This window comes from Bradyrhizobium sp. B117 (genome assembly GCF_038969555.1).
In the GTDB taxonomy this organism is placed as follows: domain Bacteria; phylum Pseudomonadota; class Alphaproteobacteria; order Rhizobiales; family Xanthobacteraceae; genus Bradyrhizobium.
On sequence record NZ_CP152414.1, the window covers coordinates 6,593,720 to 6,651,390 of the forward strand.

The 57,671-nt window shown below is 65.5% G+C and carries 49 protein-coding genes (2 of these 49 running past the window's edge); 16 read left to right on the forward strand and 33 right to left on the reverse strand.

Features of this window, described 5'->3' with window-relative positions; translation table 11 throughout:
• Positions 1 to 830: the 5' end (the start) of a GumC family protein gene (locus AAFG16_RS32120; protein ID WP_342731724.1), read on the reverse strand. 1,261 nt of this gene lie to the left of the window's left edge; 830 of the gene's 2,091 nt are visible here — the first part of the coding sequence; it begins with the start codon at positions 828 to 830; the stop codon falls past the left edge of the window.
• Between the two features lie 280 nt (positions 831 to 1,110).
• On the opposite strand from AAFG16_RS32120, the gene AAFG16_RS32125 reads away from it, so the two are divergent.
• Positions 1,111 to 2,301: a glycosyltransferase family 4 protein gene (locus tag AAFG16_RS32125; RefSeq protein WP_342731726.1), complete on the forward strand. Its 1,191-nt coding sequence runs from the start codon at positions 1,111 to 1,113 to the stop codon at positions 2,299 to 2,301.
• A 27-nt stretch (positions 2,302 to 2,328) separates the two neighbouring features.
• Positions 2,329 to 3,864, forward strand: coding sequence for a hypothetical protein (locus AAFG16_RS32130; protein ID WP_342731728.1), 1,536 nt, complete (start codon positions 2,329 to 2,331; stop codon positions 3,862 to 3,864).
• 43 nt (positions 3,865 to 3,907) lie between these two features.
• Here the strand turns inward: AAFG16_RS32130 and AAFG16_RS32135 are convergent, their stop codons facing one another.
• The 6 genes from AAFG16_RS32135 to AAFG16_RS32160 form a co-directional block, all read right to left on the reverse strand.
• Positions 3,908 to 4,186, reverse strand: a complete 279-nt coding sequence (locus AAFG16_RS32135) for a hypothetical protein (RefSeq protein WP_283080481.1) — start codon at positions 4,184 to 4,186, stop codon at positions 3,908 to 3,910.
• Positions 4,187 to 4,305: 119 nt separating this feature from the next.
• Positions 4,306 to 6,810 (reverse strand): two-component system VirA-like sensor kinase, encoded by a 2,505-nt coding sequence (locus tag AAFG16_RS32140; RefSeq protein WP_342731731.1) that lies wholly within the window; start codon positions 6,808 to 6,810, stop codon positions 4,306 to 4,308.
• Positions 6,807 to 7,727: a cytochrome c peroxidase gene (locus AAFG16_RS32145; RefSeq protein ID WP_283080483.1), complete on the reverse strand. Its 921-nt coding sequence runs from the start codon at positions 7,725 to 7,727 to the stop codon at positions 6,807 to 6,809. The genes AAFG16_RS32140 and AAFG16_RS32145 overlap by 4 nt, the downstream gene beginning before the upstream one ends.
• A gap of 123 nt (positions 7,728 to 7,850) precedes the next feature.
• Entirely contained in the window at positions 7,851 to 8,033 is a 183-nt protein-coding gene (locus tag AAFG16_RS32150) for a hypothetical protein (RefSeq protein ID WP_283080484.1), read from the reverse strand.
• Entirely contained in the window at positions 8,023 to 8,640 is a 618-nt protein-coding gene (locus AAFG16_RS32155) for a DUF1127 domain-containing protein (RefSeq protein WP_342731734.1), read from the reverse strand. Before AAFG16_RS32155 ends, AAFG16_RS32150 begins: the two co-directional genes overlap by 11 nt.
• Before the next feature lie 120 nt (positions 8,641 to 8,760).
• A complete protein-coding gene (locus AAFG16_RS32160; protein ID WP_283080486.1) occupies positions 8,761 to 9,486 on the reverse strand; it encodes a response regulator in 726 nt (241 codons plus the stop codon).
• 569 nt (positions 9,487 to 10,055) lie between these two features.
• On the opposite strand from AAFG16_RS32160, the gene AAFG16_RS32165 reads away from it, so the two are divergent.
• The gene (locus AAFG16_RS32165) at positions 10,056 to 11,408 is read left to right on the forward strand and encodes a glycosyltransferase (RefSeq protein ID WP_342731736.1); all 1,353 of its coding nucleotides are present in this window, start codon (positions 10,056 to 10,058) and stop codon (positions 11,406 to 11,408) included.
• 97 nt (positions 11,409 to 11,505) lie between these two features.
• The gene (locus AAFG16_RS32170; protein WP_342731738.1) at positions 11,506 to 12,720 is read left to right on the forward strand and encodes an MFS transporter; all 1,215 of its coding nucleotides are present in this window, start codon (positions 11,506 to 11,508) and stop codon (positions 12,718 to 12,720) included.
• A gap of 79 nt (positions 12,721 to 12,799) precedes the next feature.
• Here AAFG16_RS32170 and AAFG16_RS32175 read toward each other — a convergent pair whose 3' ends face one another.
• The 5 genes from AAFG16_RS32175 to AAFG16_RS32195 form a co-directional block, all read right to left on the reverse strand.
• The gene (locus tag AAFG16_RS32175; RefSeq protein WP_283080489.1) at positions 12,800 to 13,747 is read right to left on the reverse strand and encodes an ABC transporter substrate-binding protein; all 948 of its coding nucleotides are present in this window, start codon (positions 13,745 to 13,747) and stop codon (positions 12,800 to 12,802) included.
• Between the two features lie 66 nt (positions 13,748 to 13,813).
• Positions 13,814 to 14,854 (reverse strand): ribose ABC transporter permease, encoded by a 1,041-nt coding sequence (locus AAFG16_RS32180; protein WP_342731740.1) that lies wholly within the window; start codon positions 14,852 to 14,854, stop codon positions 13,814 to 13,816.
• Positions 14,847 to 16,370 (reverse strand): sugar ABC transporter ATP-binding protein, encoded by a 1,524-nt coding sequence (locus AAFG16_RS32185; protein ID WP_342731742.1) that lies wholly within the window; start codon positions 16,368 to 16,370, stop codon positions 14,847 to 14,849. The genes AAFG16_RS32180 and AAFG16_RS32185 overlap by 8 nt, the downstream gene beginning before the upstream one ends.
• Before the next feature lie 131 nt (positions 16,371 to 16,501).
• Positions 16,502 to 17,947: a xylulokinase gene (gene xylB / locus AAFG16_RS32190; protein ID WP_342731744.1), complete on the reverse strand. Its 1,446-nt coding sequence runs from the start codon at positions 17,945 to 17,947 to the stop codon at positions 16,502 to 16,504.
• A 13-nt stretch (positions 17,948 to 17,960) separates the two neighbouring features.
• On the reverse strand, positions 17,961 to 18,884 hold the full coding sequence (locus AAFG16_RS32195) for a LysR family transcriptional regulator (protein WP_235547646.1): 924 nt from the start codon (positions 18,882 to 18,884) through the stop codon (positions 17,961 to 17,963).
• A 107-nt stretch (positions 18,885 to 18,991) separates the two neighbouring features.
• Here AAFG16_RS32195 and AAFG16_RS32200 point away from each other — a divergent pair, with 107 nt between their 5' ends.
• The 11 genes from AAFG16_RS32200 to AAFG16_RS32250 all read left to right on the forward strand — a co-directional run bounded on the left by AAFG16_RS32200 (position 18,992) and on the right by AAFG16_RS32250 (position 29,850).
• Complete coding sequence (locus AAFG16_RS32200) at positions 18,992 to 19,315, forward strand: Dabb family protein (protein ID WP_283080493.1); 324 nt, start codon at positions 18,992 to 18,994, stop codon at positions 19,313 to 19,315.
• Positions 19,312 to 20,391 (forward strand): maleylacetate reductase, encoded by a 1,080-nt coding sequence (locus tag AAFG16_RS32205; protein WP_342731747.1) that lies wholly within the window; start codon positions 19,312 to 19,314, stop codon positions 20,389 to 20,391. The genes AAFG16_RS32200 and AAFG16_RS32205 overlap by 4 nt, the downstream gene beginning before the upstream one ends.
• Before the next feature lie 4 nt (positions 20,392 to 20,395).
• Entirely contained in the window at positions 20,396 to 21,760 is a 1,365-nt protein-coding gene (locus tag AAFG16_RS32210; protein WP_342731749.1) for an amidohydrolase family protein, read from the forward strand.
• Positions 21,761 to 21,781: 21 nt separating this feature from the next.
• Entirely contained in the window at positions 21,782 to 22,684 is a 903-nt protein-coding gene (locus AAFG16_RS32215) for an NAD(P)-dependent oxidoreductase (protein ID WP_342731751.1), read from the forward strand.
• Positions 22,685 to 22,698: 14 nt separating this feature from the next.
• Positions 22,699 to 23,583 carry an intradiol ring-cleavage dioxygenase gene (locus AAFG16_RS32220; RefSeq protein ID WP_342731753.1) on the forward strand — a complete coding sequence of 295 codons (885 nt, stop codon included), beginning with the start codon at positions 22,699 to 22,701 and terminating at the stop codon, positions 23,581 to 23,583.
• Positions 23,584 to 23,646: 63 nt separating this feature from the next.
• The gene (locus tag AAFG16_RS32225) at positions 23,647 to 25,041 is read left to right on the forward strand and encodes an FAD-linked oxidase C-terminal domain-containing protein (protein ID WP_342731755.1); all 1,395 of its coding nucleotides are present in this window, start codon (positions 23,647 to 23,649) and stop codon (positions 25,039 to 25,041) included.
• Positions 25,038 to 26,561, forward strand: a complete 1,524-nt coding sequence (locus AAFG16_RS32230) for a sugar ABC transporter ATP-binding protein (RefSeq protein ID WP_342731757.1) — start codon at positions 25,038 to 25,040, stop codon at positions 26,559 to 26,561. Before AAFG16_RS32225 ends, AAFG16_RS32230 begins: the two co-directional genes overlap by 4 nt.
• Positions 26,554 to 27,504 carry an ABC transporter permease gene (locus AAFG16_RS32235; protein WP_283080500.1) on the forward strand — a complete coding sequence of 317 codons (951 nt, stop codon included), beginning with the start codon at positions 26,554 to 26,556 and terminating at the stop codon, positions 27,502 to 27,504. The genes AAFG16_RS32230 and AAFG16_RS32235 overlap by 8 nt, the downstream gene beginning before the upstream one ends.
• Complete coding sequence (locus AAFG16_RS32240; RefSeq protein WP_342731760.1) at positions 27,501 to 28,478, forward strand: ABC transporter permease; 978 nt, start codon at positions 27,501 to 27,503, stop codon at positions 28,476 to 28,478. The genes AAFG16_RS32235 and AAFG16_RS32240 overlap by 4 nt, the downstream gene beginning before the upstream one ends.
• A 35-nt stretch (positions 28,479 to 28,513) precedes the next feature.
• On the forward strand, positions 28,514 to 29,500 hold the full coding sequence (locus tag AAFG16_RS32245; protein ID WP_342731762.1) for a sugar ABC transporter substrate-binding protein: 987 nt from the start codon (positions 28,514 to 28,516) through the stop codon (positions 29,498 to 29,500).
• Between the two features lie 62 nt (positions 29,501 to 29,562).
• Positions 29,563 to 29,850 carry a YciI family protein gene (locus tag AAFG16_RS32250; protein ID WP_194407330.1) on the forward strand — a complete coding sequence of 96 codons (288 nt, stop codon included), beginning with the start codon at positions 29,563 to 29,565 and terminating at the stop codon, positions 29,848 to 29,850.
• On the opposite strand, the gene AAFG16_RS32255 is transcribed toward AAFG16_RS32250, so the two are convergent.
• From AAFG16_RS32255 to hydA, 13 genes are all read right to left on the reverse strand, one after another.
• Positions 29,847 to 30,833, reverse strand: coding sequence for an oligopeptide/dipeptide ABC transporter ATP-binding protein (locus AAFG16_RS32255; protein ID WP_283080504.1), 987 nt, complete (start codon positions 30,831 to 30,833; stop codon positions 29,847 to 29,849). The two genes, AAFG16_RS32250 and AAFG16_RS32255, sit on opposite strands and share 4 nt — an antisense overlap.
• Positions 30,830 to 31,819, reverse strand: a complete 990-nt coding sequence (locus AAFG16_RS32260) for an ABC transporter ATP-binding protein (RefSeq protein WP_027558993.1) — start codon at positions 31,817 to 31,819, stop codon at positions 30,830 to 30,832. The genes AAFG16_RS32255 and AAFG16_RS32260 overlap by 4 nt, the downstream gene beginning before the upstream one ends.
• A gap of 14 nt (positions 31,820 to 31,833) precedes the next feature.
• The gene (locus AAFG16_RS32265; RefSeq protein ID WP_342731775.1) at positions 31,834 to 32,757 is read right to left on the reverse strand and encodes an ABC transporter permease; all 924 of its coding nucleotides are present in this window, start codon (positions 32,755 to 32,757) and stop codon (positions 31,834 to 31,836) included.
• Positions 32,754 to 33,695 (reverse strand): ABC transporter permease, encoded by a 942-nt coding sequence (locus tag AAFG16_RS32270; RefSeq protein ID WP_027558991.1) that lies wholly within the window; start codon positions 33,693 to 33,695, stop codon positions 32,754 to 32,756. The genes AAFG16_RS32265 and AAFG16_RS32270 overlap by 4 nt, the downstream gene beginning before the upstream one ends.
• A 17-nt stretch (positions 33,696 to 33,712) precedes the next feature.
• Positions 33,713 to 35,314, reverse strand: a complete 1,602-nt coding sequence (locus tag AAFG16_RS32275) for an ABC transporter substrate-binding protein (protein WP_342731777.1) — start codon at positions 35,312 to 35,314, stop codon at positions 33,713 to 33,715.
• 141 nt (positions 35,315 to 35,455) lie between these two features.
• A complete protein-coding gene (locus AAFG16_RS32280) occupies positions 35,456 to 37,126 on the reverse strand; it encodes an ABC transporter ATP-binding protein (protein WP_342731779.1) in 1,671 nt (556 codons plus the stop codon).
• Positions 37,123 to 37,971 (reverse strand): ABC transporter permease, encoded by an 849-nt coding sequence (locus AAFG16_RS32285; protein WP_342731781.1) that lies wholly within the window; start codon positions 37,969 to 37,971, stop codon positions 37,123 to 37,125. Before AAFG16_RS32285 ends, AAFG16_RS32280 begins: the two co-directional genes overlap by 4 nt.
• Positions 37,968 to 39,002, reverse strand: coding sequence for an ABC transporter permease (locus tag AAFG16_RS32290; protein WP_342731783.1), 1,035 nt, complete (start codon positions 39,000 to 39,002; stop codon positions 37,968 to 37,970). Before AAFG16_RS32290 ends, AAFG16_RS32285 begins: the two co-directional genes overlap by 4 nt.
• A gap of 28 nt (positions 39,003 to 39,030) precedes the next feature.
• Entirely contained in the window at positions 39,031 to 40,650 is a 1,620-nt protein-coding gene (locus tag AAFG16_RS32295) for an ABC transporter substrate-binding protein (RefSeq protein WP_342731785.1), read from the reverse strand.
• Positions 40,651 to 40,758: 108 nt separating this feature from the next.
• Positions 40,759 to 42,195, reverse strand: a complete 1,437-nt coding sequence (locus AAFG16_RS32300) for an NAD(P)/FAD-dependent oxidoreductase (RefSeq protein ID WP_342731787.1) — start codon at positions 42,193 to 42,195, stop codon at positions 40,759 to 40,761.
• Entirely contained in the window at positions 42,192 to 42,941 is a 750-nt protein-coding gene (locus AAFG16_RS32305; RefSeq protein ID WP_342731789.1) for an SDR family oxidoreductase, read from the reverse strand. The genes AAFG16_RS32300 and AAFG16_RS32305 overlap by 4 nt, the downstream gene beginning before the upstream one ends.
• 1 nt (position 42,942) lies before the next feature.
• Positions 42,943 to 43,917 carry an NAD(P)-dependent oxidoreductase gene (locus AAFG16_RS32310; RefSeq protein WP_342731791.1) on the reverse strand — a complete coding sequence of 325 codons (975 nt, stop codon included), beginning with the start codon at positions 43,915 to 43,917 and terminating at the stop codon, positions 42,943 to 42,945.
• A 16-nt stretch (positions 43,918 to 43,933) separates the two neighbouring features.
• The gene (gene hydA, locus AAFG16_RS32315) at positions 43,934 to 45,403 is read right to left on the reverse strand and encodes a dihydropyrimidinase (protein WP_342731793.1); all 1,470 of its coding nucleotides are present in this window, start codon (positions 45,401 to 45,403) and stop codon (positions 43,934 to 43,936) included.
• Between the two features lie 56 nt (positions 45,404 to 45,459).
• Here hydA and AAFG16_RS32320 point away from each other — a divergent pair, with 56 nt between their 5' ends.
• On the forward strand, positions 45,460 to 46,122 hold the full coding sequence (locus AAFG16_RS32320; RefSeq protein WP_342731795.1) for an aspartate/glutamate racemase family protein: 663 nt from the start codon (positions 45,460 to 45,462) through the stop codon (positions 46,120 to 46,122).
• Here the strand turns inward: AAFG16_RS32320 and AAFG16_RS32325 are convergent.
• The 8 genes from AAFG16_RS32325 to AAFG16_RS32360 all read right to left on the reverse strand — a co-directional run.
• Entirely contained in the window at positions 46,119 to 46,778 is a 660-nt protein-coding gene (locus tag AAFG16_RS32325) for a flavin reductase family protein (RefSeq protein WP_342731797.1), read from the reverse strand. The two genes, AAFG16_RS32320 and AAFG16_RS32325, sit on opposite strands and share 4 nt — an antisense overlap.
• Positions 46,779 to 46,783: 5 nt before the next feature.
• The gene (locus tag AAFG16_RS32330) at positions 46,784 to 47,716 is read right to left on the reverse strand and encodes an N-carbamoyl-D-amino-acid hydrolase (protein ID WP_283080518.1); all 933 of its coding nucleotides are present in this window, start codon (positions 47,714 to 47,716) and stop codon (positions 46,784 to 46,786) included.
• A gap of 136 nt (positions 47,717 to 47,852) precedes the next feature.
• The gene (locus tag AAFG16_RS32335; protein ID WP_342731799.1) at positions 47,853 to 49,148 is read right to left on the reverse strand and encodes an aminotransferase class III-fold pyridoxal phosphate-dependent enzyme; all 1,296 of its coding nucleotides are present in this window, start codon (positions 49,146 to 49,148) and stop codon (positions 47,853 to 47,855) included.
• An 11-nt stretch (positions 49,149 to 49,159) separates the two neighbouring features.
• On the reverse strand, positions 49,160 to 50,740 hold the full coding sequence (locus AAFG16_RS32340; protein ID WP_342731801.1) for a hydantoinase B/oxoprolinase family protein: 1,581 nt from the start codon (positions 50,738 to 50,740) through the stop codon (positions 49,160 to 49,162).
• Positions 50,737 to 52,746 (reverse strand): hydantoinase/oxoprolinase family protein, encoded by a 2,010-nt coding sequence (locus AAFG16_RS32345; protein WP_342731803.1) that lies wholly within the window; start codon positions 52,744 to 52,746, stop codon positions 50,737 to 50,739. The genes AAFG16_RS32340 and AAFG16_RS32345 overlap by 4 nt, the downstream gene beginning before the upstream one ends.
• A 427-nt stretch (positions 52,747 to 53,173) precedes the next feature.
• Positions 53,174 to 54,721 carry a PLP-dependent aminotransferase family protein gene (locus tag AAFG16_RS32350; protein WP_342731805.1) on the reverse strand — a complete coding sequence of 516 codons (1,548 nt, stop codon included), beginning with the start codon at positions 54,719 to 54,721 and terminating at the stop codon, positions 53,174 to 53,176.
• Between the two features lie 185 nt (positions 54,722 to 54,906).
• Complete coding sequence (locus AAFG16_RS32355) at positions 54,907 to 56,340, reverse strand: NAD-dependent succinate-semialdehyde dehydrogenase (protein WP_342731807.1); 1,434 nt, start codon at positions 56,338 to 56,340, stop codon at positions 54,907 to 54,909.
• Positions 56,341 to 56,437: 97 nt separating this feature from the next.
• Positions 56,438 to 57,671, reverse strand: partial view of a GMC oxidoreductase gene (locus AAFG16_RS32360; RefSeq protein ID WP_342731809.1) — the 3' portion only. The gene runs 464 nt beyond the window's last position; the window shows 1,234 of its 1,698 coding nt (coding positions 465-1,698); its start codon lies beyond the right edge, outside the window; the stop codon is at positions 56,438 to 56,440.

The following is a 57,671-nucleotide window of genomic DNA, read 5'->3' on the forward strand; positions in this document are numbered from 1 at the left end:
TTGAGGTCGCGCTGCGCCTGCTCAAAGCGCGCCTTGGCCTCTTCGGTCCGCGCGCGCGCAGCGGCAACCTGCTGCGACAGCTCGGTCACGCGCAGCTGCTGCGTCGTGGAATCCTTGCCGGCATTGACGATCCTGTGCTCGAGCTTGAAGGCGGCAACCGCGTCCTCCGACACCTTCAACCGGTCGTTCAACGTCTTGAGCCGGCTGCTCAGCCAGTCGGCGGCCTCGTCGGTCGCCTCGGTGCGGATGCTTTTTTGGCTCGCGACGAACGCCTCGGCGATGGCATTGGCGTAATAGGCCGCCCGGTCCGGCCGGTTCGAGGTGAAGCGGAAGGCGATGACGTAGGTCAGCCCGCGACGGGAAATATCGAGACGATTGCGGAATCGCTCGAGCAGGCGCGCGGGGTCGGTGTGTCCCCCGGAAATGTCCTCGTCGTCGCCAATCCTGAGCTGCTCGAGCAGCGGCTTGAGAAAGCCGTCGGACTTGGCGACTTCGACCAGGCTTTGCAGCGCGGCGCTGTCCTGTCCGATGCCCGGCAGGACGTCCTGCTCCGTGGTCACCCGCTGCTCGCGGGGATCGACCACGACCAGCGCGGTCGCGGCATATCGCACCGGAATCACGAGCAGAACGACGACGCCGAACGCGAAGATCGCGAGCGCAAGCGTCAGGATGCGGCGACCATTATCCCGGACGAAGGACAGCGCACCGGCGGTCGTGAGCATACCGCGCGCGGCGGCTCCGCGCCCCTCGCCATTCGACGAATTCCGGCTCTGCCACGACGCGGCGGTCGATCCGGAACTGGTCGGGTCTGCGCGGCGACCGAACGTCATGGAATTTACTCGGATTCAACTGGCAAACACTGGTTCAGTGGCCTGCCCCCAACGTAAATATCTATGGTTAATCCGCGGTTACCCGGCCCCGCGCGACCATGACCAATTGGTTAACGCGCTCGCGCCAATCTGCCTGAAAGGAGCCGGAATTCCCTTGTGAATGACGTGCTTTCGGCACGGCGCGCATTAACTCCGTTTGTTGCTAGTCGGTGTCTGGCCGATGCCCGCATGATAGGTACGGGATTAAGAAGGTGAAGATTTCATTAGCGGGTCGGGATCCGTGCTCCATTACCAGCCAGGCACAGAACTGGGCGAGGCACCGAGGCTGCCGTCGACCGCGGCAGCACTGGCAAGGCCGGACGGTGGCGCAGCGAAGCCGCGTGTGCTTCTCGTGCAGACCCAGGCCGAGAACGCGGGTGCGCAGGAGATCTCGAGGCTCCTCGGCGCCGGGCTGACCGCGCGCGGCTACCGCGTCACCAACCTGTTCTTCTTCCGCAAGTCGGATTCGTTCGACGAGCCCCCCGATACTGTCTATTGCGCCTCGCGCCGCCCCGGCGATCCGCTGGCGCTGCTGCACATGCTGTGGACGCTCGGCCGTCATATCAGGACCATCCGGCCCGATGCCGTCCTGACTTTCCAGCATTTCGGCAACGTCATCGGCGCGGGCGTGACGCGCCTCGTCAGCCGCGCACCCGTCGTCGCCAATCAGGTCTCATCCGCACTGTCGATGAGCTGGCCGGTTCGCACCGCCGACGTCGCCATGGGCAGCCTCGGCTTCTTCGACTGCATCACGCTCAACTCGAAGGACATGGAGCGCGAATATTCGCGCTACCCCGCGGCCTACCGGTCGCGCATGGTGCATGTCCCCCACGGCTTCGACGACAAGGCGCTCACCTTGTCAAAGCGGGCTGCGCGGCAGAAATTCAATTTGCCGCCGGACCGTACATTGCTCGGCTGCGCAGCGCGGCTGCATCCGCACAAACGGCTCGATGCGGCGATACGCCTCCTTCCCGATCAGCCATCCTGGCACCTCGCCCTCGCCGGCCAGGGCGCCGACGAGGCGCGGCTGAGGCAGCTCGCGGATGAGCTGAAAGTATCGGACCGGTTGCATCTGCTCGGCGAAATCCCGCCGCGCCGGATGGCAGAGTTCCTCGCTTGTCTCGACGTGTTCGTATTTCCGACGCAGGCCGAGACCTTCGGCCTTGCCGCGGTCGAGGCCGCGAATGCCGGTGTTCCCTCCGTCGTCACCGATCTTCCCGTGCTGCGCGAGGTGCTCTCCTTCGAAGGCAAGCCGACAGCCCTGTTCGTCGACGCCACCGATCATGCGCAGCTGTCGGCTGCCGTCTCCAGGCTCCTGAATGACCAGGCATTGAGCGACGAGCTGCGACACAACGGCAAGGGCCTGAAGTCCCGCTATTCGGTCGATGCGATGGTGGAAGAATACGTTCGAATTCTCGGCCAGGTCATCTGACCGGGCATTGGAAGAGATGGGCTCGACATGATCATCGAGTTTCGCTGTGAACGTGACTATGCGCGGCAGTGGATGGGCCACGAGGCGCTGTCGATCGACGGCCGCGACGTTCCGGTCCGGATCGCATGGACCGCGGCGGCACAGCCGCGGCCCGCGGGCCTCGATGCGCTGTTCGAGCTCGAGCGCCTGGTGCTCAACAAGGGCAAGCTAGGTGGCGCCGGCAGGCTGAAGATCACTCCGGAACGAGCGCAGGCGCGCACAGGCACGGCCGATGTGATCGTCGATTTCACGGGCGCGGCGCGGGATCCGAACTGTACGGCCCGGCTGTATCTCCGCCCCCTGTTCAATGGCTCTGCCGGCGAGAACGCCGCGCTCGCCGCGATTCTCGCCGGCGATCTGCCTGTCATCGAGATCGTCAACGAGGCCGACGGCGCCGTGCTCGATCGCGGTCATCCGTCCGCAGAGATCGCGGCCGGTCTGAGCGGCGGGCTCGAAACGGTCATGGCGCGAACGCTGACCATGGTGGCGGCGATCCTGTCGGGACGGCCGCGCATCGTGCCGCAGCTCGCGCGTCCCGCGCCTGATGGCAACGGCCGGCAGCCGGCGGCCTATGTGTTGCGCGGTCTCGCGGTGTCGATCGCCAAGGAGATCTATCGCCTCTGCTGCTATGCGCCGCACTGGCATGTCGGATGGCGCTTCAATGACGGCGCCGGCGTCTGGCAGACCGGAGATCTCTCCGGGCCGCGCTGGAACGTGCTCGGCGATCCCGGAAACCATTTCTACGCCGACCCCTTCCCAATCACCTGGCGCGGACGAACCTTCGTCTTCTTCGAGGACCTCGATCACCGCGTTGGAAAAGGCATCATCTCGGCGATCGAGTTCGGCGACGCCGGGCCGATCGGCGAGGTCGTGCCGGTGCTGGAGGAGCCCTGGCACCTCTCCTATCCGTTCCTGATCGAGGACGATGGCGAGCTGTGGATGATCCCCGAGAGCTCGCTCCACGGCGACGTCGCGCTCTACAAATGCGTCCGGTTTCCGGACAAATGGGAGCGGCACGCGACGCTGCTGTCGGGCCTCGAGCTCGCCGACGCGACGATCACGCGGCACAACGGACTGAACTATCTGTTCGGCGCCTGGCGCGACGGAGCCGGCGGCTATTCGGATTCGCTGGCGATCTATTACGCGGACCATCTGCTCGGGCCGTGGCTGCCCCATGCCAGCAACCCGGTGCTGATCGATCGCGCAAGCACGCGACCGGCGGGGAATTTCGTCACCATCGATGGCAAATTGTGGCGGCCGGTGCAGAACTGCGCCGATGGATATGGCGCTGCGCTCGCCCTCGCCGAGATCGTCGAGCTGTCGCCGACCACGTACAGGCAGGTCGTCCGCCACTCGCTCAAGCCGGGCCCGGCCTGGCCCGGCAGGAAGCTGCACACGCTGAACCGCCGCGGCCGGCTCGAGGTGATCGACGGATCGCGCGTCCAGCCCAAGACCCGCGCCTTCACGAGCAGACGTCCGGCGGCCGTTCTGCCCGCGCGAGCGAGCGCATCGACCGCCTGCTGAACCGCCGCCCGCTTGTTGCCGGCGGCGGCGCAGCCTGATGGCCTCAGCAGCCGCGACAGATGACCAGCTTCCTGTCGACTTCCGTGTCGAGGCGTCGCAGCTCGGCGTCCGCCGCCGACGGTCCCGCGCTCAGCGGAATATCACGCAGGCGGGGCTGCCGGTGACCTATCGGTGTCCGCAATCGCTCGGCCGATGCAACATCGTCGGCGGAGGCGATCCTGCGGATAACAGTGCCTGACGTGCCTTCGGCATCTGCGCCTTCGAGCGAGGAGCCGAACAGAAGCAAGGCGGCAACGACGGTCAGACCATATCGGTTGGACATCATCATTCTCCTATCGCGGTCGGATTGGGGCGCTCGGGAAACGAGCAACCTGACGCGATGGATAGGACGAACGAGCTACATGACGGCTTCCCGCCAGCGATATCGCGTTACCGGTGAAACTAGCCTGCGGAGGCGATCCGCTTGGCTCTCTTGCCGGCAGCCGATGCCGTGAGGCATCGCGACAGCGCCGCGGCGAGCTCGGCCGACATCAGCGGATGATGCACGAGCTCGGTCACGCCCGCGGTCGCAAGCAAGGGCGCAGCGAAATGATGCACGGAGGGGCTCGCGAGAATGATCGGCAGGCCCGGCGCCGCATCATGCAGCAGATAGGCGAGATCGAGCGAAGAGCCTCCCGGCACGTGGCACACCAGCGCCACGTCGAAGCGCGTGCGCGCGGCGCGGCAGGCCGCCTCGGCATCGTCCAGCCGCGAGAATCCGACCGGCTCGTAACCGAGCGCGGCGAGAATCTCCTCGTTGCGCAGCAGGCGCTTGCGGTCCGCTTCGAGCACGAGAACGGTTTCCCCGGCGCCACGAAGCGCGAGCGACGGCGCGAGCTGCACCGATATCGGCTCATCCGGCGATCCGCACGGCAGCCAGATGTCGAAGCGCGTTCCGGCGCCAAGCGTGCTCTGCACGACCACGGCGCCGCCGTGCTGCTCGACGATCTCCCGGACCGTCGCAAGCCCGAGACCGTTACCTTCCGACCGCGTCGTGAAGAATGGCTCGAATACCTGCTCGAGCGTCGCCTCGTCCATCCCCGGTCCCGGATCGGAGACCGAGATCACGGCGAAGCGGCCACGCCGCAATTCGGTTCGCCCGATCGACAACGGATGCATGATGTCCCGTTCGGCGATCTGCAGGTCGATGACGCCGGGTTCTTCCATCGCCTGGGCGGCGTTGTTGCAGAGATTGAGGATGACCTGCTGCAATTGCGCGGGCTCGCCCGAGACGGTGATGTTTTCGGCACGCTGGCTGACCACGAGTCTCACATGTGCAGGCAACGATGCAGCGAGCAGCGCCTCGGTTTCCGCCACCAGCGTTCCGATGCAGATACGCTCCTGTCGCCCCTGGCTGCGCCGGCCGAAGGTCAGGATCTGGCCGACGAGCTCGCGCGCCCGCTCGCCGGCCCGGCGGATCTCGGCGAGGCTCGCCGCGGACCGGCTCCCCGACTTGATGCCGTTGTCGGCCATCTCGACATAGCCGAGGATCGCCCCGACGATATTGTTGAAGTTGTGGGCAATACCGCTGGCGAAGGTGCCGATCGTCTCCATCCTCCGCGCCTGTTGCAGGCTCGCCTGCAGCCTCTCCTTCTCCTGCTCGAGAACCACGCGGCCCACGGCGTTGCGGATCGCATCGAACGCGGTACGGAAGAGCGCAAATTCGGCCCATTTGCTCAGCGCCGGCGCCCGTACCGCGTCGAAGCCGAGAATGGCGGCGTGTTCACGTCCTGATTGAGTCTTGATGCACAGCCAGCCGCGAATTCCGGCTTCGTCGAGCAGGTTCGCCAGATCGTCGGGATGCGATGGCCAGACCTTGGGAATGTAGATGATCGCTTCCTCGCGATCATCGAACCGTTGGGCCAGGTCGAGCGCCCGGCTCGGCCAGGTCGCATCGAAGCGAACACCTTCGCGGCCCCATCGGTAGACATTGTCCGTGGCGGCTGCCGACCATGCGAAGTAAGCCCTGTCCGCACCGATGAAGCCTGCAAGCTCCTCGAGCGCGCTCTCCACATGGCTGCGCAGCGCATCACGATGCGAATCGATGAAGCGCATCGAGATATTGGCGATCACGTGCTCGAAGGCGGCGCGACGGCGCAGGGCCTTGGCCCGCGCGCGCAACAGCAGGCCGAAATACACGAGAGCGCCGAGCAGCATCAGCGACGTGACATATTGCAGCAGGCGGTTCTTGCGCGCCGCCACCCGCGCGGAGATCTGGCGCTTGACGATCAGCGCGTGAACGGCATCCTGTTCGCGGTTGTTGGCCTCGGCGACCAGCGCTTTCAGGATGGCATCGACGTCCGGAAGCAGGTCGTGCAGCAGCTGGCCGTGCGCGACGGCCGCGTGCAGCAGCTCGTTGTCCTGGGACGCAATCTGCAAGCGTGCCAGATGGTCGAGCCGGGACTGCAACTCACCCGCGGTGACGTCGGACGTATCGAGCGTCAGTTGCAGCATCGCAGCGGACAGCGCCGAGACATCCGCCACCAGCGGCCGGTCGTCCGACGACGACAGGCGGGCGCTGAACAGACTGAAATAGGTGAACGAGTTTCGAAGCAGCGCGTTCTTGCTCTTGAATTGCTCGATCAATTCCTCTTGCCGCGTGGCGCGCGCAGACAGCACGTCGATCGCGGCAAGCTGCTCCTTGTCCGTACCGGCAGCCTCGCGAAGCCGCACCAGTGCGGCGTCGTAGGCGTCCACCATCGCGACGAGGCCATCGTAATTCCGTGACAGGCCGGCCCGTGACGTCAGCACCTCGCGGCTGATGCCGCGCTCGAAGCGGGTGAAGTCGGAAAGCGCCTGCGTCTGACGGTCGTAGCGGTCCGAATTCAGGTTCATACCGTTGAGCAGGAGCCAGGTCAACAGCGCAAGCAGGAACGCAACGCCGACCATTGCGGGCGCGAGCTTCATGGCGCGCCTCCGACCTGGGAGCGGTGATATTGTCCGGTCAGAGTGCGGAGGAAGGCGACGATTGCCTTCACCTGAGGATCAGTCAGCGTTGTGTTCAATTGTGCCTGCCCCATCTTGCGAACCGCGTCATCGAGCGTCGGTGCGCTGCCGTCGTGAAAATAAGGCGGGGTGGTCGCGACATTGCGCAGGCTCGGCACGCGCAGAATGGCCGGATCCGGCGAGGCCAACGGATGAAATATGCCGTGACGCTGAAACAGATTTCCGCCGATATTGACGCCCTGATGGCACGAGACGCAGCCCAGGGATTTGAACTCGTGGTATCCTTCCAACTCCTCGGAGTTCAACGCGGCGCTGTCGCCCTCGAGCCAGCGGTCGAACCGGCTGCCGGGCGTCACCAGCGTCTTTTCAAAATTCACGATGGCGTCGACGATGTCGTCGCCATCCGGACCGCGGCCGTAGGCGGCAAAGAAGCCGGCGCGCATCACGGGATCCTGATTGAGCCTCTGCGCGATCGTGTCGAGATCGCTGCCCATGATCCGCGGGTTGACGAGCGACGCCGCGACGTCTGCGCCGACGTTGCGATATCTTCCCTCCCAGCTCAAACGAAAGCTGTGCGTCGCGTTGAAGACGGTCAACGTGTTGAGCGGCAGCTCCGCGCCGCTCAGATCGACGTCGTGCGACTTCGTACTGGCGCCGTTGGAGTTGATGTCGTGGCACGACGTGCAGCTTCTCGAATTGTCGCGCGACAGACGATTGTCGCCGAACAGGCGCTCACCGAGCCTGACCTTTCGCGGATCGAGCACAGGAGCCGGCGGCATCGGCGTAATCGGCTCGTCCATGCCGCGCCAGGCAGGCGTTGCCGATGGCGCCACCTGCGGCGGCGCCGGAGAAGGCTGGAGGCCGCTGAGGACCAGCACACAAATCGCGACGAGAGCTCGCCGCCGCACCAATTTACGCAACAATCGATTCTGGGCAAATCCAAACACTGCCCGTCAGGTAGTTGTTGTCATACATTTCAGCAATCCACGGTTCTGGCCGAATTAGCCTGCAACCTTCAAGTCTTCTTGATCGATGCGGCCGCCCCTCGTCGCCGCGTAGACGAACTGTCTTGCCCAGCCGCACGGTATCCGGCCGGCCTCAAGGCCGCGCGCGATGAGGGCCAGGACGACCACGTGATAGTAGTCCAGGCCGGCGATCGCGCAGAAAATCGCATCAGCAATCACGGCAGTACCTCACCATCCGTTCGATGTCCGCCCGGCCCTGGATGCCTATATCCCGCAAGGTCCGGTCGTCGTATTCCGCCAGCGCCCTGACGGCCCGCCTGATCTCCTGTTCCCTGCGCCAGTGCGTCCACAACGCCACGATCTTCTCACCGAGCCCGGCTAGCCAGTCTCCGCGGTCGTGCTGCTCCATCCACGCGCCGAGCTCAGGTGCGATGACATTAGAACCGTTCAAATATTGAGAGGCGCGCTGTTCGTGCGCCACAGCGGGATCGCGACTGCCAGCGAAACGCGCCTGGTGCGCATTTACAGAAACCGACGCCTCGTCGACCGAGAAAGCCGCGCTCGGATGCAGCGCCGCGCCATAGACGGCAAAGCCTTCCATGAAGAACTCGATCGCCGTCGACCACCAGGTGGTGGCCGGACGATCCATCTCCACGAATGGTGCTACAGCCAGCGGCGCCGGGTCATTCGACATGGCCGGCAGCGTGGCGCGAACGCGCTTGCTGCCCCGATCGTTCGACAGATCAAGCGGCGCAATGCCGCCGATCTGCATGCGAGGCGGCCGAACGATCCGGTTCACGTTTGAAGAGAGCTGCGGATCCAGCATGGGACGATTCTCCTGCGCGATGTTTGCAGGAGTGACCTTGAAGCCGCCCTGTTACGCGACAGTCACCGTCACGGGGAAAAAGGTTACAGACGCAGCCTCGCGGCGCCGTTCGCGCCGCGATTAGAACGGTTCTACCGGAAGGGTGAAGACGTAACCGACGCCGCGCTCGGTCTGGATGATGCGCGGCGCGCTCGGATCGGTCTCGAGCTTGCGCCGCAGCCGCAGCACCTGAACATCGATGCTGCGGTCAAAAATGTCTTCGTGGATGCGGGTCGCCTGGAGCAGATGCTCGCGGGTCAGCGGGCGCTGCGGTGCTTCGAGGAACGCCAGCAGCAGCGCATATTCGCCCTTGCTCAGGGGAACCTGATCGTTGTTTGCATCCAGCAGCCTGCGGCCGCGGCGTTCGAGCTTCCAGCCGTTGAAGCGATAGCCGCCGCGTTCCGGATCGCGGGCGCGCGCGGCCCGCCCCATCTCCTGACGGCGCAACACGGCGCGGACCCGCGCCAGCAGCTCCCTCAGGCTGAATGGCTTGATGATGTAGTCGTCGGCGCCGAGCTCGAGACCGACGATACGGTCGATTTCGTCGGGCCGGTGCCCGGTCGTGATGATGACCGGCACGTCGGACTGCGCACGAATTTCCCTGAGCATGTCCAGGCCGTCGTCCTGCCCCAGCCGCAGATCGAGAATGATCAAGCTGGGCTGCGCTCCTTCCAGATGTCGGTGCAGTTCGGCCCGGGTGGATGCGGCCCTGCTCGGGACGTTGTGCTCTTCCAGATATTTGATCACCATCTGCCGTAGGGTGGGGTCGTCATCGACGACTATGATATGGCCGACGTCTGCCAACATATTTGATCTCTCAAACTTGCCCCGGAACTTGCCTCGAGCCAATCGCGTTGGCTACGCAATGTCCCGGCTTGAACACGCAATCGACTGCTTGCTCCGGCTGAAGCGGAAAATCAGGCACTCTATCCGCCGACGACGATTTGGATCGTTCGAAAAGAAAGACCATTTGCCGACGACGTATCTAGATATGTACTGATGACGAACAATAACGTTCGCGATCCTTACCGCGAACTTGGTCATTTTTCCGTCGTATTCCGCGGAATCTCCTAGACGTGAAGACTTGTGATCCCAGCCATTTACTACTTTAGCGAACGCGTCGCCTCATCGATGCGATGCGGATTTTCCAGATCGCACGCCGAATTACAGCTTCGTTTCAGCACAGCCGGCGACAGTTACATTTGTAACATGGTGCGGCTCTCCGAGCCGCCCGCGTCGCTACAAAGCCACGATCCGTTGCTGCCGTAACCATTTCGCGCCCGCCACGAAGTTTTCCGGTAACGGCCGTCCCGACATTTCTCCTCTGCTCATCGAGCGGCATCAGACCGCCGATTGACAATCAGAGGATCGACCACATGAAAGTTCTCTTCGCTTCGACGCCTGCGACCGGCCATCTCAATCCGATGCTGGCGATCGCCAACATCCTCATCGCCGACGGACACGAGATCGCTTTCCTGACAGGGACGGTGTTTCGCGCCCGCGTCGAGGCCAGCGGCGCGAGATTCTTCGCCCTTCCCAAGGGCGCCGACTTCGACCTGCGCGACATTCTGTCGGTGGTCCCGGAGTTGAAGACCATCGCGCCGGGGCCCGAATGGCTGCGCCTCGCCTGCGAACGCATCTTCGTCGACGCCATCCCGGCGCAGAACCAGGGCCTCTACGAGTCGCTGGAGCACTTCCAGGCCGACATCATCGTCGGCGACGACATGTTCTTCGGCGTGCTGCCGATGCTGCTTGGCCCGCGTGAGGCGCGGCCGCCGATCGCGCTGTGCGGGACGTCGTTCCTGCACTGGACGCGAGACGACGGCGCGCCGAACTTTCTCGGCTTGCCGCCTGCGACGACCGAGGAGCAGCGCCGGCAATACGCCGTCATCGCAGACGAGTACGACGCCAACGTCGATCTGCCCGTGCTGCGCAGCCTGAACAGGGTATTGAAGCCCTTCGGCGTCCGGCCGGTGACGCGGCCGCTCTTCCATTCCGTCATCGAGCTCGCCGATACCTATATGCAGCTGTCGGTACCGAGCTTCGAGTTTCCGCGCAGGTTTCCGCCCACGGTCCATTTCGTCGGCACGCCGCCGATCATTCGAGACCAGGTTCCCTTGCCGGCATGGGCGGACGAACTCGACGGTTCGCGCAAGGTGGTGCTGGTGACCCAGGGCACGGTGGCCAATCACAATTTCGGCCTGCTGATCGTGCCGACGCTCAAAGCGCTGGCGAACGAGCCCGATGTGCTCGTTGTCGTGACCGCCGGCGGCCGCCCGGTTGACGCCATCCCCGGCCCCATCCCGTCCAATGCACGGGTCGCCAGCTATCTGCCGTTCGAATGGTTGCTGCCGCGCGTCGACGTGCTCGTCACCAACGGCGGCTATGGCAGCGTCAACCAGGCCATGAGCTTCGGCGTTCCGCTGGTCACGGCCGGCATGACGGAGGACAAGGCCGACGTCAATGCGCGCGTGGCGTGGTCCGGCGTCGGCATCAATCTGGCCACCAACGAGCCGACGCCCGAAGCGCTGCGCGAGGCGGTGCGCACCGTGCTCGATCGTCCCGCCTATCGCATGCGTGCCTCGCGCATGGCCGACGAGTTCACCAGCATCGGCACCCGATCGGCGGTCCTGCGGATCATCAAGCGCCTCGTCACCGATGAGGACGAGACGCAGCAGGCCGGCACGATCGAGGCAGGCCGGAGGTCGGCACATCGCCAGGTGAGCTGACGCGCGCTGACGTCATCTGACCTTTCGACCTCCGCCCGGGGAAGGAGGGGATCGTCCCCTCCCCTCCTTCCCACAACTCCATCGCATGTGAAGGGCCATGAAGATCCAGCCCGCTTCCGCCGCCTTTACGGTTCTGCTCGGCCTCCTCGCGGCCGTGCCCTATTCCGGCATCGACATCAACCTTCCGGCGCTGGCCGCGACCGGCGCTGCGCTGGGAGCAAGCCCCTCACATGTTGGCCTGACGATGAGCGCCTTCATGCTGAGCCTTGCGATGGCGCCGCTCATCTACGGACCGATCTCCGACCGGGTCGGCCGCAAGCCCGTCGTCGTGTTCGGCCTGGCGCTGTTCGTGATCGCAAGCCTCGCCTGCGCGGCAGCGCAATCGCTGCCGATGCTGCTGCTATGCCGCGCGGTCCAGGGCGTGGGCGCGGCCAGCACGACGACGACTTATGCGATCATCCGCGACCTGTTTGACGAGGCGTCCGCGCGCGCGAAGATCGGCGGTATCGTGGTCACCGTCAACGTGGTGACCGTGATTGCGCCGACCGCAGGTGCCGCGCTGCTCGCGATCGGCGGATGGCGGCTGATCTATGCATGTCAGGCTGCGGTCGGCGTCATGCTGATCGCCATCGTGCTGTGGGGAATGGCCGAAAGTGCGAAGACCGTCGCCGAACGTCGCCTTGGCGCTTCTGCGGTCTTCAAGGACTATCTCCGGATCGTCACGCACCCGGTTTCGCTCGCCTTCATCCTGATCGGCGCCGCTGCGGGCTCGGCCGTGTTTGCCTATGTCACGGGCTCTTCGCTGTACTTCATTGGCGTCGTCGGCTTGCAGCCGAAGCAATATGGCCTGATCTTCAGCGCCTGTTCGGCGGCGGTGATGTTGGGCGCGTTCCTTGACGGCCGGCTGGGCCGACAGGGTTTCGCGCCAGCGGACGTTCTGACGGTCGGTCTCGTGCTGTCGTTTGCCGCCGCAGGCACGATGCTCGTGACGACGCTGGCCGGCTGGAGCCCGCCTGCCCTCGTCGCCGCCCTGCTGATGGTCGTGGCGCTGTCCTTCGGGCTCAGCTTGCCCAACCTCATGAATGCGACGATGCAGCCCTTGCCCGACATCGCCGGCGCGGTCGGTGCCGCGGCTGGCACCGTTCAGATGACCGCCGGCGCGATCGCCAGCGGCTTGGTCGCACTGCTCTTTGACGGACGTACCGCGCTTGCGATGGCGGCCGTCATGGCCGCTTCCGCGCTGCTGGCGCTGACGCTCTATCTGCGATTTGGCAGGTCGGCCGGACGGCCGACCTGGGTGAGCAGCGTGTGAGCATCGATTTCCGTGGGGCCACAATCGGCCGAAACTGCCGCACTGCTTTCGTGCTTCGAGCAGTGTCGGCGGCGGGCGCTTACTGCGAGCGATCCGAGGTCCAGCCCTTGTACTCCGCGATGTTGTCCCTGGTCACGAGCTTAGACGGCAGGAGCTCGACGGTGGAGGCCGGCTTCTGGCCGTTGAGAATGCCGACGCCGACCTGCACGGCACGCCGCGCCATGAAGAACGGGTCCTGCGAGGCGGAGGCCTGGATCTGCGGCGACTGCGGATCTTTCAGCGCCACCTCGATATCGGGCGCGCCGTCCACCGCGGTGATGACAATGCCCGTGCGGTTCTGCTGGCGCGCGGCAAGGTCGGTGCCGATCGCCTGCGGGTCGTTGATGGCGAAGATGGCGTCGATCTTGGGGAAGCGCGTCAGATAGCCCTGCGCCACATTGAGACCGCCTTCGCGCGAGCCCTTGCCGTCCTGGTCGCTGGACAGCACCTTGATGCCGGGATTCTTCGAGAACACGTTCTTGCAGCCGACGACGCGGTCGATCACGGCGGAGACTTGCGGCCCGTTCTCGATGACGACGTCACCCTTGCCGCCCAGTTTGTCGACGATGTACTGGCAGGAGATCTCGCCGGCCTGCACGTTGTTCGTTGTCACGGTGGCATCGGCGCCTTCGGCCGCGGTGTCGACCGCGACGACCACGATACCTGCCGCCTGCGCCTTCTTGATCGCCGGCCCGATCGCTTTGGGATCGCCCGGGTTCAAGAGGATCAGATCCACGCCGGCGGCGATGAAATTGTCGATCTGGGTGACCTGCTTGCCGAGGTCGTATTCGAAGCCGACCGCTGTGATCTTCACATTGGGATTGGTCTTCTTGGCCTCGAACTCGGCGCCCTTCGACAGCGCGACGAAGAACGGGTTGCCCATCGAACCGAGCGAGACGCCGATCGACTTGAGCTCCTTGGCGAAGGACGGCGCGGTGCTTAGTGCGAGCGCCATGGCAGCGCCGGCGAGCGTGATCGTCTTCAACATTGGCTTCCTCCCTGGTCTGTCTTCATCCCCGGCACGGCAGACCAGTTGCCGCAACGGAACATCGCATCACGTTCTGGCCGACCCTTGCAGGCGGTAGCGGTCGAGCGCCACGGCGCCGATGATGACGAGGCCCTTGATCACATATTGCCAGATATCGGAGACGCCGATCAGGATCAGGCCGTTCGACAGCGCCGCGATGATCAACGCGCCGACCAGCGTGCCCCAGATCGAGCCGATGCCGCCGACGAACGAGGTGCCACCCAGAATCACGGCGGTGATGGCATCGAGCTCGTAGGACTGGCCGAGCTGCAGGCCATTGGCCGCATAGAGGCGCGCCGCCTGCATGGCGCCGCCGAGCCCCGCGAACAGTCCCGAGACGCCGTAGACGAAGATCAGCACGGCCCAGACCTTGATGCCGGCAAGCCGTGCCGCGCTTTCATTGCCACCGACCGCATAGATGTGCACGCCGAGCACGGTCCGGCGCAGCACCAGCCAGGAGACCAGGATGACGAGCAAGGCGATCACCGAGAGCCACGGGATCGACGCGACGCCGGGAATGAGCGTCAGCGAGCCGTTGCCGATGAACGCGTAGGGAATGGAGGGATTGAACACGGTGGTGTCGGCCCCGAGCAGTCGCGCCAGGCCGCGCACGGCGGTGAGCGAGCCGAGCGTGACGATGAAAGGCGGCAGTCGCAGGAGCGCAATCAGCGCGCCGTTGACGAGGCCGAAGCCAAGGCCGGTGACGAGCGCGGCCGGCAGCCACAACATGCCGAGCTCCGGCAGCTTGGAGAGCGTCAACCCGGCCATTGCGGAGGCCGCCAGGATCGAGCCGACCGAGAGATCGATGCCGCCGGTGAGGATGACGAAGGTCATGCCGGCGGCGAGCACGGTGTTCACCGCGGCCTGCTGCAGCACGATGCCGAGATTTTGCCCGGTGAAGAAGCGGCCCTCGGACAGCATGTGGAAGCCGATGCAGAGAATCAGCAGCACCGGAAGCATGCCGAGCGCGCTGATCAGCATCCGCATCCGCTGGCGCTTTGTCTCTGCGGCGGCGCCGTTTGTCGTCGCCGGGGCGGGACTGGCCTTCGAAGCACCATTGTCAGGCATCGAGATGCTCCATCCCCGTGGCAAGCGCCATGATGTCTTCCTGCGTCAGTGGCGAATTCGGGCCGCGCGTGACCTCCCCGGCGATGTGCCCGGCACGCATCACGACGACGCGGTCGCAGATGCCGATGATCTCAGGCAGATCGGACGAGATGACGAGGATCGCAGTGCCGGCCTTGGCCAGATTGTCGATGATCGAATAGATCTCCGACTTGGCGCCGACGTCGACGCCACGCGTCGGCTCGTCGAGGATCAGGACCCTCGGCGCAATGGCGAGAAGCCGCGACAGCAACACCTTCTGCTGGTTGCCGCCGGACAGGCCGCCGGCGGGAACGCCGACATTGGCAGCGCGAATGCTGAGCCCCGCGAAAGCCCGGTCGGCGCGTTCGCGCGCCTTGTCGCGATCCAGGACCCAGCCGAGCTTCGCATCGCGCCCGAGCACGGCGAGATTGATGTTGTCCAGGCACGACATGTCGAGAAACAGGCCGAGCGCCTTCCTGTCCTCCGTCAGATAGGCGATACCGGCCTCGAGCGCCGCGCCCGGCGTGCGGATATCGACCGGACGTCCCTCCAACTCGAGCCGGCCGGAGGTCTTGGGCGCCGCGCCGATGATGAGATGCGCAAGCTCGGTGCGGCCGGCGCCGATCAGGCCTGCGAGCCCGACCACCTCGCCTGCATGCACGGTCAGGGAGCATCCCTTGACGCGCAGGCCGTCGGCCATGTCGATTGCCGCAAGCACCGGATGTCCCCGCCCCGCCTCCGGATCATGATCCTTCTTGTAGAACGAGGAGACGTCGCGCCCGACCATCATGCGGACGATGGTGTCGGCGCGGATGTCCTGCTTGTCGAGCGAGCCGACCAGCCGGCCGTCGCGCAGCACGGTGACGCGGTCGCCGAGCGCGTAGACCTCGTCCATGCGATGCGAGATGTAGATGATGGCGAGCCCCTCGGCGCGAAGCTGGCGGATCAGCGCGAACAGCCGCTCGCTTTCGGCAGCCGACAACGAAGTGGTTGGCTCATCCATGATCAGGATTTTCGATCTGGCGTGCAGCGCTCGGGCGATCTCGACCAATTGCCGCTGACCCATGGACAGGTGCGCCACCAGCGTCGACGGCAGGAAGTCCGCGCCCAGCCGCTTCAGGATGGACCCGACGCCCTCACGCATCTCGCCGCGGGCCAGCAAACCTGCATGCGATAGCTCCCGTCCCAGATAGATGTTCTCGGCAACACTGAGATTGGGCGCCAGCGAAAGCTCCTGATAGATGATGGCAATGCCCGCCGCGCGGCCGCCGAGCGGACCTTCGATCCGGACCGGATGTCCTTCGATGCGGATCTCGCCGCCGGGATCAGGCCGGTAGGCGCCGGACAGGATCTTCATCAGCGTCGACTTGCCGGCACCGTTCTCACCCATCAAGGCATGGATTTCACCGGCATAGACGGTCAGATCGACCGTGCGGAGCGCCTTGATGCCGAAGAAGGTCTTTGAGACCCCGCGCATCTCGAGGATCGGATCGTTCATCGTGCCTCCCGGCGCACAATGCGTTTCCTACCCGCGTCTCCATCGTTTCGTCAGCGCGGTTCACGCATTAAACAAAACGCCGCAGCACAGGGCAATACCGAACACAGGGGGAATGCAACATCGCGGCCGAGCTAGTGGCGCGGCCGATACAGTTCACGCCAGGCGGGAAGCCGCTCGGCATAGGCATCGACCAGCTTTGCGTCGGGTTCAAACGTCTCGATGCGCTGCGGCCGCGTGCACACGGCGGCGACCGCCTCGCCTGTGACAGCAAGCCGCCCCAATCTCGCCGCACCGAACGCCGCGCCGGTTTCACCTGCGGCAAAACGATGGACCGGAACATTCAGCACGCTCGCCAGCACCGAGAGCCAGAACGGGGACCGCGAACCACCGCCAATGGCGTCGGCCTCCGCAATCGCGATGCCGGCATCGGCAAGCACGTCGCGGCAATCGGCCAACGCGAAGGCAACGCCCTCGAGCACGGCCTGCACGATCGTCCCACGATCGGTGCCATGGCTCAAGCCATCGAGCATGCCGCGGACGACGGGATCGTCGTGCGGCGTCCGCTCGCCGGCGAGATAAGGCAGGAAGGTCACCGGTGACGGCGCCCGCGGGTGGGACCCAAGCAGCGCCAGCAACTCGGCCTCGCTGGCGCCAAACAGGCGTGCGATCCAGGCGAGACAGGAGGCGGCCGAGAGAATCGCACCGGCCTGAATCCACATGCCGGGAATGGCGTGACAGAATGTATGCACCGCGCGGTCCGGGTTGGCGGCGATGGCGCTGGTCGGCGCCAGCAAGGCCCCCGAAGTTCCCAACGACACAAAGGCGGTTCCCGGCCGGATCGCGCCGATGCCGACGGCGCCCGCCGGATTGTCGCCCGCTCCGCCTGCGATCACTGGCTGCCTGCGCATGCCCCAACGCTGCGCGAGCTCGCTGCGCAGCGTCGATGCGGGCGCACATCCCTCGACCAGGCGCGGCATGTAAGCGCGCGACAGGCCGGTCGCTGCCAGTGCGGCGTCCGACCAGTCCCGGCGCGCGGCGTCGAGCCAGAGGGATCCCGATGCATCCGAGACGTCCTCGACGGCCTCGCCTGAGAGCACCAGGCGCAAATAGGCCTTTGGCAGCAGAACGAGCCTGGTCGCCGCAAATGTTTCGGGCTCGTGCGTTGCAATCCACAGCAGCTTCGGCGCGGTGAAGCCCGGCATCGCCTTGTTGCCCGTCGTCGCACGCAAGGCGGGCCAGCGTCGTTCCAGAATGCGACACTCCGCGGCCGCGCGTCCGTCGTTCCAGAGGATGCAGGGCCGCAGCGGCCTCAAGCTCGCATCGAGCAGCGTGGCACCATGCATCTGGCCGGACAGCCCGATGCCTTCGACCGCCGCCAACGCACCGGCATGGCTCGCCTTCAGAGCGTCCAGCGTGGCGAAGGTCGCATCGATCCATTGCGCGGGATCCTGCTCACAATAGCCTGGCTGTGGCGAGGCGGTCGCAAGCGGCCGGCTCTCGCTTGCGATCACGCGCTGGGCATCGTCGACGAGAACGGTCTTGACCGCCGAGGTGCCGAGATCAATGCCGAGATACATGGATGCTCTCCGCTCACTTGGTCGCGTCGATCCAGATCCCGGGCTCCGAATGCTCGCGGATGTGGCTGACGAGGAAGTCGGAAAAGACCCTGATCTTGGCCGGCAGCCTGACGCGGTTCTGATAGGCGATGTTCATGGTGAGCAGCGGCAGCTCCCAGCCCCTCAGGACGGGCACCAGCCGGCCGGCCGCGATATCGCTCTGCACGATGTAGAGCGGCTGGATCAGGATGCCGAGCCCTGCGCGCGCCGCGCCGCAGATGATCTGGCCGTCATTGCTGTCGAGCGTCGGCGAGATCCGCACTGTCTGCGTCGTGCTGCCCTTGCTCAGCCGCAGCGAATATGGGTCGTTGGCAAGATTGTAGATCAGCATGTTGTGGCGGGCGAGATCGGCCGGATGCTCCGGCCGGCCGTGCTTCTCCAGATAGGACGGCGCCGCCGCGAGCACGCGGTGCATCTGGCCGATGCGGCGGACGACGATGTTGGAATCCGGCTCGTGCTCGCGCGTGCGGATCGCCACGTCGATGCCTGCTTCGATGAAGTCCAGATAGCGGTTGGCGCTGATGATCTGCACGCTGAGATCCGGATAGAGCGCGCGGAAGGCCGGCAGCATCGGCGCAAGATAGATCATCGCGAAGGACAGCGAAGACGTCACGCGCAGCATGCCCTTCGGCGACAGCGCGCGGTCGGAGACGGCGTCCTCGGCTTCGGCGAGCTCGTTCAGCAGCGTACTGCAGCGCTGCAACAGCTCCTGCCCCGCCTCGGTCAGCCATTGCCGGCGCGTATTGCGCTCGATCAGGCGAACCGCGAGCCGCTCCTCCAGCGCGCTGAGATGACGGCTGGCAGCCGCGTTCGACATCCGCAGCATTTCGGCGGCCTTGGAAAGACTGCCGAGCTCGGCGGTTTTGGAGAAGACTTCGAGTTGGAGCAGCCGGTCCATTTTTGCGGAAAGAGGAAAAGAGACTTACGAAGATTGGCCTTTATTTCCATTTTCTGCAAGGCAAAATGACCCCAACAAAGCACAATGGCAGGCGAGGAAATCAGGAAATGTCGGGCCCGATCAGGCACATCGTGATGTGGCGGCTGCGCGGGGAGACCCCCGAGGAGCGTTCCGCCGCCCGGCTGAAGGTCAAGACCTTGTTCGAGGGCCTCAAGGGCCGGATCGACGGCCTCACCCACATCGAAGTCGGCGTGGACGTCAGCGCGGTCGACTACGCCTGCGACGTCGTGCTGTTCTCGGAGTTCACCAACCAGGCGGCGCTCAGCGCCTATGCCAACCACCCGGAGCACCTGCGCGTCCGCGAGGCTCTGGGCGACTTGCGGATCGGACGCTTCCAGGTCGATTATCCCATCAAAGGGACCGGCGCATGATCGGTTCGTTCACCTTTGAAAACCTGCCCTGCCGTGTCGTGTTCGGCAGCGGAACCCTGGCCTCGGCCAAAGCCGAGGTCGAACGGCTCGGCGGCAAGCGCGCGCTGGTGCTGACGACGCCGCAGCAGGAAGCGCAGGGCAAGAGTCTTGGTGCCGCGCTCGGCCCGCTCTATGCCGGCATCTTTCCTGGCGCCACCATGCATACGCCGGTCGAGGTCACGGAACGGGCGCTCGCAGCGATGAAGGCGTGCGAGGCCGATTGCGTCGTCTCGCTCGGCGGCGGCTCGACCACCGGCCTCGGCAAGGCGCTGGCCTTGCGCACCGGCGTCAACCAGCTCTGCATCCCCACGACTTATGCCGGCTCGGAGATGACGCCGATCGTCGGCCAGACCGAGAACGGCCTGAAGACCACGGTGCGCGATGCGGCAATACTGCCGGAGACGGTGATCTACGACGTCGATCTGACCCTGACGCTGCCGGTCGGCCTCGCGGCGACCTCAGGCATCAACGCCATCGCGCATGCCGTGGAAGCGCTGTACGCCCGCGATACCAATCCCGTGACTTCATTGATGGCGGAGGAAGGCATCCGCGCGCTCGCCCGCGCCCTTCCCGCTATCGCCGCCAGAAGCGACGATCGCGAGGCGCGGACCGAAGCACTCTATGGCGCCTGGCTGTGTGGCGTTTGTCTGGGCACCGTCGGCATGGCGCTGCATCACAAGCTCTGCCACACGCTCGGCGGCACCTTCGATCTGCCGCATGCGGAGACCCACACCATCGTGCTGCCGCATGCCCTCGCCTACAATGCGCCTGCCGTGCCCGAGGCGATGGCGCGCATCTCGCGCGCGATTGGTGCTGCCGACGCGTCGCAAGGACTCTACGACCTCGCCAAGCGGCTGGGTGCGAAGCTGGCGCTGCGCGATGTCGGCATGCCCGAAGGCGGTATCGACAAGGCGGCCGATCTCGCCGTCACCAATGCCTACTGGAACCCGCGCCCGCTCGAGCGCGATGCCATCCGCGACCTGATCGCACGCGCCTGGGCCGGCGATCCGCCCGTTACCATCAAAGCGGCGGCGTGAGGCCATGCGGCGCACCCTGATCAGATCGGCCACCGTCATCAGCATGGATGACGCGATTGGCGACCTCGGCACCGGCGACGTGCTGGTCGAGGGCAGCCGCATCGTCGATGTGCGACCATCGATCGAGGTCGCAGCCGACACGGAGATCGTCGACGGCAAGGGCCGCATCGTCATTCCCGGCCTGATCAACGCGCACATGCACACATGGCAGACCGGCTTGCGCGGCTTTGCCGCGAACTGGACGCTGCTGGAATATTTCCGCCGCATGCATGCCGGCCTTGCGACCGTGTTCCGGCCCGAGGACATCCATATCGCGACGCTTGTCGGCGCGCTGAACCAGATCAACCACGGCGTCACCACGCTGGTCGATTGGTGCCACAACAATCCGACGCCTGATCATACCGACGCGGCTGTGCGCGGCCTGATCGAGAGCGGCATCCGCGGCGCCTTCTTCCACGGCTCGCCGAAGCCGGAGCCGAAACCGGGCGAGCCGCATTTCTCGGAAGTTCCGCATCCGCGCCGCGAGGTCGAGCGGCTGCTGGCCGGCCCCCTCGCCGATCGCGACGGCCTCGTCACGCTTGGGCTCGCGATCCTCGGGCCGCATTATTCGACGCTCGACGTCGCCATACATGATTTCCGCCTGGCACGTGAGCTGAAGCTGATCGCCTCGATGCATCAGGGGGGCGGACCCGCCAAGACGCCCGGCGGCTGGGAGAAGCTGATCGAGGCTGGCCTCGTTGGTCCGGGCATCAACATCGTCCATGGCAATGATCTGCCTGACGAGTTGCTGGATCGGATGATCAATCTCGGCGTGTCGTTCTCGGTCACGCCGGAGAACGAGATGATCCAGGGGCACGGCTTTCCGATCACCGGCCGGCTGCTGAAGCACGGTGTGCGGCCGACCATTGGCATTGACCTCGAATCCGTCCTGGCCGGCGACCTCCTCTGCGTTGCGCGCGTCGCGCTGTCGATGCAGCGGGCGCTCGACAATGCGGAGTCGCGAAAAGTCAACGGCACCATTCCGGCGACGACCACGATTCCGGTGCGCGAGGCGCTGCGCTGGATCACGACGGAAGGCGCGCGCATGCTCGGCCGCGAGCACCGGATCGGCTCACTGACGCCGGGCAAGCTCGCGGACCTCGTCATCATCAACGCCTCCGATCTGAATCTCCATCCGGTGCACGATCCCGTCGCGACCGTCGTGATGCAGACGAGCCTTGCCAATATCGAGGCCGTCATGATCGGCGGCACCTGGAAGAAACGGAACGGCAAGCTGCTGGTCGAGGGGCTGGAGACGAAGAAGGAACTGCTGGCGCAATCCGGCCGGCGGCTGGTGCAGGACATCGAACGACAGGGACGCGCCGCCTGAAGGCGCCAACGGACAACAACAATGACAGACGCTACGAAGACTGTTGCTTTCATCGGGATCGGCAAGATGGGTCTGCCGATGTCGGTTCTCGTCGCCAGGGCAGGCTATGCGGTCACCGCATTCGACCAGAGCGCGGCACGGATCAGCGAGGCGCGTACGCAAGGCATATCTATCGCCGCTTCGCCCGCCGAGACCGTAGGCGGCAAAGCAGCGGTGATCACCTCCCTGCCCGATGACGCCGCCTTGCGCGGCGCGCTGCTCGGCCCAAGCGGCCTCATTGCCGCGATGGCGGCCGGATCTGTGCTGATCGAAACAAGCACCGTCAGCGTCGAGGCTTCTACTGAAGTCGCCGCCGCCGCGCAGGCACGCGGCGTTGCCTATCTGCGCTCGCCGGTCTCCGGCAATGCCAGCATCGTTCACACCGGCGCCCTCACCTGCTTCGTCTCCGGCCCGAAGGACGCTTTCGAGGGTGCAAAGCCGCTATTCGCCGCCTTCACCCGCGCCCAGACCTATCTCGGCCCCGCCGAGGAAGCGCGCTACGCAAAGCTCTCGGTCAACCTGATGATCGCGGTGTCCGCGGCGATGATGGCCGAAAGCCTGGCACTGGCGCGCAAGGGCGGCATTGCCTGGCAGGACATCCTGAAGGTGCTCGACGACAGCGCCGTTGCCTCGCCCATGGTGAAGTACAAGACGGCGCCGCTGCGGACGCGGGATTTCGAGTCCACTTTCTCCTGCAAGCAGATGGCCAAGGACCTCGATTTGATCCTTGGCGCCGGTCACGCCGTCGGCGTGCCGCTGCAGCTCGCAGCGCAGGTGCGCGAGACCTACGGCTCGCTGGTCGCGCAGGGCGATGGCGACACCGATTTCATCGCGACCGTCAAGCATCTCGAGCGGCTATCCGGCCTCGGCGAACCGAAACTCTGATCGCGGAGATACACATGCGTAACTTCAACGAGAACACGATCACGGATGCGGTGCTGGAGCGGATCACGGGCGCCATCGATCCACGGATCAAGCAGGTCAGCGAAGCGCTGGTGCGCCACCTGCACGCCTTCGTCCGCGAGGTGCGGCCGACCCAGAAGGAATGGGAGTACGGCATCGACTTCCTGACCCGCACCGGCCACATGTGCGACGACAAGCGCCAGGAGTTCATCCTGCTGTCGGACACGCTCGGCGTCTCCATGCTGGTCGACGCCATCAACCATCCGGTGCCGGAAGGCGCGACCGAGACCACGGTGCTCGGCCCGTTCTTCGTCCAGGCCGCGCCGGAGAAGGACATCGGCGCCGATATCTCCGGCCCGATGGAGGGTGATCCGATGCTGGTCACCGGCTCGGTCTCGACCGTCGACGGCAAGCCGCTTGCGGGCGCCGTCGTCGATGTCTGGCACTCCGACGATGACGGCTATTACGATGTGCAGCAGCTTGACGATATCGGCGATCTCGCGATGCGCGCGCGCTTCCACACCGACGCAGGCGGCCGCTTTTATTTCTGGTCGATCAAGCCGGCCGCCTATCCGATCCCGCATGACGGCCCGGTCGGCGAGATGCTGGAGGCGCAGGGCCGCCATCCCTGGCGTCCCGCGCATGTGCATTTCATGATCTCGGCGCCGGGCTTCGAGCAGCTCGTCACGCATGTGTTCGTCGCCGGCGACAAATATCTCGACTCTGACGTGGTGTTCGGCGTCAAGGACAGCCTGATCCACGAATTCGCCAAGCATCCTGCTGGCCGTGCGCCGGATGGTCGCATGGTGGAGAGCGAGTATTTTCACCTCAATTATGATTTCGGCCTGAAGCAGGTTGCGAGCAGCGCAAGAGCCGCCTAAGCCGATCGACGACGCAGCGGACCGACAAGAGTCCGGCAACAGGGAGCAGACGGGAGCGAAGGGATGGGACCGCGAGTCAGCACGAGCATATTGGCCGATCGCCTCACCGGCATGATCGGCCCGCGCGCGAGCGTCGCGCGCAGCGTGCTCGATCAGCATGGGCAGAGCGAGTCGCATTATCGCAATTTGCCGCCCGACATCGTCGTCTTCCCTGAGACGACGCAGGAGGTCGCCGAGATCGTCAAGCTGTGCGCTAGCGCGAGCATGCCGATCGTCCCGTTCGGCGCCGGCACCTCGCTCGAAGGCAATGCGGCCGCGGTCGCGGGCGGCGTCTGCTTCGACTTCGCGCGCATGAACAAGGTGCTCAGCGTGCACGACAGCGACATGGATGTCGTGGTGCAGCCCGGCATCACGCGCAAGCAGCTCAATGCGGAGCTGCGCAATACCGGACTTTTCTTCCCGATCGATCCCGGCGCCGACGCCTCGATCGGCGGAATGACCTCGACGCGCGCCTCCGGCACCATGGCGGTGCGCTACGGCACCATGAAAGACAACGTCATGGCGCTCGAGGTGGTGCTGGCCGACGGCCGTGTCATCCGCACCGCCAAGCGCGCACGGAAGTCTGCAGCGGGCTATGATTTGACGCGCATGTTCGTCGGCGCGGAAGGCACGCTCGGCGTCATCACCGAGATCACGCTGAAGGTGCAGCCCGTGCCGCAGGCGATCTCGGCTGCGGTTTGCAGCTTCGACACCCTGCACGATGCCGTCGACACCGCGATCTCCGTGATCCAGTCCGCGATCCCCGTGGCCCGGATCGAGCTGCTCGACGACGTCATGATGCGCGGCATCAACGCCTACGCCAAGCTGGGGTATCGCGAGGCCCCCACCCTGTTCTTCGAATTCCACGGCTCCGAGTCCTCGGTCGCCGAGCAGGCCGAGGCCGCACAGGCGATCGCCGCCGACAATGGCGGCCATGGTTTTGCCTGGGCCAAGGCGGCCGAAGACCGCAGCCGGCTCTGGCACGCCCGCGACAACACGCTCTATGCAGGCCTCGGCCTCCGCCCCGGCGCACGCGCCGTGATCACCGATGTCTGCGTGCCAATCTCGCGGCTTGCGGAATGCCTGACCGAGACGCGCCGCGATGCCGACGAGCACGGCTTCACGGCGCCGATCGTCGGCCATGTCGGCGACGGCAATTTCCACATGCTGATCCTGATCGATCCTTTGAAACCAGAGGAATCCGAGGGCGCGAAGGCCCTTCAGGCCCGCATGGTCGCCCGCGCCATTGCCATGGACGGCACCTGCACCGGCGAGCACGGCATCGGGCTCGGCAAGATCGATTATCTCGCCGACGAGCTCGGCGAAGCGGTCGACGTGATGCGGTCGATCAAGACCGCGCTCGATCCGAATGGACTAATGAACCCGGGTAAGATTTTCGCAGGCGGAGCCAAGGCATGAGCGACGCGCTCCCGATCGAGGTCACCTCGCCCACGCCGCTGCTGGAGCTGCGCGGCATCAGCAAGGAGTTTCCCGGCGTCAAGGCGCTGGATGACGTGTCCTTTGCCGTCTACCCTGGCGAAGTCCATATGTTATTGGGCGAGAACGGCGCAGGCAAATCGAGCCTGATGAAGGTGCTGTGCGGTGCCTACCGCGCCGATGCCGGCGAGTTCTACCACAAGGGCGAGAAGGTCGCGATCGCCTCGACCGCGGATGCACAGAAGCTCGGCATTGCCGTGATCTTCCAGGAATTCTCGCTGGTCCCCTATCTCGACATCGCCCAGAACATCTTCCTCGGCCGCGAGCCGAAGGGCCGCATCCCCGGCACCATCGATCGCCGCAGGATCCTGGCAGACGCCAAGCGCGTGCTCGACACGATCGGCTTCGATATCGATCCCTCCACCACCGTCGACAAGCTCGGCGTCGCACAGCAGCAGATGGTCGAGATCGCGAAAGCGATCAGCCAGAACGCCCGCATCCTCGTCATGGACGAGCCGACCGCGGCGCTGTCCGATCGAGAGACCGAGTTATTGTTTGCGCTGATCGCACGGCTGAAGGCCGACGGCGTCTCGATCGTCTACATCTCCCACCGCATGGCCGAGGTGTTCGCGCTCGGCGACCGCATCACCGTGCTGCGCGATGGCCGCCGCATCGACGGCGTCAAGCCCGCCGACGTCACGCCGGACCAGCTCGTGCGCATGATGGTCGGCCGCAACGTCGACATGACCTATCCGCGCAATTTTGCCGGCAAGCCCGGCGAGCTTCTGCTTCAGGTGAAGGGCCTCTCGGCGGCGACCGGCATCTCCGACATCAACATCGAGGTGCGCCGGGGCGAGATCGTCGGCCTGTGCGGGCTGGTCGGCTCCGGCCGCAGCGAGGTCGCGCGCGCCATCTTCGGTGCCGATCCCGTGACGTCAGGCGAGATCATCTTCGACGGCAAGAGCATTTCCGGCGAGCCTGACCTCGCCGCCCGTCGCGGCATCGCGCTGATCCCGGAGAGCCGCAAGAGCGAAGGCCTCGCGCTACTGCGCTCGGTCGCCGACAATCTCGTCGTGTCGGCGCTGAAAAAACTGTTCCCGAGCGGCCTGTTCGACCAGCGCAGCGCGCAGCGCACCTCCGACGGTCTGATCCGTCAGCTGCGCATCGCGACGCCCAGCGCGCGACAGACCGTCGGCCTACTCTCCGGCGGCAATCAGCAGAAGGTCGTGATCGGAAAATGGCTGGCGGCCGGCTCGAAGCTGTTCATCTTCGACGAGCCGACGCGCGGCATCGACATCGGCGCCAAGTCTGAAATCTTCGCCCTCATCGACCGCCTGGTGGCCGAAGGCGCCGCAGCACTCATGATCTCCTCCGAGCAGGTCGAGATCTGCCATGTCTGCGACCGCGCCTATGTGATGCGCGAGGGGCGCATCGCCGGGCATCTGACCCGCAACGAACTGACCGAGGAGAACATCGTGCGACTGGGGATGCATCATGCGTGAAGCCGCGGTCGTTTCTCAACCCAATCCACTGCAGCGGATTCCCGGCGTTGCCATCGTGCTGGTGCTGCTGATCGCGCTGTTCAGCGCCATCGCGCCCGGCTTCCTGTCGGCCGCCAACCTCTCCAACGTGCTGGTGCAGTCGACCATCCTGACCATGCTCGCGCTGCCGATGACCTTGATCATCATGACCGAGGGCCTGGACCTGTCGATGGGCGCCGTGCTGACGCTGACCTCGCTTTGCGTTGCGATTGTCTCGCTCGCGACCAAGTCGATGCTGCTCGGCCTTGGCGCCGGCCTGCTCGTCGGCACGGCCTTCGGCGTTGCCAACGGCTGGCTGATCGCAATCCTCGGCATCCCGCCCTTCGTCGCAACGCTGGGCACGCTCGGCATGGCGCAGGGCCTGTCGCTGATCGTCAGCGACGGCCAGAGCGTGGTCGGCATCCCCCACAGCGTGCGCGACATCTATTCGGCGACGCTGCTCGGCATTCCCGTGCCCATCGTGATGGCGCTGGTGACTTACGCGGCGTTCCACGGCCTGCTCTATCACACCCGCTTCGGCACCTACATCTTCGCGCTCGGCGGCAATCGCGAGGCGCTGCGCTATGCCGGCCTCTCGCCGAACAAGCTGCTGATCGTGGTCTACGCGATCGGCGGCGCCATGGCCGGCATCGCGGGCCTGTTGATGACCGCGCGGATGAATTCCGGCCACCCGACCGCCGGCCTTGGCCTCGAATTCGATGCCATCGCCGCCGTCGCGGTCGGCGGCACCTCGTTCGAGCGCGGCAATGGCTGGCTGCTCGGCACCCTGCTCGGGGTCCTCTCCGTCGGGGTGCTGCGCAACGGGCTGAACCTGATCTCGCTGCCGTCCTCGGTGCAGGTCGCAAGCGTCGGCGTCCTCGTCATCGTTGCCCTGTTCCTCGACGGCCTCAGGAGCCGCGCATGACCGACATCACCAAAGAGGCGATGATGCCGCCCCGCTCGTTACTGTCGCAGGACGCGATCCAGCTGTTCTATCGCCTGCTCGCGGCGCTCCTGATCTGCGCGGTGCTTGCCGTGCTCAGCGATTCCTTCCTGAGCCTCGGCAACATCCTCAATGTGCTCCGGCAGGCGAGCCTGACCTTCTTCATCGCCTCCGGCCTGACGCTGGTGGTGCTCACGGCAGGCCTCGACCTGTCCGTCGGCGCCAATGTCGCGCTGTCGGCCTGCATCGCCGGCACCGTGATTCACAAGACCGGCTCGCCGGCACTCGGCATCCTCACCGGCCTTGCCTGCGGCGGCATCGTCGGGCTCCTCAACGGCATCATGGTCACCGCGCTGCGCATCCCCTCCTTCATCGCCACCTACGGCATGCTCTGGGTGCTGAACGGCCTCACCTATTGGTACATGGCGGGCGAGACCCTGCACGGCTTCCCCGCGGGCTTCCGCCAGATCGGCAGCGGCTATCTGTTCGGCCTGCCGATCCCGGTCTATCTGCTGCTGGTGTTCCTCGGGATCGGGACGCTGTTTGCGCAGCGGACGATCTGGGGCCAGGAGATCTATGCGATCGGCGCCAATCCGGTCGCAGCCCGCCTCTCGGGCATTCCCGTCGCGCGCCGCCTGCTGCTGGTCTACGCGGTCTCCGGCACCATGGCCGGGCTCGCCTCGATCATCTTCCTGTCGCGGCTCAATTCGGCCGAGGCCGACATCGGCGAGAGCCTGACGCTGCCGGCGATCGCCGCCGTGCTGATCGGCGGCACCTCGCTGTTCGGCGGTGTCGGCACGGTGTTCGGCACCTTCATCGGCGCGCTGATCCTGACGCTGGTGCTGAACGGCATGAACTTGCTGTCGGTCAGCGCCAACTGGCAGCCGCTGGTGACGGGCATCATCGTCATTCTCGCGGTCTGGCTCGACATGAAGACCCGCCGCCGCGCGCAATGAGTTCTAGAAATCCAAAAATGAGGGATGGAGGCACTATGAAACTGACATTGGGCTACTCGACGTGTTCCTTTGCGCTGACGCTGCTGATGGCGGCCGCGTTCACGACTGGGGCGCGCGCCGATGGCGAGACCATTGCCGTCTTCACCAAGAACCAGACCAACCCGTTCTTCCAGACGGTACGCGTCGGCGCCGACAACATGGCGAAGTCGCTGAACGCGAAAACGCTGCAATACATCCCGACCAAGCCCGACTCGATCCCCGAGCAGCTCAGCCAGATCGAGGACGTCGTGGTGAAGAAGCCGAGCGCGATCGTGTTCACGCCGGTCGACTACAAGGCGATGGTGCCGGGCGTCGAGAAGATCAACGAAGCAAAAATCCCGGTCGTCAACATCACCGACCGCTCGGCGGGCGGCAAGTTCCTGTCCTTCGTCGGCGCCGACGATTACAGCCTTGGGCTCGAGACCGCACGCTTCCTGCTGAAGACGCTGGGCGGCAAGGGCAACATCGTCATCATCGAGGGCGTCAAGGGCTCGCTGACCAATGTCGACCGCGTCCGCGGCTTCAACGACGCGCTGAGGGAGGCCCCAGGCGCCAAGCTCCTGGCCTCGCAGCCCGGCAATTACCAGCGGCTCCAGGCGCTCCAGGTGATGGAGAATCTGATGCAGTCGAATTCGCAGATCGACGGCGTGCTGGCGGCCAACGACGCCATGGCGGTCGGCGCGATCGAGGCGCTCGACGGTGCCAATCGCAAGGCGCAGGTGATCGGCATCAACGGCACCAAGGAGGCGATCGACGCGATCAAGTCCGGCAAGCTGCTTGCCAGCGGCGACTACAACGGCTTTGCCCAAGGCTGCCTCGGCACCATGATGGCGGTGCGCTCGCTGCGCGGGCAGCCGGTCATCAGCGAGATCGTGCTGAAGCCGACCGTGATCACCAAGGACAACTACCAGCCATTCGACCTGCCGCTGGAGCAGCGCACCTGCCCGACCTTCGAGGACGCCGGCAAGCTCGGCGCCAAGTAGACAACCAATCACCGCAAATACGGACGGCCGCCTGGCGGCCGTCCTGAGAACACGGAGACACCATGCTGTTCGCCATCCACGCCGTCGATCGCGCCGGCGCGCTGCCGACCCGCCTCGCCAACTACGACGCGCACAAGGCCTTCCTGAGCGACACCTCGCGCTTCGGCGTCAAGATCGTGATGTCGGGACCGCTGGTGTCCGACGATGGCCAGACCATGATCGGCAGCCTGTTCCTGATCGAGGCACCGGGCCGCAGCGAGGTCGAAGCCTTCAACCGTGCCGATCCCTTTGCTGCGGCGGGCATCTGGGAAAAGGTCACGATCACCGGCTTCCTGCGCCGGCAGGGCTAAAGCCCCTCCACTTCCTCCGCAAGGTGACATGCCGCCCACTGCGCTGGTCCGGTCGCGCGCAGCGTCGGCTCCTCGACGCGGCAGCGGTCGAAGACGAGCGGGCAGCGGGTGTGGAAACGGCATCCCTTCGGCGGATTGATCGGGCTCGGCACGTCGCCGCCGAGGATGATGGGATTGCGCTTCGCGCCGGGCTCGGGCAGCGGCACCGCGGAGAGCAGCGCCCTCGTATAGGGATGTTTTGGCGCGGCAAAGATCTCGCGGCGCGGCGCCACCTCGACGATCTTGCCGAGATACATCACCGCGACGCGGTGGGTCATGTGCTCGACGATGGCGAGGTCATGACTGATGAACAGCAGTGCCAGACCGAATTTCTGCTGAAGGTCCTGGAGCAGGTTGACGATCTGCGCCTTGACCGAGACGTCGAGCGCGGAGACCGCCTCGTCGCAGACGATCAGCTCGGGCTCGGCCGCGAGCGCCCGGGCAATGCCGATGCGCTGGCGCTGGCCGCCCGAGAATTCGTGCGGCCGGCGGTTCAGCGCCTCGCGCGGCAGGCGCACCGTGTCCATCAGCGCGGTGACGCGGACCTCGAGATCCTCCGCGGATTTGGCCAAACCAAAATTACGGATCGGCTCGGCGAGAATGTCGCGCACGCGCATGCGCGGATTGAGGCTCGAGAACGGATCCTGGAACACCACCTGCACGCGGCGGCGCATCTGGCGCATCGTGCTCGGATGGGCGTCGTCGATGCGCTGGCCGTCGAGGATCACCTGCCCTGCGGTGATGTCGAACAGCCGCAGGATGGCGCGGCCGACCGTCGACTTGCCACAGCCGGACTCGCCGACCAGCGACAACGTCTCGCCGCGCGCGATCTCGAACGACACGCCGTCGACCGCATAGACGAATTCGGACTTGCGTCCGAACAAGCCCCTATTGATCGGAAAATGCTTCTTGAGGTCGTTGACCTGGAGCAACGGAACATTCATGCCGCAACCGCTCCCTTGGCGGCGTAATGGCAGGCCGCGATGTGGCGGGGACCTTTCTCTTCCAGCCCCGGCGCATATTGCCGGCACAGATCGGTCGCGAGCGCACAGCGGCCGGCAAAGACGCAGCCGATGATCGGCTTGCGGAGATCAGGCACCTGTCCGGGAATCTCGGCAAGCCGCGTCGCAGTGCCCGCGAGCGAGGAGCCGAGCTTCGGCACCGCACCTAACAGGCCTTGCGTATAGGGATGTCGCGGCGAGCGGAACAGCTCGGCGACCGGCGCCTCCTCGACCTTGCGGCCGGCATACATGACCATGACACGTTCGGCGATCTCGGCGACGACGCCGAGATCGTGGGTGATCAGGATGATGGCCGCGCCGACCCGGCGCTTCAAATCCAGCATCAGCTTGAGGATCTGCGCCTGGATCGTTACGTCGAGCGCGGTGGTCGGCTCATCCGCGATCAGGAGTTTTGGATTGCAGGCGAGCGCAATCGCGATCATGACACGCTGGCGCATGCCGCCGGAGAGCTGATGCGGATATTCGCGCACGCGCCGCTTCGGCTCGGGAATGCCGACCAGCGTCAGCATCTCGATCGCGTGCGCCTCGGCGGCCTGCTTGTCGAGGCCCTGATGGATCATCAAGGTCTCGCGGATCTGGCGGCCGACGGTCAGCACCGGATTGAGGCTCGTCATCGGCTCCTGGAAGATCATCGAGATGTCGTTGCCGCGGATGGCGCGCATCTCGCGATCGGAGAGCGCGAGGAGGTCCTTGCCGGCGAAGCGGATGGCGCCTGCGATTCTGCCGGGCGGCTCCGGAATCAGGCGCATCAGCGACATCGAGGTCACCGACTTGCCGCAGCCGGACTCGCCGACGATGGCCAGCGTCTCGCCCTCGTTGACGTGGAAGGACACCCCATCCACCGCGCGGTTGATGCCGCTCGGGGTGCGGAAGTGGGTCTGCAGATTCTCGACCTCTAGCAACGCCATCGCGGTCAGCCCATCTAGAGACGCTTGGCCATGCGCGGATCGAGCGCATCGCGAAGGCCGTCGCCGAGCAAATTCACCGCGAGCACGGTGACCGACAGGAACGCCGCCGGGAAGAACACGATGTAAGGCTTGACCTGCCACAGCGCGCGACCTTCCGCCATGATGTTGCCCCAGGACGGAATGGTGGGCGGCGTGCCCGCGCCGATGAAGGACAGGATCGCCTCGGTGATCATGGCGCTCGCGCAGATGTAGGTCGCCTGCACCAGCATCGGCGCAACCGTGTTGGGCAGGATGTGGCGCAGGATGATCATGGGCGTGCGCGTGCCGCAGGCGACCGCGGCATCCACATAGGGCTGCTCGCGCAGCGACAGCACCACACTACGGACAAGACGGGAAACTCGCGGGATCTCGGCGATGGTGATCGCGAGAATGACGTTGCCGACGCTGCCGCGCGTCAGCGCCATCAGCGCGATCGCAAGCAGGATCGGCGGGATCGACATCAACCCATCCATGAAGCGCATCAAAATGCCGTCGGCCCAGCGGATGAAACCCGAGACCATGCCGATGGCAAGACCCGCTGCGGATGCGAAGATCGCGACCGACAGGCCGACCGTGAGCGAGACCCGCGCGCCGAACAGCACGCGCGAATAGATGTCGCGGCCGAGCACATCGGTGCCGAACCAGAAATCGGCCGAAGGCGCCCGCGTGCGCTTGGCCGGCGCAAGCGCGGTCGGGTCGACCGTCCCGAGATAGGGCGCGAACACCGCGATTAGCACGAGCATCAAGAGCAGCGCGCCGCCGATGGCAACGGTGGGATGGCCGCGCATCAGGCCGATGAAACCGCGCCGGATCGTGACCGGCCGCAGGATCTCCGGCAGTTGCGGCGCGAGGACGAGGCCGGGTGGAAGCGATTGCGGACTGACGGTGGTGTCGGTCAATAGCGGATCCTCGGGTCAACGAGCGTATAAATGACGTCGATCATCAGGTTGACGAGGACGTAGACGAAGCTGAACAGCAGCACGATGCCCTGGATCACCGGATAGTCGCGGCGCAGGATCGCGTCGATCGTGAGGCGGCCGAGGCCGGGAATCGCGAACACGCTTTCGGTGACCACCGCGCCGCCGATCAGCAGCGCGATGCCGATTCCGATCACGGTCACGATCGGCACCGCCGCGTTCTTCAGCGCGTGAATGAACAGGATGCCGCCCTGCCCGAGGCCCTTGGCCTTGGCGGTGCGGATATAGTCCTGCTGCAACACTTCGAGCATGGCGGCGCGGGTGATGCGCGCGACCAGCGCGATGTAGACGCAGCCGAGCGCGACCGCCGGCAGGATCAGGTTCTCCAGCCAGGGCCAGAAGCCCTGGTTGAGCGGCGTGTAGCCCTGTACCGGGAGCCATTCCAGTTCGAGCGCGAAGATGTAGGCGAGCATGTAGCCGACCACGAACACCGGCAGCGAGAAGCCGAATACGGCAAAGCCCATGATCGCGCGGTCGATCAGGCTGCCGGCCTTCCATGCCGCCACCACGCCGAGCGGCACAGCGACCACGATGGTGAGCAGCAGCGTGACGATCATCAGCGACAGCGTCGGTCCGAGACGCTGCCCGATCATCGCCGAGACCGGCAGATTGGTGAAGATCGAGGTGCCGAGATCGCCGTGCAGGATGCGCCAGACCCAGCTTCCGAACTGGATCAGGAACGGACGGTCGAGGCCGAGGCTCTGGCGGATGCGCTCCACATCCTCCGGGCTCGCCTGGTCGCCCGCGATCACCACGGCGGGATCACCCGGCGCGATGTAAAGCAGGCTGAACACGAACAGTGCGACGATCGCCATCACCGGCAAGGTCGCGACGATGCGACGGAGGATGTAGGAGAGCATCTGGCCTCAGCGCGCGATCATGCAGACTTCGACACACCCCAGAAGAACGGCAGCGGCCCCTTGGTGATGCCGGAGACGTTCTTGCGCCAGGCCGTGTAGGTCAGGAAGAAGCCGGTCGGCGCGTAGACGACATCCTCGAGCGCGGCCTTGTTGACCTGCCCGATCGCGGCCTTCTCCTCCTCGAGATTCTTGGCGTCGAACCAGGCCGTGATCTCCTTCTCGGTATTCGGGCTGTTGGGCCAGCCGAACCAGGCCTTTTCGCCATTGGCGCGGATGGCGGTGTAGGCGGCCGGATTGATGCAATCGGCGCCGGCATGCCAGCTGTGGAACATGTTCCAGCCGCCTTGCCCCGGCGGCGTCTTCGCCGCACGGCGCGAGCCGACCGTGCCCCAGTCGGTCGCGACGAAATCGACATTCATGCCGAGCTTCTTGAGCAGGTCGGCCGTGACGTCTCCTTGCGCCTTCGTAATCGGCTGGTCCTGCGCCACGAGGCAGGTCACCGGCTGGCCGGAATAGCCGCTCTCGGCGAGCAGCTTCTTGGCGGCGTCGAAATCGCGCTTGCCCTTGAGGATCTCGCCGCCCAGCTCGCTGTAGAGCGGCGTGTCAGGCGTGAAGAAGCCAGGCAGCGTCTTCCATAGCGCGGTGTCGTCGCCGACGATGGCGCGCATATAGTCTTCCTGGCTCAGCGCCATCAGCACCGCCCGCCGCGCCCGCACGTCGTTGAACGGCGCGAACAGATGGTTCATCCGGAACGAGCCGATATTGCCGAGGGGATCGCCGATATCGACGCTGATGTTCTTGTTTTTCTTCAACACCGGCACGAGGTCGGAGATCGGGTTCTCCCACCAGTCCACTTCGCCGTTCTGCAAGGCGGCGGCAGCGGTGGCCGGATCCGGCATCACCAGCCACTCGACGCGATCGACCAAAATGCTCTTGCCGCCGGCGAGCCAGGACGCCTTCTCCTGCCTCGGCACGTAATCGGTGAACTTCTCAAACACCGACTTGGCGCCGGGCACCCATTCACTCTTGGCGAATTTCATCGGCCCGGAGCCGACATATTCGGTGATCTGCTTGAACGGATCGGTCTTCGCGATGCGCTCGGGCATGATGAAGGAGCACGGCGCATTGTTCTTGGCGAGCGCGTAGAGCATTTTCGGGAAGGGCTGCTTCAAGACCCATTTGAAGGTGCGGTCGTCGACAGCCGTCAGTTCCTGCTGGGTCGCGATGATCATCAGGCCCATTGGATCGCGCGCGGCCCAGCGCGCCAGGCTCGCGACGACGTCCTTGGCCAGCACCGGCTCGCCGTCGTGGAACTTGAGACCCGGGCGCAGCTTGAAGGTCCAGGTCTTGCCGTCGTCGGTGGTCTCCTCGGACTCGATCATCTGGCGCTGCGGCTGAAGCTGTGCATCGACGCCGTAGAGCGTGTCCCAGACCAGCGCGGCGGCATTGCGCACGACATATTGCGTGCCCCAGATCGGGTCGAAATTGGCGAGATTGGCCTGGGGCACGAAGCGCAGCGTGCGCGCCGCGGCGCCCTGGGCGATGGCCGGGGCCGACAGGCCCGTCAATGCCAGACCGCCTGCGCCAGCCAGTCCCTTCAATACGGTCCTGCGATCCATGAAGTCCTCCCGATAATGCCGTGATGCCAGCTTTTCATTGGCCAAGGGCAAGTCAAACCGAGCCCATTTGCAAGCAAATGGTATGCCACTAAATGCCCCTTCGCCAGCAGGATCTCACCGCCATTTGGGACGGTCCGAGCCTCAAAGGGCGGCCGCCAGCACCTTGCCGGTCTCGCTATGCGGGATCGCCTCGACCAACTTGCGAGTGTAGTCCGTCTTTGGATTATCGAACAGCGCCCGGCTCTCGCCTTGCTCCACGATGCCGCCATTGCGCAGCACGATGGTGCGGTCGCACAGCATGCGCACCACGTTGAGATCGTGGCTGACGAACAGCAGCGCGATGTCGTTCTCGCGCCTGAGGCGATCGAGCAGTTGCAGCACCACCGCCTGAACCGAGACGTCAAGCGCGGCGGTCGGCTCGTCCAGCACCAGGAGACGCGGTCGGCAGGCGATGGCGCGCGCGATCCCGACACGCGCCTTCTGGCCGCCCGAGAGTTGGTGCGGAAAGCGCGGCAAGAGATCGAGCGGCAATCCGACCCGCACCGCACATTCCTCCACCCGCTTGCGCAGCGCATCGCCGGCGCGCATGCCATCGAGCCGCATCAGGGGATGGGCGATGCAGTCGAACGCCGTAAAACGCGGGTTCAGGCTCTCGTTCGGGTCCTGGAACACCATCTGGATGTCTTTGCGCAGGGAAGAACGGTGGAAGTCGCGCGAGGCGACGTGGCCGATCGACTGCCCGTCGAACACGATGTCGCCTTCGCTCGGATCGATCAGCCGGCAAATCATCCGCGATGTCGTGCTCTTGCCGGAGCCGGACTCGCCGACGAGCCCGACGCTCTCGCCGCCGGCCATCGTCATCGAGAAGTCGGCGACCGCGGCGGAGCCCTGGTCGAACCGTTTTGCAAGTTTCCGTACATCGAGCAGCGGCGGCGTCCCGTGCGGCAACTCCGGTCTGGGCTTGCTGACGACGGAAGCGTACTGCTCCCGCTCCTCCACCGTCACGAGGTCTTCGATCCGGGAGGTCGCGGTTGGCGATGCCGCGACGAGGCGCCTGGTATAGGCATGCTGCGGCGCGGTGAAGAGGGTCTTCGGGCTCGCTTCCTCGACGATGCGGCCACGCTCCATCACGGCGATGCGGCGGCAATAGCGCGCCGCAAGGCCAAGATCGTGCGTGATCAGGATCGTCGCCATGCCGCGCGCGGCGGCGATGTCTGCGAGCAGGTCCATCACCACCTTCTGGGTGGTGACGTCGAGGCCCGTGGTCGGCTCGTCCGCGATCAGGAGCGCGGGATTGCAGGAGATCGCGATGGCGATCATCACGCGCTGGCACATGCCGCCCGAGAGCTCGTGCGGATAGGCGTTCATCCGCTTTTCGGGATCGCGGATCTGGACCGCGCGCAGCAACTCCAGCGCCTCGGTGCGCGCGGCGTCCTTCGAGATCCGTTTGTGGGTGAGGATCGCATCCGCGATCTGCAGGCCGATCGCGCGGATGGGATTGAGCGCCGCCCGCGGATTCTGGAAGATCATCGACATCGCCGCGCCCTGGAGCTGACGGAGATCATCGCCCCTGAGCTTTGTGACGTCCTGCCCGCGAAACAGGATCTTGCCGCCGGTGACGCGACCTGCGGCGTCGAGCAGCCGCGTGGTTGCGAAGCCCGTCACCGATTTGCCTGAGCCGCTCTCGCCGACGAGGCCGAGCATCTCGCCCTTTTCGACCATCAGCGAGACACCGCGCACGGCCTCGACCATGCCGCGCCGCGTCGAGAACGTGACGTGGAGGTCATCGATCCTGAGCAGTTCTTCGCTCATGTGCGCATCCGGGGATCGAGGATGTCCCGCATCCCGTCGCCGAGGAGATTGAAGCACAGCACGGCCATCATCAGCGCGAGGCCCGGAAAAGCCACCAGCCACCAACGCCCGGTCGAAATGAAGCGCGCGCCCTCCGCGACCATGATGCCCCATTCCGGCGTCGGCGGCTTGACGCCGAGGCCGATGAAGGACAGGCCGGCCGCATTGAGGATGGCCCAGCCGAGATTGAGCGAGATCTGCACCGCCATCGCCGGCAGGATGTTCGGCAGCAGGAAGCGCAGCACCACCGAGAAATGGCTCTCGCCGCAGGCGCGCGCGGCCTCGACCCAGCCGACATTGCGGCGGACGTTGACCTCGGCCCGCGCGAAGCGGATGTAGAAGGGAAGATTGATGATCGCGGTCGCGATCACGATGTTCTCGATCCGGTTGCCGAGCGCTGCGACCATCGCCATCGCCAGCACGAACAGCGGAAAGGCCATCATCACGTCGACGAAGCGGCCGACGCCGCGATCAAGCTTGCCGCCGGCATAGCCGCAGAACGAGCCGACCACGGCGCCGATCGCGAAGGAGATGCCGACCGCGGACACCGCAATGGCCAGATCGAGCCGCGCGGCGATGATGAGACGGCTGAAGACGTCGCGGCCGAGCTGGTCGGTGCCGGCAAGATGGGCCGCGCTCGGCGGCTGCAAAGCTTCCGAGACATTGGAGACCACGGGATCATAGGGCACGATCCAGGGACCGAAGATCGCGAGCAGGACGAACACCAGGACGCCGCTCGCGGCAACGGCCGTGAGCGGATTGCCGCGCAGGATCCAGACCGAATGGCGGAGCGTTGCACTGGTCATTCGATCGACACCCTGGGATCGGCGATGCCGTAGCAGATGTCGACCACGAGATTGACCAGCACGAACAGGCTGGCCATCAGCAGCACGAAACCCTGCACCGGCGCGTAGTCAGACGACAGCAGCGCATCGAGCGCATAGGAGGCGACGCCCGGCCAGGAGAACACTTTCTCCACCAGCACATTGGCGCCGAGCATGGTCGAGAACACGATGCCTGCAATGGTGATGACCGGCAGGATCGCATTGCGCAGCGCGTAGGTCACGACCACCTTGCGCCAGGACAATCCGACCGAGCGCGCGGTGCGCACGAAATCGCTACCGAGCGAGACCAGCATCGAGGCGCGGGTGATCCGCGCCAATGGCGCGATCACGAACAGCGCCATGCTCACCGCCGGCAGGATCAATTGCCTGGCGGCCGTCCACCAGCCCTCGAAGTCGCCGGCAAGCAGGAAATCGACCATCAGGAACCCGGTGCGCTGCGGCGGCAGCGAGGTGAAGACGTCGATCCGCCCTGTGGGATCGGGCGCAAGTCCGAGCAGATAGTAGAAGACGTAGATGAGCAGAAGGCCCGACACGAAAGTGGGCACGCAGACGCCGAGCGCGCAGAACAGCCGCACGCCGTGATCGACCACCGACCCCGGCCGCAGCGCCGCGATGACGCCGAGCGGCACCGCCGCGATCAGCGCGATCAGCAGCGCGGTGAAAGTGAGCTCCAGCGAGGCCGGCAACCGCTCGCGCAGATCCTTCAGCACGGGTTGTCCGGTCATCATGGAGCGGCCGAGATTGCCGTGGCCGATGTCGGAGAGATAGAACACGAGCTGCTCCGGCACCGACTTGTCCAATCCCATCTGCTTGCGGATCTGCTCGATCTCCTCCTTGCCGGCGTTGGGCCCAGAGGCGAAGAACACCGCGGGGTCGCCGGGCAGGACCCGCATCAGAAGGAAGGTGAAGACCAGCACGCCGAACAGCGCCGGGAGCGACGACAAGAGCCGCCTGCCCGCTCGCACCATCGTAGTGCCAAAACCCGTCATCACCTCTCAAAGCCCCTCTTGGCTGTGCATGTCACTTGCGGCTGACGTCGCGATAGTCGACTTGCCGGTGGAACTCGTAGGTATAGCCCTCGATCGAAGCTGCCATCACCGCGTCCTGGTTCGGCTGCCACAGCATGACCTGCGGCATCAGGTCGGCATGCATCGCATTGAGCTTGCGGCCGTCTTCTTCGTATTTGGCCTTATCCGGCTCGAAGCGTGCCTCCTGCGCGATCGCGGCCAGTTCGGGATTGTTGATCGAGCTATAGTTCCAGCGCTGATTGCCGGTGTAGAAGTTGCGGTAGAAATAATCGGTCGACGGCAGCCAGGCGACGATGCCCTCGGTGAAGAAGGGCAGCTTCTTCTCGTTGATCTGCGTCGACATCTGCGCATCCGGCAGCTTCTGGATGTCGACCTTGATCCCGATCTTGCCGAGCGACTCCTTGACCAGCGCCGCCATCGGCTCCGCGGTCGAGGCCTGGCCGACATTGAAGCTGAACGTTGTCGAGAATCCCTCAGGCAGGCCGGCGGCCTTGAGATATTCCCGCGCCTTGTCGAGATCGATCTTCACCGGTTGCTGGAACGGGTAGATACCGTTCAGCGGCTTGCCGTCCGGCCAGCTCGCGCCGAACAGCGGCGCGCCGCGGCCGAACAGCGCCGCCTTGAACATGTCGTCATAGGGCAGCGCGAAGGCGATGGCGCGGCGGACATTGACGTTGTCGAAGGGCGGGATCTGGTTGTTCATCGAGACGAAGGTGATCGAATTGTATTGCGGTGTCGAGATCACCTTGAGCTTGCCCTTGGCCTCGAGCGCCTGCACGTCACTGGCCTGGAGATCGACGACGAGATCGGCGTCGCCGCGCTCGACCAGGTTGGCACGGGTGGCCGGCTCCGGCACTGACTGGATGATGACGCGCTTGAAGTAGGCCGGCTTGCTGGGCGAGCCGCGGTTCCAGGCCTCGTTGCGCTTGATGATGGCCTGCTCGCCCGGCTTGAACGTCTCGAGCACATAGGCGCCGCTGCCGGCGGTGTGCTCCTTCAGCCAGGCGGTGGCCCAGGGATCATCCGCCGTCGCGTGCTCCTTTGCCACTTTCGAGTTGATGATCATCGGGTAAACGGTGGCGAGATTGGGCAGCGCGAGCTTGTCCGGTTTTGGCAGCGTCACCTCGATCGTCAGCGGATCGATCACCTTGAACTGGTCGGCCGACGTCAACGAGCCTGTCAGCAATTGCGCCTTGCCGAGGATCGGCGCCGTGACGCAGCGATCGAGCGACCATTTGACGTCCTCGGCGGTGACCGGCGAGCCGTCCTGGAATTTTGCGTCCTTGCGCAGGCGGAAGGTGAGCTTCAGCCCGTCCGGACTGACCTCGTAGGATTCGGCGAGCTCGCCCGTGATCGTATCGAGATCGAACACCCATTTGCCGTTGAGCTGCTTGCGGCCGAACGCGACCAGCCGGTCATAGGTGCTCATGCTCAGCGCGAAGGACTCGCGGGTCGAGCCGGGAATGTTGGGATCGAGCGTGTTGACCGATGCGCCGGTCACATAACGCAGCGTCTCCGCCCTGGTTTGCGCTTGCGACGGCGCAGTGGCGACGAGCAACAGCGCAGCGGTGGCGAGAACGCAGGCCGCGGGCCTGAAAGACACAAAACGCATTGGTTTTTCCCTGAATTTCGAACGAGAACGCCAGCAAGGCAGGTTAAGAAAGAAGCAAATTGCGCGCCAGTCTCGCAGAGGCGCTTCGTCGCGGCGGCGCATGAATGATCATTGCGATTGCTCCATTGTTCGCGCCGGCCGCGTGATCATGGCCTGCGGCACGTCATAGGCGCCGAGTGACGCCCAATGTCGCGCAATGTCGGCGCGGAACAGGCCGCGCGTCAGGCCATTCACGAGTTTTGGCACGGCCGTCGTCATCGCATTGATCGACGATCCCGACGGACCAAAGCTCATGGTCGAAGCGATGGCGAAGAGATGGATGTCGGAGATCCACGGCGTCTCGCCTGCCACGCGCTCGGTGAAGGCGTAATCATCGGAGAGATACGGGAAGCGGCCGAGTCGTTCGTTGCGTTCATGTTCCGGCGGCTGATAGCGGTCGGCCCAAGTGGCGATGTTGCCGGCAAAGCCGCCGAGCTCACCGCGCCCGGCAAAGTTCATGTCGATACCGGTGCCGCAGATGACAAAATCGGCATTGATAGCGCCGCGCGGTGTATGCAACTCAACGCCTTTGCCGATTTCACGCGCGGCTTCGACCGGCGCACCCTCGTGCAATGTGAAATTGGCATGTCGCGCGCAACGGTCATAGGTCGGCTGCGGAAATCCCTCGCGCATCTCGAGGATCTTGCGCATGAAGCGCCAGCGCCAGGCATCGTCGAGATCGCTGAGATGGCGCAGGAAGCCGCGAAAGGTCAGCCAGCGATAGGGTTGGATCAGCTGAATCTGCGCGCGGCGGCAGAGCAGATGCACTTCGGCGGCGCCGGCTTCGAGCGCGGTCGCCGCATTGTCGAAGGCGGAGGCGCCGGCGCCGATCACGGCGACGCGCTTGCCGCGCAAGCTTTCGAAATCGATATCGTCGGCGACGGTTGCGATCGAGCTCGCCGGCAGATGCGCCAGCTGCTCCGGAATCATCCAGTCGCCCATGCCCTCCTGCCCCGTCGCCAGCACGACCTTGCGGGCGTAGAGCGTCTCGATGCCGTCGGCGCGTTTGACGCGTGCGGCGAGCAGGCCGTCAGATGCAGGCGAGATCTCCAGGAGTTCGCTAGCGTTGTGCACGGGCAGGCCGATCGTGCGCCGCAGCCAGAGCAGATACTCGGCCCAGTGATCGCGTTCGATCAGGCCAAGCTGTTGCCAGCTCTCCTTGCCGAACCGGGCTTCATGCCAGGACTGATAGGTTAGGCTCGGAATATCGAGGTCAGGGCCGGTGTAGTCCTTCGGGCTGCGCAGCGTCGGCATGCGGGCATAGGTGAGCCATGGGCCCTCCTTCCCCTCCGCGGCCTTGTCGATCAGCAGGATGTTGCTGACGCGGGAGCGCATCAGACCGAAGCCGATGGCGATGCCGGACTGGCCTGCACCGATGATGAGCACATCCAGCGCCGGGTTGCCGTCGGGTCCCGTCTTCGGTTCGAGCCAGGCAGCGCCGGGATGCGCGATCCGGGCAAGATCGGCGCGCACGCCTGCCTCAAGTTCTGTCAGCGCGTCGCTCATGCCGCGAGCCAACCTCCGTCGACCACCATCACGGTCCCCGTCGTGAACGAGGACGCATCGCTGGCGAGATGCAGCGCGGCCTGCGCGATATCTTCAGCCGCGCCGAACCGCTTCATGGCGTGGCGGTTGCGGGAGGCTTCGCGCACCTCGTCCGGATTGGCGTGGCGGGCAAAGCTGCGGCGTAGCATCGGCGTATCGATCGCACCGGGCGCAATCGCGTTGACGCGGATGCCGTCGGTCGCAAAGTCCACCGCCATCGTCCGCGTCAGGCTGACGATCGCGCCCTTGGCGGCGATATAGGCACTGTTGCCCTTGCCGCCGGCGATAGCAAGCTGCGATGCCAGCGTGATGATCGAGCCGCTGTTCTGCCGCTGCATCTGCGGCACCGCGGCCCGCGCCCACAACCAGGTGCCTCCGACATTGGCGCGGAACACCGCGTCCCAGTCGTCCAGGCTCGTCGTCAGCACCGTGCCGCCTACGGAGAAGCCGGCGGCCGTCATCAGGATGTCGAGCCGGCCGTGGCGCGAAACGACCTCGCCGACAACGGTTTCGGCGAAGCCGGCATCACCGACGTCGCCGACATGCGTCGTTGCCTCGCCCACGAGGTTCAGCGTCTCCTCAAGGCCGACAGCATCGCGATCGACCAGCGCGAGGCGCGCCCCCTCCTCCGCGAACAGTTTTGCGCTGGCACGGCCGATGCCTGAGCCGGCGCCTGTGATGATGGCGGTGCGCCCCTGCAACCGCATGTTAAATCCCCTCCTTGTGCTGCATCCACCAGGCGCTCATCGCTGCCGCGGACTCGGCACAGCCGAACCGCGCGCGCCAGCCGAATTCATCGGCCATCCGCTTGACCGACATCGGCGCACGATCCCTGCCATGAAGCTTGATGAAGGTCTTCTCTCTCGGTGTCGCGAGCCGGCATTGCAGGCCGGGATGCAACGCGGCAAAAGCCTCGCCCCATTGCAGCGCCGACCAGGCCGCGCCGCTGGAGATATTGTAGAGCCGGTGGCGCGGCCGCTCGGCCTCGATCAGCACGGCAACGGCTTCGGCGACGTCCGGCGCGTAGGTCCAGTCCTTCATCCCGGGAGACGGCATGATCGCCGGCTCGCCTCGCGCGAACGCCGCCAGAATCTGGAATTGAAGACTGGGCGTGTCGCGCACCGAGCTGGCCTGCTCCCACGGACCGAACACCGCGCTCAGCCGCACGCTCAGGAAATCTCCGCCGAAGAGTTCGGCATAGCGGGCGACAGATCGTTCCGAGGTGAATTTGCTGATCGCGTAGAACGAGACGGGATCGCAAGGCGTCTCCTCGTCCAACACCGGACAGCGCTGGCCCGCGGCGCCATAGGCCGACCCCGACGACAGATTGACGACGCGACGAACGCCGTGGCGGATCGCCGACTGCAGGATCGGTATTTGGGCCATCACGTTGATCTCGAGAACGCGCGCGGGCGAGGCCCGCTCGAGATCATCGCCGGCCGTAACCGCCGCGCCGAGCACGATCGCATCGCAGCCCCGGGCAATGAGGGCGTCGATGGCTTCCGCGTCGGTAATGTCGCCCTGGACGACCTTGAACCGCTCGCGATAGTCGGCCAGCGACCGCTGCGCCGCCGGCGGCAGCAGCGCCCGATCATACAGCGTCACCTCATGCCCGCGCGCGAGCAGCACCTCGGCAAGATTGAGGCCGACAAAGCCGGTGCCGCCGAAGATGACGATCTTCATCGCACGCAATCCACAATCACAGCAGTTTTGCCCCAAAGTTCCGTTCCGGATCCATGTCGGCCACGAGCCGGCCGGTCGGCCTGGCCGCCTCGCCGCCGCTGCGCGCCAGGAATTTTCCACTGCCGGCACTCGCGAGGCACTTGTTGCCGTCGACGATGACGCGGCCGCGCGACAGCACCGACACCGGCCATCCCTTCAGCTTGCGGCCCGCGAACGGTGTGTAGCCGGCGAGGTCGTGCATCATCTCGTCCGCAATCACGGTCTCGCGGTTCGGATCCCAGATCGCGATATCAGCGTCGGCGCCGACCGCGATCGAGCCCTTGCGCGGATGCAGATTGTAGATTTTTGCCGGGGCTGTCGACGTGAGCTCGACGAATTTTTCCAGGCCCAGCCGGCCCTTCGACACCATCGCGTCGAACAGCAGCGGCAGCCGCAGCTCCAGTCCCGGAAGACCGTTGGCGACCTGCTTGAAATTCGGATTGGGACCCGCACGCAGCTTGCCGGTCTCGTCGTACCGATATGGCGCGTGATCCGACGAAATGGTCTGGAGATCGCCGAGCGACAGCGCCTGCCACAGCGCCTCCTGGTCGGCATGCGTGCGCGGCGGCGGGCTGCACATCCATTTAGCGCCCTCGGTGCCGGGCTTGTCGAGATCGTTCGCGGTGAGGAACAGATATTGCGGGCAAGTCTCTGCGAAGACCTTCAATCCCTGGCCGCGCGAGTCACGGATGACCTTGGCGCCTTCAGCGGTCGAGACATGGAAGATCATGATCGGCTGGTCGATCAGCGCGGCCATGCCGATCAGCCGGGTGAAGGCTTCGGCCTCCGAGACACGGGCGTGGCTGACGGCGTGATATTTCGGCATGGTGTAGCCACGCGCGAGCAGCCGCTTCACCATCCAGGTGATGATGCCGTGGTTCTCGGCATGAGCGCACAGCATCGCACCGGACTGGCGCGCCGCGAGGAGAATGTCGAGCAAGGGCTCGTCGTCGACCTTGAGGCGGTCGTAGGTCATGAAGATCTTGATCGACGCATGACCCTGCTTCACCAATGCCGGGATGTGCTCCTCGACCGTTTCCTTGGTGGCATCGGCGATGATCATGTGAAAGGCGTAGTCGATCACGGCGCCCTTCTTCGCCAGCGCGTGATAATCCTCCACCACCTGCGGCAGCTTCATGCCGACATGCTGGGCGGCGAACGGGATCACCGTGGTGGTGCCGCCGAAGGCCGCCGACACGGTCGCGCTCTCGAAGGTATCGGCGTTCATGATGCCGGCGGCGGACAATTGCTCGATGTGCGCGTGGCTGTCGACGCCGCCGGGCAGCACCAGCTTGCCGCGCGCGTCGATCTCGCGCTTGGCCGCCGGCAGCCCGCGGCCGATCGCCGCGATGGTCTCGCCTGTTATGGCGACGTCGGCCTCGAAGACGTCCGTGGTGGTGGCGACGCGGCCGCCGCGGATGATCAGGTCGTAAGCGGGTTCAGTCATGAGGCACTCCGTGATAGGCTCAAGGCACGTAATCGCAATTTCGCAGGAAGACCATCATGTCCCGGCCGCGCATCCTCGTCATCAATCCGAACTCCAATCCCGCGGTCACGCAAGGGCTGGAGGATGCGTTGAAGCCGCTCGGCTTCGAGGGCGGGCCGGAACTGGTCTGCCAGTCGCTGGCCGAGGGTCCGTTCGGCATTGAAAGCCAGGCCGATGTCGATAGCGTCGCGATGCCGCTGCGCCGCCTCGTCGAAGGCGACAACAGCTCGGCGGCCTTCGTCATCGCCTGCTACAGCGATCCCGGGCTTCAGGTCTGCCGCGAAGGCACGGAGCGGCCGGTGTTCGGCATCGCCGAGTGCGGAGTGCTGACCGCGCTCGCGCGCGCCGAAACCTTTGGCGTCATCGCGATCGCGCAGCGTTCGATCCCGCGGCATATGCGCTATCTCAGGCAGATGGGATTGACCGAGCGCCTCGCCGGCGAGCGGCCGCTCAACATGAGCGTTGCCGAGACTGCTTCGGGCGAAGGCACGCTGGCCAAGATGATCGAGGTTGGCCGCACGCTGCGGGACGAGGACGGCGCCCGCGCCATCGTGATGGGCTGCGCCGGCATGGCGCGTCACCGCCGCCCGCTGGAGGACGCGCTGGGCATTCCCGTGATCGACCCGACACAGGCGGCCGTGACCATGGCGCTGGGCGCGGTGCAGTTCTCGGCTCACTAGGCGTCCTTCAGCTCGTTTTGGTCCTGGCGCGCGAGCCATTGCGCATGGCTCTCGCGGACAAGCGCAAACGTGTCCCGCTGCGTGGTGTAGAGATTGCCGAACATGCGGCCGATCGGCCGGTACGCATCGAGATCGACATACATGTTGGCCTCATCGACGAGGCCCTCGCGGGCGTGAACCCTGAGCACCTCGCCGACCAGGAGCTCACGGTCGGGCGAGAAGGTCAACACGACGTGGCGCCGGCATTCCAGCGCGAAGGGTGCCGCAGCAAGGCGCGGCACTTTCACGTCGATGGAGGGAAGCGTGGCAAGCCCCGTCGCAGCAACCTCGCTGTCGCCGGAGGGGAAATCGACGGCGCAGTCGTTCATGGCGACCGACAGCGCCTCATCGACCATGTGCACCACGAACTCGCCGTCGCGATGGATGTTGCGGGTCGTGTCCTTCGGACTATGATCCGGCTTGTGCTGGAGCCCGAGCACGATCAGCGCCGGACTTTCCGAGAAGACGTTGAAGAAGCTGAACGGCGCGGCATTGACCGCCCCGTTCTCGTCCAGCGTCGTCACCAGCGCGATCGGCCGCGGCACGACCACGCCGCAGAGCAGCTTGTAGCGATCGCGCGGATCGAGCTCGCGCAGGGAGATGCCCTTGTCCGCCATCAGCCTCACGTCTCCGGCGGCGGCACGGCGCCCGTGCGACTGGTGATCAAGCCGTAATGCTCGATGCGGCGGTGCGCCGCGAAGTTGAAGATCGTGGTCTTGCCGAAGGTGGTGGCATCGAGGTCGCACGCGTGAACCAGAAGCTCGTCCTCGTCCGTCCTGGCCTCGGCGACGATCTCGCCATTGGGATCGACGATCAGGCTGCCGCCGAATAACGGATGGCCGTCCTCATTGCCGGCCTTGGCCACCGCGACCACCCAGGTCGCATTCTGATAAGCGCCGGCCTGCACGGAGAGGCGATTGTGGAACAGGCGCTTCTCGACGCCCTCCTCGCTCTTCTCGGCGTTCACCGATGGTGTGTTGTAGCCGATCAGCACCATCTCGACGCCCTGCAGGCCCATGACGCGATAGGTCTCGGGCCAGCGGCGGTCGTTGCAGATGGCCATGCCGATGACGCCGCCGAGTTCGCGCCAGACGTTGAAGCCGAGATCGCCCGGCTCGAAATAGCGCTTCTCCAGATGCTGGTGCGAGCGCTTGGTGTCGTAGTCCACATGGCCCGGCAGGTGGACCTTGCGATATTTGCCGACGATCTTGCCTGATTTGTCGGTCAGGATGGCGGTGTTGAAGTGGTGGCCATCCGGCGTCAGTTCGGCATAGCCAAAGTTCATGGCCATCTGATGCTGCGCTGCACGCTCGAACAGCGGCTTCGTCGCCGCATTCGGCATCTCGCGCTCGAACCAATTGTCGAACTCGGCCCGGTCCTCGACGTACCAGCGCGGGAAGAATGTCGTCAGCGCCAGTTCCGGATAGACGATCAGGTCGGCGCCTTTAGCTTTCGCCTCGTCCATCAGCGCGATCATGCGCTTGACCACGGCCTCACGACTGTCGGCTTTCTGGATCGGGCCCATCTGGGCGGCGGCGACGTTGACAATACGCATCAGCGATTTCCTGGTGAGTCTTGGCAGAAACTGCCATTTCGAGGATGTGCCGGCGCGCGCAGCTTAGCGCAGCCCCGCCGGACATTTCCAGCCGGAGGCCCGCGCGACGGCATGATGAGCATTGCATGCTTCGCATTCAGCCATGCTCCCTGTCGGCGATGTCGAGACCATGGTCGAGCGCATCCAGAAGCTGCCCGGCTTCGTGCTCTGAGATCACCAGCGGCGGCGCCAGGAACAGCGACGTCTGCTCGCCGCTGGTCCCGATCACTGCGCCGGCTTCCAGCGCCCGCTCGGCCACGCGCGAGGCGATCGGCACCTCGGTGGTGTCGGCGTGCCAGGTGCGCCAATCCGGACCGTGCAGCTCCACCGTCCAGTGCAACCCCTGCCCCGCCACGCGCTGCACGCTCGGATGTTTCTGCGCGATCTCCAGGAGACGTCGGATGAACAGCTTCTCCAGCTTCTGAACGTGTTCCAGAATCCTGTCGTCGGTAATGACCTTCAGATAGGCGCTGACGGCAGCCATGCTGATCGGATGACCGCGCAGCGTGCCGTAGTTCTGCCAGCTCGTCCCCTTGAGCCGTTCGACGATGTCCTTGGACACCACGACCGCGGCGACCGCTGCCGCGCCGCCGCCGAGCGACTTGCCGAGGGTCACGATATCGGGGCGGCTTTGCGCGCCCTGGAATGCGAACCAGCGGCCCGCGCGGCCTGCGCCGGTGACGACCTCGTCCGCGATCCAGTAAGAGCCTGCCTGCCGCGCACAGCGCGCCACCTCATCCTGATAGGCACCATCGTAATAAATCCCACCTTGTGTGTAGTCGATGATCATCGCTGCAGTGTCCGAGAGCAGGCGCGGGGCATCGGCGAGATATTCGCTCGGCGGGGTGTTGTTGGCCGGCGCGCCGTAGATCGCGCCATCGGGCGCCGGCAAAATCCGCACCGGCGCCATCGGCGCCGGCAGTTTTGAGCCGCCGGCGTGCACCGCGAGACCGCCGTGCCATTGCGGCTGCACCGTCATGCTGCGCGACAGCCCGGTGATGCCGTGATAGGCGCGTTCGCGCGTCGCCAGCGCGGAGCGTTGCGTCAGCGCCTGACAGAGCGACAGCGCCATGTCGTTGGCCTCGCTGCCGCTGATGCAGAAGCGCACCGCGCCGACCCAATCCTCTTCGCCCTTGAACGCCGTGGCCATCAGGTCGTCGGCAGCCTGCTCGCGGCCGACCCAGGTCCAGCCCTCGTTGACGACGGGGGTATCGGCCGCGCGGCGGATCGCTTCCACCATCGCAGGGTGGCGATGGCCGAGGCCGCCGCCGGTGTTACTGCCGTCGATCAGCTTGCGACCGTCCGACAAATGGAAGTAGACGCCCCCGCCGCCGACCACGGCCATCGGCGCGGCCTCGCCCGCATTCAGCCCGGTTCGCAACAATCTGCTCATCGCGGGTCCCCTCACTGCGCATCCACGGCGCCGTAGCCGCCGCCGCCGCACATCTCGATCGTGACGAGATCGTCTTGCTGCAACACCAGGTTCGACTTGCCGTCGATCGCGACGTTCGCGCCCTGCCTGACCAGCGAGATGCGGCAGGCCTTGCCGGACTCGCCGCCCTGTATGCCCCAGGGTGCGATGACCATGCGCTCGATGCAGGTGGTGAGGTGCATCGAAGGCGCCAGGATGCGGTAGGTGCGAACCGAGCCATCGCCGCCGCGATGCGCGCCCGCGCCGCCGGAATTCCGGCGGATGGCCTGCTGCTCAAGCCGGATCGCGTAATTCGCCTCGATCACCTCGACCGGCGTGTTCGAGGTGTTGGACAGATGCACCCGCGTCGCCGAGGTGCCGGCCCGGTCATGCCGCGCGCCTTCGCCGCCGCCGTGAACCTCATAGAGCATCTTCCATGAACCGTTCGGCCGCGGCTCTGCGAAGAACAGCACGCCCGCGGTGGTCGCGCCGCCCGCCGACAGGCGCTCGGGAATGGTGTCCTGCATCGCGCGAAAAATCGCATCGACGATGCGCATGGAGGTCTCGTGGTTGCCGGCCGCAACCGACGCGGTCCAGCCCGGCTCCAGGATCGAGCCCGGCCGCGTGATGATGGTCAGCGGCCGCAGCGCGCCCGCGTTCTGGTTCATGTCGCGCCCGCTCATGATGCGCGCGGCATAGGCAACGGCCGAGCGCGCCATGAACGGCGTCGTGTTGCAGAAATTGGTGACGCGGTCACAGCTCCCGGAGAGGTCGAAGGTCGCCTCGTCGCGGCGAATGGTGATCTTGACGTGAATGCGTGCCGGCGCGTTGTTCTCGCTGCCGTCGTCGAGGTAATCCTCGCCCTCATAGACACCGTCCGGCAGCTCGCGTAGGGCCTCGCGCATCTCGATTTCGGAGAGATCGTGCAGGCGCGACTGCGTCGAGGTGAATACCGCCTTGCCGTGCTCGCGGCACAGCTCGACGATGCGCTTCTCGCCAGCCTTGGTCGCCGCGATCTGGGCGAGCAGATCGCCCTCGCAGGACTCGGCATCGCGGACATTGGCCTTGAGCAGCTGCACGATCGGCGTGTTGACGCCGGCTGAGGTTGCGATCAGCACCGGCGGAATCCGCATCGCCTCCTGGAACGTGTCGACCGCCTTGGCGAAATGGCTGCCGGGCCAGGTGCCACCGATATCGGGCCAGTGGGCGAGGCTGATCGCGAACGCCACGATCTCGCCGTCGACGAAGACCGGGCGCACGACCTTGACGTCGTTGAGGTGATTGCCGCCGAGCGCGCCGACATTGTAGATCACGACGTCGCCGTCGTTCAGGCTCTCGCGCGGCAAGACCTTCAGCAGTTCGGGAATGGTGTAGGCCATGGCGCCGAGATGGATCGGGATGTCGCGGCCCTGCCCGACCAGGCCGCCATGACCATCCGTGATCGCCGACGACAGATCGCCAGCCTCGCGCAGCAGTGGCGAGCGCGCCGACCGGGTCATCACCAGGCTCATCTCCTCGGCCGCGGCCGAGAGCCCGTGCCTGATGACCTCGACGACGAACGGATCGAGCTTCATGCCGTCCTCCGCGTCAGGAACAGATTGCCGGCGGCGTCTGGTCTGGCCTGCCAGCCGGGCAGCACCACCACGGTGGACCATGCGTCTTCGATGATGGCGGGGCCGTGGACGATGTCGGTCAGCGAGGCGCGGTCGATAATCGCTGTCGCAATATCATGGAAGCCGTCGAACGAGCAGATGCGCTTGCCCGCGGACACCGCCCTCACCGCGGTCGCCGGCCGGCTGACCACAGTTGTCGATGGGCGGCGGGCCTGCACCCGCACGGATTCGATGACGCAAGGCTCGCCGGTCGCGTAACCGAAGAGCTCGTTGTGCCGCCCCAGGAAGTCCTTCTTGAGCTTGGCGACGTCGAGCGGCAGCGTGAAGGTTACCGGGATGGCGTCGTTCTGCGCCGCATAGCGCATCAACGCCACCAGCTCGACCTGGATCTCCGCCTTCGCAACGCCATTGGCGATCAGCGGCGCCGAGGCATCGTCGATCAGCGTTCCGATCCGCTCCGATACTCGCGCAAGATCGATGCCGTCGAGGGCAGCGCGAAGGGTCTGCTGCTGAAGGAAGCTGAAATCGGCGGTGAGGCAACCCAGCGCCGAGAATGCGCTGGAGGCGCTGGGCACGACGACCTCTGCAATGCCGTAGAGATCGGCAAGGCCTGCTGCGTGCATGGGACCGCCGCCGCCGAAGGCGAGCAGCGTGCAGTCGCGCCCATCGATGCCGCGCTCGACCGTGACGCGGCGGAGCGCGCGGGCCATGGTCGCGTTCGCGACCTTGATGATGCCGAGCGCCGTTTCGGTCAGGCTCAGTCCCAACGCGCTCGCGATCGGCGCAATGACGCGCTTGGCGGCCTCGATATCGATGCCGATGCGCTCTCCCAGCTTGGTTTCAGGATTGAGATAGCCGAGCACGGCATTGGCGTCGGTGATGGTGGGATCCGTGCCGCCGCGGCCATAGCAAGCCGGACCCGGCTCGGAGCCGGCGCTCTCGGGACCCACGGTCAGGCCGCCGGGACCGTTGCGCACGATCGATCCGCCGCCCGCGCCGATGGAATGAACCGCAAGCATCGGCTGGCGCAGCGGCTTGTCACCGAGCATGCGGCCGTCAGCCATCTCGGCCTGGCCATCGACGATCAGGCAAACGTCAGTCGTGGTACCGCCCATGTCGAAGGTCAGCACGCGCGAGGTTCCGAGCTGGCGCGCGATGCTGACGGAGGCCGAAACGCCGGCGGCGGGCCCCGACATCGCCATCACCAGCGGCCGCCGCTTCACCGCCGAAATCGGCACCATGGCGCCCGCGGAATGAAACACCTGCAGGCCCGCACCGATCGGCAGCCGCTGCTCCAGCTCGCTGAGATATTCCACCGCGATCGGCATCGCGGCCGCGTTGAACACGGTGGCCGAGGTCCGCTCATATTCGCGCGCCTCGGGATTGACCTCATGCGACAGCGAGACATGGGCGACGACGTCCTTGAGGCGTTCGCCCACCATCCTCTCATGCACCGGATTGGCATAGGCGTGCAGCAAGGCCACGGCGACACTCTGAACGCCGGTCTGCTTCAGCCAGGAGACGAGACGCTCGATCTCCGCCTCATCCAGCGCCTTCAGCACCCTGCCTTCGTGATCGAGGCGCTCGGCAAGGCCGAAACAACGTTCCGGCGGCACCAACGGCGGCGATTTCGGCGGAATGTCGAGACGATAGAGATCGCGGCGGCGATAGCGCGCGATCTCCAGCACATCGGCAAATCCTTCCGTCGCGACCAGCGCCACTTTCGGGAGCCGATTCTCGACAATGGCGTTGGTGACGCGCGTGGTACCGTGGACGAAGCGCCTGACCTCGCTCTTGCGCAGCCCCACCGCCTCGATCGCCTCCAGCATCGCCTGGACCGGCGCCTGGGGCCGCGACGGCACCTTTGCGATCCGCGTCTCCGCAGAGCCGCGCCTGATGGCAATGATGTCGGTGAAGGTGCCGCCGATATCGGTGCCGACTTCCCAGTGATGTTCGGAAGAGCTCATGTGCAGGGGTCAGCTACGCGTGACGTCCGGACCGGACCCCGGGTCCTTCCCATCCATCGCAACGTCGAATGCCGAACCGAGAGCGCTCATCATGCATCCCCTGTCATGCCACCGGACGCGAGCGTGCGACAGAGCGACGGCTTCGCGATAGGGCCAGGATTGTCGCAAACCGCTAGACCAGTACGTGGGCGGCATCGCGCGCTGCAACATCGGCTGCACGTTTTGGTGCAGCGGTGCACGCGCAAGGAGCACGCAAACGAGTGCCGTGCCGCGCCAGACGAGTGCGGCGCACCACGGAATTTACCGCGCAGAATCGTGGTGCCCGCTGCACTGCAATCGAAGCGCCCAAATCGGCTGTCTAATTTGCAGGCGATCGACCGGCACTGCGGGATCGCAACCTGCCTACGAGCTATGCAAGACGGTCGGCTCAGCTACTCTTTATTGTACGAACAGTAAGTGAGGAAATCGCCGGCTCGGATGGTGCGTTGCGGGGGCCGGAACCGATGCAAGCCGCGATTCTCGCAAGCAGCGGAGAGGCATCTTCGACCTGCAGCCGCCCGTAGCCCAACACCAGGCCTTGCCGCGTCGGCGGCTCGAGAAAGTTTTGCGACAAGGGCTGCACGTGGATGCCGGCCTGCTTCAGGCTTGCAGCCGCCTCGCGATCGCTCATCCGCGCCCGCATCGCCGCGGTGAACTCGGCCACCAGATGCAAGCCCGTCACCGCCGCGGAGACGGTCAGATCATAGGGCATCAGCGCCGCGATCGCATCGATCAGCGCGCTCCGTCGCTCCGCATAGACCCGCCGCATCGCGCGCAGGTGCCGCAGCAGATGTCCTTCGCGCATGAACTCGGCCAGCGCGAGCTGCCCGATGCCGGAGGTGTGCACGTCGATCCGCGCGCGCCCTTTCGAAAAGCTTTCGATGAAACGCCTGTTGGCGACGATGTAGCCGAGCCGCAGGTTCGGCATCATGATTTTTGAGAAGGTGCCGAAATAGATCACCCGCCCCTCGCGATCGAGCGAGCGAAGGGAGGCGATCATGCTGTCCTGGTGCCTGAACTCGGAATTGTAGTCGTCCTCGATCACCCAGACGTCGTTCCTGTTGGCCCAGTCGAGCAGCTCGAGCCGCCGCTCCAGCCCCATGCTGACGCCAAGCGGATATTGATGCGACGGCGTGACCACGATCAGCTTCGCGCGCGGTGCGCGCCGGATTCCTTCGGAGACGACGAGGCCCTTGTCATCGACCGGAATCGGAACGAGTTTTGCGCCGGCCGCCGTGAGTGCCCAGCGCGCCTCGACGAAGCCGGGCTCCTCGACCCAGACCTCGTCGCCGGGATCAAGGATCATCCGGCTGCAGAAATCCAGCGCGCCCGATGTCCCTGAGGTGACGACGACCTCCTCCGGCGCGCAGACGAGCCCGCGCACGGAGCCGAGGAAGTTCGCGATCTCGCTGCGCAGCCGCGGATGACCTTCCGCGGGAAGATCGAGGCACTCCTGCTCCCTCGGATTCTGCCAGCTCTGGCGCAGCAGGCGCGACCATTTCTTGAACGGGAAGGTCGAGATGTCAGGCGCGCCGGGAGCGAACTCCGACGGCCAGTTGGTCTCGTAGTCGGAGGCCAGCAGCGATCGCCAGCGCTCCGACATGTGACCGGGCTTGGCGTCTGGCGATGTCGCGGACGGAGGCTCCACATGCGGCGTCGCGACGGCCGCCACCATGACGCTCCCCCGCGGCATCGAGGCAAGATAGCCTTCGGCGTAGAGCAGATCCCAGGCGGTCAGCACCACCGTGCGCGAACAGCCCAGTTCGCGCGCGATCTCGCGCGAGCCCAGGAATTGCGTTCCGGCGGGAAAGACGCCGCGCAGGATGCCGTCGCGAATATGGGCCGCGATCTGCAAATGCAGCGGCACGGCCGACGTGCGGTCGATATGCATCCCGGCGAGGGATACGCGCTTGCTCGGGTGACGGCTGTTGTCCATGTCCCGTCCGTGAGGCAACGCAGGTGCAATCCACCGTCATTCCGGGGCGCGCCACTTGGCGCGAGCCCGGAATCCATTTGTACGCGTAGCGTGCTGTGCGATGGATTCCGGGTTCGCGCTTCCGCCTTCGCTCTTCGAGCTTCGGCGGACAAGTCGCGCGCCCCGGAATGACACCGCGCCTGACTTTACGCGCTCGCCTGCGTGACGAACTTGGTGTTGAGGTAACCCTCGATCGCCTCGAGGCCGCCTTCCGAGCCATAGCCGGAATCCTTGATGCCGCCGAACGGCACTTCCGGCAGCGCGAGGCCATGATGGTTGATCGAGACCATGCCGCTCTCGATGTCGGCGCCGATTGCCTGCATCGTCTTGGTCGAGGTGGTGTAGGCGTAGGCCGCAAGGCCATACGGCAGGCGATTCGCCTCGGCCACCACCTCGTCATAGCTGCGGAAGGAGGTGATCGGCGCGAGCGGACCGAACGGCTCCTCGTTCATGATGCGAGCATCGCGCGGCACATCGGTGATGACGGTCGGCTCGAAGAAGAAGCCCTCGTTGCCGATGCGCTTGCCGCCGGCCTGCACCTTGGCGCCGCGCTGGACGGCGTCGGAGACCAAACCCTCCATGGCATCGACACGGCGCGGGTTCGCCAGCGGTCCCATGCGGGTGTCCTTGTCCAGGCCATTGCCGACCTTGAGGCTCTTGGCGGCTGCGACGAACTTGTCGACGAAGGGCTGGTAGACGCTTTCATGCACCAGGAAGCGCGTCGGCGAGACGCAGACCTGGCCGGCATTGCGGAACTTGTTGGCCGACAGAATCTTCGCGGCGTTGTCGAGGTCGGCGTCGGCGAAGACGATCGCCGGCGCGTGACCGCCGAGCTCCATGGTGACGCGCTTCATGTGCAGGCCGGCGAGCGCGGCCAGATGCTTGCCGACCGCGGTCGAGCCCGTAAAGCTGATCTTGCGGATGATCGGGTGCGGGATGAGATATTCCGACACTTCTGCCGGCACGCCGAACACCAGCTGGACGACGCCGGGCGGAATGCCGGCATCGGCATAGGCGCGCACCAGCTCCATGCAGCTCGCAGGCGTCTCTTCCGGCCCCTTCACGATGATCGAGCAGCCTGCGGCGAGCGCAGCCGAGATCTTGCGCACGGCCTGGTTGATCGGGAAATTCCAGGGCGTGAACGCCGCGACCGGGCCGACCGGCTCCTTGGTCACGAGCTGCGAGACGTTGCCCATCCGCGGCGGCACGATGCGGCCATAGGCGCGGCGGGCCTCCTCGGAGAACCAGTCGATGAGGTCGCCTGCCAGCATGGTCTCGCCCTGCGCTTCCACGACCGGCTTGCCCTGCTCCATGGTCATCACGGGGGCGATCTCGGCGGCGCGCGAACGGATGATGTCGGCGGCCTTCCGCATCAGCTTGTAGCGGTCGAACGGCGAGGTCTTGCGCCAGACCTCGAAGCCGGACCTGGCGGCCTCCAGCGCGCGGTCGAGGTCTGCCTTCGAGGCGTGCGGGGTCTTGCCGATCGGCTGGCCGGTCGCGGGATTGAGGATGTCCTCCGATTTGCCGGACGTGCCGTCGGTCCACTCGCCGGCGATGAACATTTGAACTTTCGGATACATCCTCGTTTGCCTCCATGATTTGGCGCATCAGCGGGCTTGGCGCCCGCCGTTTCAAGCCGGCGCAGAGCTACACCGAAAGGGGCCAAACGAAAAGGGATCAATGATGCCGCAGCAACGCATCGCTGATCTTCTCGGCGGCCATGATCACGGGGATGTTGGTATTGGCCGTCGGCAGCCGCGGCATGATCGAGGCGTCCGCCACGAAGACATTCTCGCTGCCGATCACCCTGCCCCCGGAATCGACCACCGCCATCCGGTCGGCGGGGTCGCCCATGCGGCAGGTGCCACCGGGATGCCAGACGCCGAACACGCTCTGCCGCACGAAAGCTTCCAGCGCGCGGTCGTCCGCGAGCGTCGCCTGGAAGGCCGTGCCGTTGAGCAACACCAGCCGGATCAGGAGCTGCCGCAGGCCTGCGGGCACGTCGAGCATCGGCCCAAGGATGGAGGCGACGATACGGTTGGCGGTGCCGTAGCGGCTCAGGCGCTTGATGCGCGGGGAATAGGAGGCGGGAAAGAAATCGCCGGCCTCGGGATTGAGCTGCGGATGCACCACGAGCCTTGCCAGCAACCGGACGGCTGCGACGAGCCGTTTGAGATCACGCTCGTCGGACAGCAGATTGAGATCGACGACTGGATAGGCCTTCGGATCCCGGCTCGCCAGGGTGAGCGAGCCGCTCGAATACGGCCGGTTGCACCAGAGGAAATAGAGCCCGAGTCGCGCGCCCAGCGCGTGCCAGCCGCCACGAGCCGAGGCGGTGATGTACATGTCGGAGGCATCGCACCCTGCAAGCCCCGACGAGAAGCGCATCGCCGCGAAATTGGGACGCCGCCGCGCCAGCGGCAGCCGCAGCGGGCGCGGCAGATATTGGCAGAAGGTCAACGCGGGATGATCGCGCAGATTGCTGCCGACGCCGGGCAGATCAATGATCACGGGAATGCCGAGCGCTTGCAACGCGGCCCCGGGGCCGATGCCCGCCCGCATCAGGATCGCCGGAGACTGCAGCGCGCCCGCCGTGAGGATCACGCGGCCGGCGGCGACGCCGAGCTTCTGACCGCCACGGGCGACCACCACGCCGGTCGCGCGGCGGCCCTCGAGCTTGATCTGCTCGACCTCGCTGTCGGCCCAGACAGTCAGGTTCGGCCGTGCGCGGGTTGCCGCGTCGAGATAGCCGGCAGCCGTCGAGACACGCCGGTCGTTGCGATTGGAGAAAGCCGGCGGAAAGATGCCGTCCTCGAAGTCGGCGTTCTGGTCCTTCCGGAACGGCAGACCGGTCGCCGACAGCGCCTCGCCCGCCGCGCGGCCAAATGCTGGCATCGCCTCGCGCGCGATA

Coding starts and splice junctions, on each gene's coding strand:
- AAFG16_RS32355 (WP_342731807.1), bottom strand. CDS start 56,340: ATGTATCCGAAAGTTCAAATGTTCATCGCCGGCGAGTGGACCGACGGC.
- AAFG16_RS32320 (WP_342731795.1), top strand. CDS start 45,460: ATGTCCCGGCCGCGCATCCTCGTCATCAATCCGAACTCCAATCCCGCG.
- AAFG16_RS32160 (WP_283080486.1), bottom strand. CDS start 9,486: ATGTTGGCAGACGTCGGCCATATCATAGTCGTCGATGACGACCCCACC.
- AAFG16_RS32330 (WP_283080518.1), bottom strand. CDS start 47,716: ATGCGTATTGTCAACGTCGCCGCCGCCCAGATGGGCCCGATCCAGAAA.
- AAFG16_RS32310 (WP_342731791.1), bottom strand. CDS start 43,917: ATGAAGATCGTCATCTTCGGCGGCACCGGCTTTGTCGGCCTCAATCTT.
- AAFG16_RS32275 (WP_342731777.1), bottom strand. CDS start 35,314: ATGGATCGCAGGACCGTATTGAAGGGACTGGCTGGCGCAGGCGGTCTG.
- AAFG16_RS32350 (WP_342731805.1), bottom strand. CDS start 54,721: ATGGACAACAGCCGTCACCCGAGCAAGCGCGTATCCCTCGCCGGGATG.
- xylB (WP_342731744.1), bottom strand. CDS start 17,947: ATGTATCTCGGCATTGATCTCGGCACCTCGGCGGTCAAGACCGTTCTC.
- AAFG16_RS32260 (WP_027558993.1), bottom strand. CDS start 31,819: ATGGCGTTGCTAGAGGTCGAGAATCTGCAGACCCACTTCCGCACCCCG.
- AAFG16_RS32300 (WP_342731787.1), bottom strand. CDS start 42,195: ATGAGCGACGCGCTGACAGAACTTGAGGCAGGCGTGCGCGCCGATCTT.
- AAFG16_RS32185 (WP_342731742.1), bottom strand. CDS start 16,370: ATGAACGATCCGATCCTCGAGATGCGCGGGGTCTCAAAGACCTTCTTC.
- AAFG16_RS32325 (WP_342731797.1), bottom strand. CDS start 46,778: ATGGCGGACAAGGGCATCTCCCTGCGCGAGCTCGATCCGCGCGATCGC.
- AAFG16_RS32235 (WP_283080500.1), top strand. CDS start 26,554: ATGCGTGAAGCCGCGGTCGTTTCTCAACCCAATCCACTGCAGCGGATT.
- AAFG16_RS32270 (WP_027558991.1), bottom strand. CDS start 33,695: ATGCTCTCCTACATCCTCCGTCGCATCGTCGCGACCTTGCCGGTGATG.
- AAFG16_RS32180 (WP_342731740.1), bottom strand. CDS start 14,854: ATGCCTGACAATGGTGCTTCGAAGGCCAGTCCCGCCCCGGCGACGACA.
- AAFG16_RS32335 (WP_342731799.1), bottom strand. CDS start 49,148: ATGAGCAGATTGTTGCGAACCGGGCTGAATGCGGGCGAGGCCGCGCCG.
- AAFG16_RS32240 (WP_342731760.1), top strand. CDS start 27,501: ATGACCGACATCACCAAAGAGGCGATGATGCCGCCCCGCTCGTTACTG.
- AAFG16_RS32285 (WP_342731781.1), bottom strand. CDS start 37,971: ATGACCAGTGCAACGCTCCGCCATTCGGTCTGGATCCTGCGCGGCAAT.
- AAFG16_RS32305 (WP_342731789.1), bottom strand. CDS start 42,941: ATGCGGTTGCAGGGGCGCACCGCCATCATCACAGGCGCCGGCTCAGGC.
- AAFG16_RS32155 (WP_342731734.1), bottom strand. CDS start 8,640: ATGCTGGATCCGCAGCTCTCTTCAAACGTGAACCGGATCGTTCGGCCG.
- AAFG16_RS32340 (WP_342731801.1), bottom strand. CDS start 50,740: ATGAAGCTCGATCCGTTCGTCGTCGAGGTCATCAGGCACGGGCTCTCG.
- AAFG16_RS32345 (WP_342731803.1), bottom strand. CDS start 52,746: ATGAGCTCTTCCGAACATCACTGGGAAGTCGGCACCGATATCGGCGGC.
- AAFG16_RS32170 (WP_342731738.1), top strand. CDS start 11,506: ATGAAGATCCAGCCCGCTTCCGCCGCCTTTACGGTTCTGCTCGGCCTC.
- AAFG16_RS32250 (WP_194407330.1), top strand. CDS start 29,563: ATGCTGTTCGCCATCCACGCCGTCGATCGCGCCGGCGCGCTGCCGACC.
- AAFG16_RS32295 (WP_342731785.1), bottom strand. CDS start 40,650: ATGCGTTTTGTGTCTTTCAGGCCCGCGGCCTGCGTTCTCGCCACCGCT.
- AAFG16_RS32200 (WP_283080493.1), top strand. CDS start 18,992: ATGTCGGGCCCGATCAGGCACATCGTGATGTGGCGGCTGCGCGGGGAG.
- AAFG16_RS32245 (WP_342731762.1), top strand. CDS start 28,514: ATGAAACTGACATTGGGCTACTCGACGTGTTCCTTTGCGCTGACGCTG.
- AAFG16_RS32175 (WP_283080489.1), bottom strand. CDS start 13,747: ATGTTGAAGACGATCACGCTCGCCGGCGCTGCCATGGCGCTCGCACTA.
- AAFG16_RS32225 (WP_342731755.1), top strand. CDS start 23,647: ATGGGACCGCGAGTCAGCACGAGCATATTGGCCGATCGCCTCACCGGC.
- AAFG16_RS32215 (WP_342731751.1), top strand. CDS start 21,782: ATGACAGACGCTACGAAGACTGTTGCTTTCATCGGGATCGGCAAGATG.
- AAFG16_RS32280 (WP_342731779.1), bottom strand. CDS start 37,126: ATGAGCGAAGAACTGCTCAGGATCGATGACCTCCACGTCACGTTCTCG.
- AAFG16_RS32255 (WP_283080504.1), bottom strand. CDS start 30,833: ATGAATGTTCCGTTGCTCCAGGTCAACGACCTCAAGAAGCATTTTCCG.
- AAFG16_RS32205 (WP_342731747.1), top strand. CDS start 19,312: ATGATCGGTTCGTTCACCTTTGAAAACCTGCCCTGCCGTGTCGTGTTC.
- AAFG16_RS32220 (WP_342731753.1), top strand. CDS start 22,699: ATGCGTAACTTCAACGAGAACACGATCACGGATGCGGTGCTGGAGCGG.
- AAFG16_RS32210 (WP_342731749.1), top strand. CDS start 20,396: ATGCGGCGCACCCTGATCAGATCGGCCACCGTCATCAGCATGGATGAC.
- AAFG16_RS32195 (WP_235547646.1), bottom strand. CDS start 18,884: ATGGACCGGCTGCTCCAACTCGAAGTCTTCTCCAAAACCGCCGAGCTC.
- hydA (WP_342731793.1), bottom strand. CDS start 45,403: ATGACTGAACCCGCTTACGACCTGATCATCCGCGGCGGCCGCGTCGCC.
- AAFG16_RS32230 (WP_342731757.1), top strand. CDS start 25,038: ATGAGCGACGCGCTCCCGATCGAGGTCACCTCGCCCACGCCGCTGCTG.
- AAFG16_RS32165 (WP_342731736.1), top strand. CDS start 10,056: ATGAAAGTTCTCTTCGCTTCGACGCCTGCGACCGGCCATCTCAATCCG.
- AAFG16_RS32140 (WP_342731731.1), bottom strand. CDS start 6,810: ATGAAGCTCGCGCCCGCAATGGTCGGCGTTGCGTTCCTGCTTGCGCTG.
- AAFG16_RS32130 (WP_342731728.1), top strand. CDS start 2,329: ATGATCATCGAGTTTCGCTGTGAACGTGACTATGCGCGGCAGTGGATG.
- AAFG16_RS32135 (WP_283080481.1), bottom strand. CDS start 4,186: ATGTCCAACCGATATGGTCTGACCGTCGTTGCCGCCTTGCTTCTGTTC.